The sequence below is a fragment of the Bacillus sp. 22-7 genome, assembly GCF_010628845.1.
In the GTDB taxonomy this organism is placed as follows: Bacteria; Bacillota; Bacilli; order Bacillales; family Cytobacillaceae; genus Cytobacillus; species Cytobacillus firmus_B.
In genome coordinates, this window is sequence record NZ_NJQY01000012.1 from 6,547 (window position 1) to 64,217 (window position 57,671).

Here is a 57,671-nt window from a genome sequence, read left to right on the forward strand (position 1 = left end):
GTGGCGCTCTTAGTCTGCGTTCCTTGAAAGGACAGTCGCCTCCACATTTCGGGCAATCCTTCCAGAAAGGCAAAGAACGCCTTTCCGTGAGGCTCGTCTTGTGCTTGTCGGGGGTGGGCAAGGCGCTTCCGCATTTCTGAAATTGTCCAGCTCCAGGCGCCATCGGCTCTCGGGTCTAAGCCAATCCGTCCAAAAGGTTAAAAAACAACCCTTTAGCCGGCTCGTCTTATGCTTGAGGCCCGCAGGACAAGGAAGGCTTCGTCAGCATAAACATCGCACGACCGAAAGCGACAGCTTTTGGGAGGATGCGGGTCATGCAGACGTTGCCACAGGACGTGGCGGTTTTAGACTGCGTTCCTTATAAGCGGGAGCTTTACGCATTTCTTAACAAGGGGTGAAAAACATGCTTGGTTTAGCGAAAGGATTATCGTATACCCTTAAAAACCTGACACGCAAAAAGGTAACGTATGATTACCCGAATGAGCCGCTTCCGCTTCCGGACCGGTTCAGGGGAATTCAAAAGTTTTACCCTGAAAAATGCATTGTCTGCAATCAGTGTGCAAATATTTGTCCTACCGATTGTATCGAGCTGACAGGGAAAAAACATCCGGACCCTGCCAAAAAGGGGAAAATCATTGATACCTATGATATCAACTTCGAAATTTGCATCCTTTGCGACTTGTGTACAGAGGTATGCCCAACCGAAGCGATTATCATGACCAATAATTTTGAACTGGCGGAATATAGCCGTGATGAGCTGTTTAAAAACCTTGAATGGCTCGATGAAAATGATGAAAATATACGGAAGGTGAATAAAGCATGACGTTTTCAGGTGAGTTTTTAGCGTTTATGTCTCTAGCTTTAGTTGCGGTCATCGGCGGCGTGCTTTTATTAAACCTTACCAAAGTTGTGCATATGGTTGTCGCTCTTGTATTTACATTTGTAAGCATCGCCGGAATTTATGTGCTGCTTTCAGCTGAATTCCTGGCCGCGGTCCAGATTTTGATTTACTCTGGAGCGATTACCATCATCATGCTGTTCGGGATCATGCTGACGCGCCATAACGACACAAGCGAGCCTAAAACCGGCCGCTGGCGTAAGCTGTTAGTATTCGTGGGGGTTCTTGGCTTTGCTTTCGCGGTCTACATCGGAATTTATAACCTTGATTTGCCGTCAGCGCCGAATGACCTTCATGTCAATAATACAGAGCAAATCGGAATTGAGCTTTACTCAAAATTCATTATTCCGTTTGAAGTAACATCTGTCCTATTATTGGTCGCTTTGATTGGTTCCGTTGTTTTGGCTAAAAAAGACGATGAAAAGGAGGCAGAAAAGGAATGAGTACAGTTCCCGTTCAAGCTTACCTGGCATTGGCTTTAATCCTCTTTTGCATCGGTCTGTATGGTGCTTTGACTAAGCGCAATACTGTGATTGTCCTGATCTCAATCGAACTGATGCTGAATGCGGTTAATATTAATCTTGTGGCATTCAGTAAATATGGCATCACACCGTCCATTACCGGACAGATTTTTACGCTATTTGTTATTGCGGTTGCCGCAGCAGAAGTGGCAGTAGGAATAGCAATTCTGATTTCACTTTACCGTAACAAAAAGAGCGTTAACATTGATGAAATGGATGCTATGAAGCACTAAATATACTGTAAAAATGCAGCCGCGCTGGCTGAGAATAGAGAATTGAAAAGGCGGCCATAAGTGGCTCCCGCCTTAAAGGACCTGTTCATAAGGTCCCAATCTGGCACGCCGTGCTCTAGGGTGTGTTCAAAAAAGGGGATTGTGATAATGATGGAGAATGCATGGATCATACCGCTTTTCCCGCTTTTATCGTTTTTGTTCCTTATTTTATTCGGCAAACGGCTAAAAGAAGCGAGTGCTTATATTGGGATTCTGTTTACCCTGGCATCGCTTGTCTATTCCTTATTGGTGCTATTTGACCGGTTTTCGGCACCAACTTATAAAGCAGAAGGCGTTTGGCTGACTATAGGGGATGTTCAGTTAACAGCGGGTTTTGAAGTTAATCAGTTAAATGCACTGATGCTGGTGATTGTTTCACTTGTCAGTTTCCTGGTACATACGTATTCGAAAGGCTATATGCAGGGGGATGACCGTTTTCCTGTTTTCTATGCCTATTTAGGGTTATTTACATTTGCCATGCTGGGCCTTGTCATCTCGCCTAATCTGCTTCAGACGTATTTCTTCTGGGAGCTTGTCGGACTTGGTTCCTTCCTGCTGATCGGTTTCTATTTTTACAAAGAGGAAGCAAAGGCTGCGGCCAAAAAGGCATTTATCATGACGCGTATTGGAGATGTCGGCCTTTTGATCGGAATGATTCTATTATTCTGGCAGGCTGGCAGCTTTGAGTATGATGAGATTTTTGCAGCAGTTGAAGCGGGTGCCATTTCAGGCACAATGATTACATTAACAGCGATTCTTATTTTTGTAGGGGCTGTCGGAAAATCGGGCCAGTTCCCGCTGCACACATGGCTTCCTGACGCAATGGAAGGGCCGACGCCAGTCTCCGCATTAATCCATGCAGCGACAATGGTAGCGGCAGGTGTGTATTTAGTGGCGGCGCTATTCCCGCTGTTTGCAGCAAGTGAAACAGCACTGATGACCGTTGCTGTCATTGGGGCCTTCACAGCCATCTTTGCAGCAAGCATCGGCCTGGTTCAGAAGGATATAAAGCGGGTACTCGCTTATTCAACCGTCAGCCAGCTCGGCTATATGATGCTGGCACTGGGTTCTGCCGGATATGTAGCCGGCGTGTTCCACTTAATGACGCACGCTTTTTTCAAGGCTTTGCTGTTCCTTGCAGCAGGAAGTGTCATCCATGCCGTTCATACACAGAACATTGAACATATGGGCGGTCTGTGGAAAAAGCTGCGCGTAACCGGCCCTCTGTTCCTGATCGGAACACTGGCGATCAGCGGTGTGCCATTATTTTCAGGGTTCTTCAGTAAAGATGAAATTTTAATCGCTGCCTGGGCACACGGGAACACGGTGCTGTTCTGGCTTGCGGTAATTGCCGCATTCTTTACGGCATTTTATATGTTCCGCCTGTTCTTTATGGTTTTCACTGGTGAAGCAAGAAGTGAAATGAAAAATGTTCATGAATCGCCAAGTGTTATGACATTGCCAATGGTAGTGCTTGGGGTTCTGGCTATAGTAGCTGGATATGTGAATACACCATGGTTTGGAACATTTCTAGGTGATTGGCTGGTAGAAGATAACCATGCCCTTGGCCATGGCCATATTGAAGGGCCTGCCTGGATTATGATTGTTGCAACTGCAGTATCCCTGCTTGGAATTTTCCTTGCCTGGCTAATGTACGGCAAACGCTCACTTTCACGCGATTGGCTGACAAGCAGAATGCCGCTTTCATACAACGTTCTGTACAATAAATACTATATCGATGAATTCTATTCGCTGACCGTAGTGAATGGGGCGAAATTCATCAGCTCATTCCTGCGCTTCCTGGAAGTATTCCTGGTTGAAGGCCTTGTAAAGAGTGTAACTGGAATCATATCTGCTCTCGGAAAACTTGGTTCTAAATTCCATAATGGCCAGATTCAGACGTATGGAACAGTGGCGTTTGTCGGCCTGGCTATTTTAGTTGTCATCTATGCGTTTACAGGGGGGTACTTAAAATGAACTTAGCTTATTTTCTATCCATTTTAGTTTTCTCCCCGCTGCTTGGTATTTTAGTGTTATCTTTCCTGCCGAGAACGCAGGAATCATTGATCAAGACAGTTGGCTTCCTGGCCACGCTTCCTGCGCTGGTATTGGCGCTGATCGCCTATTTTCAATACCGGGCAGGTGCTAGCCTTGAACAGCTGAATGAAAAAGTAAGCTGGATTCAGTTTGGCGATTCCGGCCAGCTTGGAAATCTTTTTTCCATTGATTATGAATTGGGGCTGGATGGATTCTCACTTATCATGATTGTCCTGACAGCTGTACTTTCTACACTTGCAGCGATTGCTTCTATTCATATTAAAAAGGAATGGAAGGGCTACTTCATGCTGTTTTTGCTGCTTGAAGTCGGCATGCTGGGTGTATTTGCCGCTGAAAACCTGATTCTTTTCTTTATTTTCTTTGAAATCACATTAATTCCGACCTTCTTCCTGATTGGGAAATGGGGTTACTATGAAAAAGAAAATGCTGCATACAGCTTCCTGATCTATAACGGGCTTGGATCTGCTGTTCTGCTGATTGTCATTATGGTACTGTTTGCCCGTACTGGCACAGCCAATATTGATGCTTTGATGGCCGCAATGAACGCGGATAATCCGCAGCTTGTTGCGCCAATCTCTGAAAATATGAAAATGGGCATGCTGATTGCGCTTTTAATTGCATTTGGTGTGAAGCTCCCAATTTTCCCGCTGCACAGCTGGATGGTGCGGGTCCACGTACAAGCTCCGCCATCAATCGTCATGCTGCATGCCGGAGTGCTTTTGAAAATAGGGGCATTCGGTTTAATCCGCTTCGGAATGGGAATATTTCCTGAGCAATTCCAAAGCATTGCTGTATGGCTGGCTGTCCTTGGAGTCGTGAATTTACTGTATGGAGCGTTCCTGGCGTTTGTTCAGACCGATTTTAAAATGGTGCTTGCCTACTCTTCTATTTCCCACATGGGAATCGTTTTAATCGGATTAGGAGCATTAAATGAGGCAGGAATTCAGGGAGCGATTTTCCAGGTGGTTTCTCACGGTTTAATCGCAGCACTATTATTCTTCCTTGTGGGTGTCTTTTATGAACGCTTTCAAACCTCCAATATTCAAAATCTCGGTGGGTTGGCAAAAGGGATGCCGATTACGGCAGGCTTCCTTCTTGCTGGGGCCATGGCCTCCCTTGGCCTTCCTGGCATGTCAGGGTTTGTGAGTGAATTTATGGCCTTCCTTGGCCTGTTTAAAGAAATGCCGATTCTCGCTGCAGTCGGTACAATCGGAATCATTATGACAGCTGTTTACCTGCTTCGCGCGGTACTGGGTATCACATACGGCAAAGCGCATCGGGACTTTGCCGGCATAACGGATATGAAAAAGTTTGAGTTCGTGCCTGTCCTGGTCTTAGTCGGCTTAATTGTCCTGATTGGTGTTTATCCAAGTGTGCTGAGCGAACCGCTGACCTCAACACTTGAAACGATCATGCTTGGGATAGGAGGGTGATGATGGATGGATCTCGAAACATTATTATCTTATGAATGGGGCATAATGACGCCGGAGTTCATCATCCTTGGTGTTGCGACCGCTCTTTCATTAATGGATTTGTTTATGCCGAAATCCCAAAGCCGAAAAATTCTCGGCTGGGTCGGCTTTGCCGGAATACTCGCGGCTCTTGTTTCCTTACTGGGCCTTATCGGGCATAGTCCGGAATCCATTTTATTTGATACGTTCAGGCTTGATTCCTTTGCAAAAGCTTTTAAGCTGCTGCTCTTAATCGGATCTGCGATGGTACTGCTGATTGCCATTGGCTATGAGCCGAATGAAGGATTGGAAGAATTCAGGGGGGAATTTTTCTATCTGTTCATGGCTGCATTGCTTGGGGCAATGATCATGTCTTCAAGCGGAGATTTAATCACCCTGTTTGTAGGGCTTGAGCTTCTTTCCATTTCGTCCTACATTTTGGCAGGCATGAGAAAAAGAAGTCTGCATTCAAACGAATCGGCCATGAAATATGTGATCAACGGCAGTATTGCCACAGCGATCACTTTGTTCGGAATGAGTTATGTATACGGTTTAACTGGAACTACGAACTTAAAGGAAATGTCCGGATTTTTGACATCCATCTATAATGAACAGCATATTTACCTGTTAGGCCTTGCATTCTTTATGATCGTGGTGGGACTTTCTTTTAAATTGGCTACAGCGCCATTCCATATGTGGGCGCCGGATGTGTACCAGGGTGCACCTACGCCTGTAACAGCTTTTTTAAGCGTAGTTTCCAAAACAGCCGGATTCATCATTGTTATCCGCATTCTGTTTTCAATCTTTGCGAATGCGCCATCCGGTGATGTACAGGGGCTTCCGATGATCCTGGCTCTTCAGGATTACATTGCCTTCCTGGCAGGAGCCACGATGATTATTGGGAACTTGATTGCGCTAAGACAGCGGAATATTAAACGTTTGTTTGCTTATTCCAGCATCGCTCAGGCCGGTTACCTGCTGGTTGTGATTGCGAGCATGTCACTATTCATGTTTGATACGCTCTGGTTTTACCTCGGTGCTTACTTATTCATGAACCTAGGCGCTTTCGCGATTATCCAGCATGTGACACATAAATCGGGTTCAGAAGATATCAGCCAATTTGCCGGGCTTTACCGCCGCACACCGTTCCTGGCCATCGCAATGGCTATCTTCCTGCTGTCACTTGCAGGTATTCCGGGGACAGCCGGGTTTATTGGCAAACTGAACATTTTTATGGGTGCATTAGTGCCAAATGAAGGCCATTATGTACTGGTATCAATTATGATTGCCACAACAGTCGTTTCATACTTCTACTATTTCGGTGTCATGGTGCAAATGTTCTTCAGGCCTGCAGCTGATGCTGATACAGGAAAAGTTAAGATTCCAGCGGCTTTAACAGCTGTTATCGCAATCAGCCTGGCAGCCACCATCTTGTTCGGAATTGCACCAAATATCGCATTTGATTTCCTGCAGGGCAATTTCAATCAGTTTACTGATTTCTTTCAATAAAAAAGCTTTTTAAAATGGGGGTTTTAAAAAGCTGTTACGAAATAGGGGACAAAAGGGGTATAAATAGGAGGGGGAAATCTCCCCTTCTTTTTTGTTTGCCTTGGTTTAGACTTCGGGTTTATTCGACAATTCGATATAATAGACTAATAAACGGCGAAAAAGAAAGAAACTTAATTTTCAAAAAATATCCAGTCATGAAACTTACCTGATAGTATAAACGTCAAATGGTATTGTAGCGCACAAAGCAGGTAAGCGAAGTGGCAATGAATTAAAGGAGGGAAGAAGATGATATCAGGATTTGGGCAGCAGGCACTCATCAGCATTATGTCTCATTTGGTGTTTATTGCGCTGGCCTGGTGGGCGCTTCAGGCATTGCGGTTTGAAACCCTTTTGCGGGCGAATCATGTTTTTCAGGCACGTGTATTGTATGTTCTGCTTTCAATTGTAATTGGATCTTCCGTCAGCAACTTCTTTCTCGATTATCTTTTATGGTCCCAGCAGCTTCCGCTTATACTGCAGAACATCACCTTTCTTTAAGTGCTGTATATGATAGCCATATTTTTTATAAATATAGGTCTTCATACATGTTTTCAATTTGACAATTATTGAGTAAAATCTTTTTGTTGCTTGTTTTCCTGCATACATACTATCTTGTGAAATGGTTTTCAAAGTATGCATAAAAAAGCAAAAAAAACATCGAAAATAACAGTGATTTTGCAGCCTTTTCAGTTTGTCAAAAAGTGACGACAATTCCCAAGTATGCTCACTCTGTCCTTGGTAACAATGGTACTAAGGGGAGGAGTTTACAGATGAAAAAATCATTCATTACATTATTTATTATTGCCATTATTGGTTTCATGATGATAAACATTGGGAATAAGACGACTGTAGCCAAAGGGGAGCTTGACCTGTTAACGATGGCCTCGGTTTTACAGGGCGAGAATATTTTAATCAAAGATTGGACTTTGCATGCGAGAGAAAAAATGGAAAACCAAAACCTTCAGGAAGTAAAAGCATTCACTAATGAACTGCAGTCTCAATATCCTGATTGGGAATGGAGCTTTCAAAAAACAGAAAAATCATGGGAAGCAAAAGCTATTATTAAGCAGACAGATGCTCAGTCAGAAGCAGTAAAAATTTTATCAACCCCCACAAATGGTCAAGTTCAGACGTATGTGATTTATGAGGCCAAAGGTCAGGGGTGGAAACAAGAACAGAGCAAACTGGCTGCAGAACTAAATAGTAGGATTTCTGACATTTTTCGAGGAAATGCCACAATTTTCTCTTGTATCCAAGGCGAATTCAATGATAAGATTAATAAGTCTTTGCCTGATACTGCAAGTCAGCTACTGGACGCTTTTAATGCGACAGAAATAGAAGCATTAAAAGAAGACCAATTTATTTCAGCATCAGCAAATTCGCCGCTTTTTGGTGAATTCATTGAGACAAATGGCAATGGAATGAACATGCAGCTTGGATTACGGACAAATGGAATGGGCGCCAAGACAAACATTGTTATTGGCACACCCATCATAACGATTGAATATTAATATAGAGAAATTGGACGCGGAGGGGAATACACTTTGGATAAAATCATCGTCCGCGGCGGAAATAGGTTAAGCGGTACTGTCAAAGTTGAAGGAGCAAAAAACGCTGTTTTACCGGTTATCGCCGCAACACTGTTAGCAAGTGATGGCAAAAGCGTAATTCGTGATGTCCCAACACTCTCCGATGTATATACTATTAATGAAGTATTACGCTATTTAAACGCCGAAGTGGAGTTTGAAAATAATACAGTAACAGTAAATGCATCTCGAGAGTTGAAGGTAGAAGCACCATTTGAATATGTACGCAAAATGCGTGCTTCAGTTTTAGTCATGGGATCTTTATTAGCAAGAAATGGCCGTGCCCGTGTGGCATTGCCAGGGGGATGCGCAATCGGTTCCCGCCCGATCGACCAGCATTTAAAAGGCTTTGAAGCGATGGGTGCAAAAGTAAAGGTTGGTAATGGCTTTATTGAAGCGGAAGCACCTGAAGGCCGCTTGCACGGAGCAAAAATATATCTCGATTTCCCTAGCGTTGGTGCTACGGAAAACATTATGATGGCTGCAACATTGGCTAAAGGCACAACGGTTTTGGAAAACGTAGCTAAGGAACCTGAAATTGTGGACCTGGCTAACTTCCTTAATAAAATGGGTGCCAAAGTTAAAGGAGCAGGAACGGGCACGATCCGCATTGAAGGTGTGGACGTACTGTTTGGTGCAGAGCACAACATCATTCCTGACCGCATTGAAGCAGGCACATTCATGGTGGCAGCTGCCATTACAGGCGGAGACGTTCTTGTAAAGGGTGCTGTACTTGAGCATTCTGCTTCATTAATCGCCAAGATGGAAGAAATGGGTGTTACCTTCATTGAAGAAGCTGAAGGCATCCGTGTTATGGGTCCAGACAAGTTGAAGGCCGTTGATATTAAAACAATGCCTCATCCTGGATTCCCGACAGACATGCAATCACAAATGATGGCCCTCTTGCTTCACGCTCAGGGTACAAGTGTGATTACAGAAACTGTATTCGAAAACCGTTTCATGCATGTGGAGGAATTCCGCCGCATGAACGCCGATGTTAAAATTGAAGGCCGTTCTGTGATCATGAACGGACCAAGCAATCTGCAGGGCGCAGAAGTAGCTGCGACAGACCTTCGTGCAGCTGCAGCTTTGATCCTTACTGGATTGGTGGCAGAAGGCGTAACACGCGTAACAGAGCTGAAGCATCTTGACCGCGGATACGTGGACTTCCACGAAAAGCTTGCCGGACTGGGAGCAGATATCGAACGTGTGACAGAAGTGGAAGAAACATCTGTTAATAATGGCCTTGTTTCTGACATGAACGCATAAATAATGCCAATCAAGGCGGCCTTTAAGAGTCGTCAAAATAGTCGCCTTGCGCGCATTTCAAACTGAAACCGCAGAATCGAGCTGTCAGAGGACTGACAAATCGATTCTGCGGTTTTTGCTATGCTATTTTTCGATGGAGCGCTCAATCAATTTAGATTGTGCACATAAATAATTTTATCCGCACATAAATTGTCCCTATCCGCACACATAAAGAAAAGACATAGGGATTCACTGTTAAAATAGCTGGAAATCTACTGCTTTAAAGAGGAGAAATAAATTTTTAAGTAATAAACCAGCAAATTTACCCCTATTCTGCACCTTCCCCCAACTTCCGAAGCAAATATTAATCTATTGTCATATTAGCTTGTCCATAGCCATAAACATGAATTGAGTTCGAATTATTTATTTGCTATGGAGGCTTAAAACATGACAAAATTCAATCCTTTCATCGTACTAGCCGCACTGTTGTTTGCCGTCACACTCATCGTTCCCTCCCTGCTTGTGATTCCTTTTACAGAAGGAAATGTCAGCGGGAAGCTTGGTGAGGAGCTTAAAACTGATGCCAAGAAAGAGACGGCGGCAGAAATTCCTCAAGGGCCAGCCATAGAGGTAGGAGTCTACCGCCTTGCACAGAAAAAGCTGGAGACGGTACCGCTTGAAGATTATATTGTCGGAGTGGTAGCATCGGAAATGCCGGCCGAGTTTGAAGAAGAAGCTTTAAAGGCGCAGGCATTGGCGGCAAGAACCTTTATCGTGAAACAAATGATGAACAAAGATAGCGTGGAACTTCCTGAAGGGGCATTAGTGTATGATACCGTAACCCACCAGGTTTATAAAAGTGAAAGTGAACTTAAGCAAATTTGGGGATCAGATTACAAATGGAAAATTCAAAAGGTTAAAGATGCCGTAAACTCAACAAGGGGCCAGATCCTCACCTTTGACGGCTCGCCGATAACAGCTTCCTTCTTTTCAACAAGCAACGGCTTTACCGAAAATTCCGAAGCCATCTGGCCAAATTCCGTACCTTATTTAAAAAGTGTAGAAAGCAAATGGGACCTGCAGTCTCCTAAGTTTAACGGCAGAGAGGTATTCACTGTACAGGATTTTGAAAGGAAATTGGGTGTGAAGCTTCCAAATGACAGCACCATCGGCACAGTGACTGAGCGAACAGCCGGCCAGCGGGTTTCAAAAGTGGATATTAACGGGAAAGTAGTCAGCGGAAAAGACATCAGAGAGAAACTGGGCCTGAAATCAACAGACTTTACCTGGGAGCGCAAAGGTGACAATATCATTATCAACACCCAGGGCTATGGCCATGGAGTCGGCATGAGCCAATACGGCGCAAATGGCATGGCAGCTGAAGGAAAGAACTACAAAGAAATCGTTGCCCACTATTATAAAGGGGTGGAAATTGCAGCTTCTGACCAACTGCTGACGAAAGTAACGGCTAAAAAATAAACGAAAGAGCTGGTTCATAGAGAATCAGCTCTTTTATTTTGCCCTTTTAAAGAAACCAAGTAGCTTACCAAGCCTGTCAAACCGCCCATAAAAAAGAGCCCTGCTGATAAAATACCAGCACACCGCCACACCTGTAATATCCTTAACAGCGTCAATCACAGTCGCAGACCGGTACGGTACAAATGACTGATGGATCTCATCAAGAATCCCGTAGAAGCACGCCAAAATAGCCAAAAGAATATTCACTCCCGGCGTCAGCTTAACGGCAGTCAACGCTGCCAGAACCAGAAGAACATATAAAATACCAAACTCAATCAGATGCATAGATTCTTTTATAAACCGGTCCACCGCCAAATCCGGCAGCTCCACCACAGCATCAGCCGGCATGCTGGACAGGATCCATATTAGCGCCATATACAGGAAAGGCAGCACCCGTATTATCCACTTAACCATTCTTCAGTAACTCCTTTAAAAATATTTTCTCAGATCATGCATAATCCAAAAACGTTTGTCGAAAAATAAGCCCAAAAAATTTTTTTTGAGAAATGTATATAATCCTCTCAATCTGTTCAGACTGATTGCTGAGGTGATGATAAATGAGAGAGGAAGAAAAGAAACGATCTTCTCAAGATTCCAGCTTTAAACGCTTTATGAAAAAGCGGTGGGCATTCCCAGCAATCTACATTGCAAGTGCAGCAATCATTCTAACCGGTGTTCTTTGGTACCAGACTAGCGACAACGCTACAGACACTGACAGCTACGATTATGAAGCCACTGATATTACCGGCAAAAAGTACGACGAGCCAGCATTGGAAGTTAACCGTGCAATGGAAAACTTCGTAATGCCTGTCAAAGACCCAGACTCTGCTGTCATTCAAAAACAATTCTATGACTATGACGGCAAGGCTGAAGAACAGGAAGCTGCTCTAGTATTTTACAATAACACATACCATCCGAACACAGGTATTGATATTGCCACTAAGGATGGGGAAACATTTGATGTCCTTGCTGCATTAAGCGGAAAAGTTACCAAGGTAGAAGAAGATTCACTGTTGGGTAATGTCATTGAAGTGGAGCATGACAAAGGAATTGTAACACAATATCAATCTGTTACAGAGATGAATGTTGAGGTTGGCGACCAGGTAGAACAAGGTGATGTCCTTGCAAAGGCAGGCGAAAGCTTGTTTAATGAAGAAGCAGGCGTACATGTACACTTTGAAATCCGCAAAGACGGAACACCGGTCAATCCGCTTGATTTCTTCAATAAGCCGCTAAGCTCTTTACAGGAGCTTGACACAGCTGACAAAGCAGATGCTGAAGAAAACAGCGGTGCAACTGAAGAAAATGATGAGGCTGCTCCTTCTGAGGACAAGTCCTCTGAAGAATCTGCAGATGAAAATGCCGGAAATACGGACGAAGACGAATCTGCTGATACAGAAGAAGACCCAGCTGGAACTTCTGAAGACGAAGGTCAAACTGACGACCAAGTTGAAGAAGACACTGCAACTGAATCAACAGACGCATAATAATAGGGAGTCTGCCAAAATGGCAGGCTCTTTTTTGGTGATGTCTAGCTCCACAAGGGACGCTTCGGGAGCATAAACATCGCAGGACTAAAAGCGTTAGCTTTTAGGAGGAGCGCCTACCCCCTCGAGGTGAGGCCCCCAGGACAAGGAAAGCTTCGTCAGCTTAACATCGCACGACCAAAAGCGACAGCTTTTGGGAGGATGGGGGTCATGCAGACGTTGCCACAGGACAAGGAAAGCTACGGCAGCGATACATCGCACGACCGAAAGCGGCAGCATTTGGGAGGACGTGGCGTTCTTAGTCTGCGTTCGTTCGTGGGCAAGGCGCTTCCGCTTTTCTTTTGACAGGCACCACCCTGTTTTTTTTCGAATAAACATTATTTCGACAATTCTGCCATTATCCTGTATAATATTTCGATAAACGAAGTGTTATACAGGGGGAGAAGACATGAAGAAGCTGCTGTTAACCGGTTTTGAACCTTTTCTTGATTTTCCGATCAATCCTACAGAAAAGATTGTGAATGCATTAGATGGCAAAACGGTTGGAAACTATGAGATTATAGGACATCTTCTGCCGGTTGATTTTAATCTCGCACCAAAGAAAATAGTAGAGGAAGTGGCCGGGAAGAAGCCGGATGCAGTGATTTCTCTCGGGCTGGCTGCCGGGCGGACAGCCATCACTCCTGAGAGAATTGCGATCAATTGCCAGGACGGCGAGCCGGATAATAGCGGAGTCGCACCTGAAGACAAGCTGATAGAGGAAAGTGGTCCCGATGGCTATTTTTCCACCCTGCCGATCCGGCGGATGGTAAATAGACTTAAGGAAGCAGGATATCCTGCAGCAATCTCAAACACAGCGGGAACTTATCTATGCAATAACGTTATGTATTCCGTGCTTCACCTGCTAAAATCGACAAACACTGAAATACCAGCGGGGTTTGTGCACATACCTGCATCCCATGCACTGGCGGCTGCCAGTAAAAAAAGCATGGCAAGCTGGTCAGATGCCGACCTGCTGGAGGCAATTACGCTGATCATAAAAGAATTGGACTAAGGAGCCGGATTGGCTCTTTTTTTCTGGACATTTTTCATTATTACTATAGTGTTTTCCTCTAATACCCTAAAGCCTTCACCAACTATTTTTGCTGAAAAAACCTTATATATCAAAGTCTTTCAAAAATATTTATATTTTTTTCCAGCATGTACTTGACCTGAAAAAGATTTTTGTACATAATGAAGTATGAATTTTCTTAAAATTAAATGAAATCAGAAAATGAAGTATTTATTTTAAAACTTAAAGCGGAAAGCAGCAGGAAAATGACAGCGCTTTCTAAAAAGGGGGAAACCGAATTGCTTCCGTTACTGGCTATGATGATCATTACAGGTACTTGCCTTTTTCTTGCTTTAAGGAAGAAAAGGCCAATCTTCCTGGCAGTCCCATTTCTATCCATCTTTGCTTACTTCCTCGTTCAAATCATCCTTGTTCCCGCACCTTTCATGGATACAGTCAAATTTATTTTCAGTTTAAGGTAATGGTTTTGTCCGGATCCGGAAAATGGATCCGGTAAAATAGCAGCGATTCGGCTGCACATATCGCAATATAAGGAGTGATTTCTGACCAATAATATCTTTTCATCAAAATTAAAACTGCAAACATATCATTTTTACCGGGGGTGGAGTTTTGAAGAAAATCGATAAAAAAGTAGCGGACAGTTATTTCCGTGAAAAGACTCGGAATATGATCATTTATTTTGCTATTGGCTTTCTTGCCTCTTTTGGCGTGGTCTTCTTTGCAGAACCATTAAGTGATATAACCATTAACGGGTTCCCATTCCATTACTTTATGGGCGCACAGGGAGCAGTACTGACATTTATCATTCTGCTATTTGTTAATGCAAAAATGGGAGATGCGATTGACCGGAAATATGGAATTGATGAAAACAAAAATGAACAAATCAGTTCAGGAAAAGTTCTTGATCATTAATTAACGAAAAAATGAGCGGCTGTTCAAGCTTCCGCTATACAGAGAGAGAAAAGGGGCGTCAAAAAATCGATCGAAAAAAAGGGGGATGTTCTTGGATACACAGTTTTTGGTCTCATTATCTATCATTTTAGCTACATTTGCTTTGTATATTGGCATAGCCATTTACAATAAGGCAAAAGAAACTTCTGAGTTCTATGTTGCCGGCCGCGGAGTGCCGCCGATCTTCAATGGAATGGCGATTGGTGCTGACTGGATGAGTGCCGCTTCCTTTATCGGGATGGCGGGAACAATCATGCTTCTGGGCTATGACGGTCTTGCCTATATTATGGGCTGGACGGGCGGATATCTGCTCTTAACCTTCCTGCTGGCACCACAGCTGCGGAAATACGGCCGCTACACGGTTCCTGAATTCATCGGCGACCGCTTTGACAGCCATACTGCACGAGTGATTGCAGCCCTTTGTACAATCATCATCAGCTTCACCTATTCGATTGGCCAGCTTTCCGGTTCCGGAGTAGTTATTGGCCGTCTTTTTGAAATTGATGCAAAGCTTGGAACCATGATCGGTGTCGTTCTGATTGCCTTTTATGCTGCATTCGGAGGCATGAAGGGGATTACTTGGACGCAGGTTGCTCAGTATGTCATTTTAATTATCGCTTACTTAATTCCGGTCATTTTCATGGCACTGCAATTAACAGGGAACCCTATGCCGTGGATTTCCTATGGTGAACTTGTCGGAAAAATGGGTGAACTCGACCGGGAGCTTGGGATCTCTGAATACTTTGCGCCATTCACCAATGGAACGAAGTGGCAGTTCCTTGCCCTTATGTTTACACTCATGGCTGGTACAGCAGGACTTCCGCACGTTATTGTCCGTTTCTATACGGTATCAACGATGAAGGCAGCCCGCTGGTCGGGAGCATGGGCATTGCTGTTCATCGGCTTGCTTTATCTGTCTGCACCAGCATACGCTGCATTCTCCCGTTTCATTTTAATGACACAGGTTGCCGGAAGCAAAATTACGGAGCTGCCAGCCTGGACGAAAACCTGGGTGGATACAGGCAAGCTTCAGGTAGCGGATGGCAATGGCGATGGCATCCTGCAATGGAAGGAACTCATTATCTCGAATGATATCGTGGTTATGGCGACACCTGAAATTGCCAATCTTGGGATGTTTGTCATCGGTCTGGTGGCAGCAGGGGCAATGGCTGCTGCGTTATCAACGGCCGGAGGTTTGATGATTGCGATTTCTTCCGCATTTGCTCACGATATTTTTTACCGGGTGCTAAAACCGAATTCAACTGAAAAAACACGTCTCTCCGTTGCCCGCTGGTCCATTGTCATCGCCACTCTTTTGGCCGGCGTGATCGCGCTTAACCCGCCAGGAGCCATTACGCAAATTGTTGCCTGGGCATTTGCGCTCGCGACAGGGACATTCTTCCCGGCGCTCGTTCTGGGTGTCTGGTGGAAGCGTTCAAACTCACAGGGTGTTATTGCCGGCCTGCTGGTCGGGTTAGGTGTTACTTTGGCGTACATCTTTGCAGCTAAATATGGCGGATTTACAATCCTGGGAATCATTGATACAGGTGCCGGCGTGTTTGGTGCTACAGCTGCATTTGCAGCTAATATCATTGTTTCTCTAATGACAGCTGCTCCTTCGCAAAAAATTCAGGAGGAAGTTATGGATCTTCGCTATCCGGAGCAAATGGTATATAAAGATGGTGAAGTATGGATGAACGATGATGGATCAAAATCTGTATAACCTGTACAATTTGGAGGCTGTGCGGTTTCACCCCTTTTTTCATGGGGTGGAATCTGACACGGCCCTTTCACTTCTAGCCATGTGTGAAGTACGCCACTACAAAAAGAATGATATGATCCTGAAAAAAAATAAACCGCGTGAAGGCCTTCTGCTCCTTTTAGAAGGTCTTTCAGAGGTATTAGTGAAAAACGATCACAGCGGGAGGGAGGAAGTGCTCGAGGTGGTCCAAACAGGAGAGCTGATTGGATTCTCCAGCCTCGCTGATTTCCTGGGTGTTTCCAAACAGACCCCGGGAGAGCTGGTTGAAGTCAAGGCTTCCAGTGAGGTAAGAGCCATATTCATTCCGTTTGAAGTGGTGAGAAAAAGATGGGATGATCCCGCAGTTCATGATTACCTGCTGACTCAGGTAGCCGTCAGATTGAAGGATGTATACACATCACTTGCAGAACAGGTCAAGCTTGCGACAGATTATGGGGAAAACGATGCATTCATGATCCGGGTTCAGGATGTCATGAGCAGTGAGGCAGCCGCAGTCAGCACTGCTGCAACCATTCAGGAAGCTGCCCGGCTCATGCTTAACAGAAAGATTAGTTCAGTTCTCGTTATAGAAAAGGACAGCTTAAAAGGAATTATTACGGAAAGCGACATTGTGGAAGGGGTGGCAGCTGAAGGGGCAGATATAACTGCTCCAGCAAGCACCATCATGACAGCGGGTCCAGTCACGATATCACGGTCCGCTTATTATTATGACGCCCTTTCACTGATTCTTTTTAAGGGAATAAAACACCTGCCCGTAATGGAAGATTCAAAGGTCGCAGGGGTTGTGACATTATCAGATTTGCTGAGAAAGAAAAATGAGAATGTGATAAAGACCGTTCAAAAAATTGAAAAAGCCGATCGGGATAGCCTTCCGCAAGTGAAAACCGGCATCTATGAGTTAATTGATTCTTTAATAAAAGATCGTGTTCCTATATTAAAAATGCTTGAGATCGTTACAAAGCTATACGATCGCATGAGCGGCAGAATTGTAGCACTATCTATTTCTGAACTGAGGGAAAAAGGCTTGCAGCAGCCATGCGAATTTTCTTTCTATCATATGGGCTCCAGCGGCCGTGGAGAGCAGTTCATGCTCACAGATCAGGATCATTTCCTGGTTTATGAAAGCCAATCGGAGGAAGCAGGCGATTTTTTTGAAGAGCTTGGGAAAAGGATCACTTCTAACATGGAGAGTGCAGGTTACGCACGGTGCAAAGGTCTAATGATGTGCAGTGAGGAGAAATGGCGGGGATCGCTGGCAGTATGGGAGGAGCGGCTGCGAACCTGGATGCTTCAATCCACTAATGACAATTTATTGTTAGCGCAAAACTTTTTCTCCTATCGGTTCATTGCGGGGAGTGAAGGGCTCAATGCAAAATTTGAAGCAATGGTTCAGGAGCAGATGAAAAGGTCCAGAATTTTTTTGTACCGGCTGGCACACCTTGAAAGGGAACATCCTATTCCCACGTTGGATCAGCCGCTCAGGTCCCTATTTAAGCTGCAGCGCAAAAGCATGGATATGAAAAAAGAAGTTTTATTTCCCTATCACCATAGTCTGCAGATACTGTCCCTAATGCATGGGAAACTATCAGGCACACCGCTTGAAAAAATAGATTTTCTGCAGGAAAGGCAGGTATTCTCAAAGGAGTTTGCACACGATTTGAGAGGGTCTGTAAGCACTATACTTACGTTGTATGTCACCCAGCGCTGGCAGCAGGAACAAAACGGTGCCGCCCCATCTTCCGTTGTCTCATTTTCCAGAATGTTTACTCGTGAAAAAGAAGAATTGATTCTAAGCTTAAAGACCTTAAAGGAGCTGCAGAGCCAGGCAGTTGCAAGATTTTCATTATAGCTTTAAAAGGAGGCTGGTATGTTTTTTCTCAGAAAAAATGTGTCATGTTCGTTAAGGTATGAAACTATTCCGTTATCCACTCCCCTGGAAGACCTGAATTTTATTGTCTTTGATACGGAAACAACAGGATTTCAGGTTTCTGCGGCAGACCGGATCATTGAAATTGGCGCCGTCCCGGTAAAAGGATTTCAAGTGCAGGAAAAGGACCTTTTTCAGACATATGTTAACCCAAAACGACAAATTTCTCGGGAAATAAAAGAATTAACCTCTATTTCCGATGAGCTGGTAAAGGATGCCCCGCAGGCCTTGGAAGCTATTCAGAGCTTTTTTGAGTATGTCGAATCAAGGGAGGCGGTATGCCTGATTGGGCATTATGTAAGCTTCGATGCCTTGGCTGTTAAAAGTGAATGTAAACGTGAAAAGCTTTCGTTAAAAAATTTCCTGACCATTGATACGCTGGATCTGATTGGCTTTATCGCTCCGTCCTGCGATATGCGCGACCTTGAGAGGTATGCCATGGCATTCGGCACCCGCATTTATGACCGGCATCGTGCCGCCGGGGATGCTTTGACGACCGCTTATCTATTTGTTGAGCTGCTTTATCAATTTCAGCAGAGGGGCCATAAAACCTGGGGGGAGTTGATTAAAGCAACTGACAGTCAAATGAGGTCACTGCATTATTAAGCGTCAGACATATGTGGTTGGAATGTTGATGAGCGGGTGGTTGATGTGGGTAACGAGGAAAAGCCGGCTGAATCCGGCTTTCCATCCCTTTATTGAATATTGATCAGAGCATCGTCCTTGTAAACCACAAGGATTTCTTTTCCTGACATTTTCTGATAAGACGTTGCTGTCCCATACGGTACCTTTAATGTGAAATAATCATCCCCGTTTTTAAATTCCACCGTAAAATTGTCTGCAGCACCGGTGATGACTGCCTTTGTTCTGGAAATATCCCCTTTAATGGTCAATTTTTGATTGATGAGGACCATATCCCTTTTTAATTTGTTCAATGTTTTCAGTTCATTGACACTCATACGGTAGCGCTTTGCGATTCCCCAAAGTGTATCGCCAGGCACCACGGTATAAACGGCTGTCTCAAAGGAATCTTCTGTATGTCGTTCAATCCGAACCTCCAATTTTTGGCCGGGCTGGATCTTGTCAGACTTAAGGTTGTTAACCGCTTTCAATTCTTTAACAGTCATATCATGTTCTCTGGTGATTTTGTATAAGGTATCTCCCTGCTTCACTTTATAGAATCCTGTCAAAGCTTGGGCTTCTTTTGCTGAAGCGCTAAAACCGGCTGACGCAATTACTGCCGCAAAAACAGTGCTGGCTGCCGTCATTCCTCTAGCTTTCATCTTCTTTCTTTTATCATTTTGAATTCTTTCCTTGCGTGTTAGCATTCTATATTCATCCTATCCTTTGGAATATTATGGTTTCATAACCAATTAAATGAATTGTTTTCCGAAAAAAATAGTACGGGATAACGATCCGCTTCACAATAGGGAGGAGTTCCTGGCTCTTTTCCCTTGTTTCCGAAAATCCATATAGTTCAATGCGCTCGGTAATTCCTAGATATATGCAATTATCTGCTGCAAATGAAATAGTTTGCTGACATCGAAATGAATTAACAGGGAATGAAGAATTTTGTCGAATGTGCGGGGAAAGTCCTGGATCTTATCCATGGAACAATTGAAATTAGGAAAGTTGTCACTGGTCTTTAGACTGCTTATTTTTTAAATACCCCATAGAATTTTTTGAAAACATTTCTTATTTTGACTTCCAGATGTCCTATTTTCAAAAAATTTAAACAAAACCTTGTCCTTATTGCGTTTTTCGTGCATATTCCCTCAACCAAGCTAATAAACTGTTACAAACCTTACAAAGAGAATGTATGAGGTGAGGGATCGTTTTACTAAACTAATGAATATGTTGAGGACATGTTTAATTATCGCAAACTGAAAGCAAGCATTTCAGGCGCATGTACGATTAACTTCAATTAATCAGGAATCCATGCGGAATACAGTTGAAATCCAGACAGAAAGCGAGTCTCATTTCACACTTCTCACATCCAAATTGGGGAGGGCGAGTGGTGTGCACGATTACATCAAAGAGAGAACTATCAAGATTGGAAAGTATATCGTGGAGACGAAAAAAACGGTTCGCGTAATCGCGAAGGAGTTTGGCGTATCCAAAAGTACAGTCCATAAAGACTTGACGGAAAGACTGCCTGAAATCAATCCTGAACTGGCAAACGAAGTAAAGGAAATCCTGGATTATCATAAATCGATCCGCCATCTTCGCGGCGGTGAAGCCACTAAAATGAAGTATAAAAAAGAAGAAATGGAAGAAGAGCCAGTTAAATGAAATGAAACAAATGGCGCCGATAAAGGCGTCAAAGGTTAAAGACTGCCATTTTAAAAAGTGTCACGGCTAATTTTCAAAGCTGTACATGAACCTCAATTGCGGCTCCGGGGGCTAAAAGCTCATAAGCTGTTTCCATAGCCTGAAACCTTGGCTTTGCTCTATGGATTTAAGCCCCTTTTCAAGTCGCCTGCATCCTTTTCCCCATTTCGACAAAAACCCGCAAAAAGTCTCACAAATTCTGTCAAAATGTTACTGCTTTCACAAGGAATGTGATAAAATATAAAATTAGGATAGAACTTGGTTCGTAAAGACTAGGACTCCTAAAGAGACGCCAGGCAAAATCATTTCTTTTATTAAAGAACTGATTTTTTTGCGTGGCTTGAACTGCTGTTGCGAATAATGATTTGATCATCTAACTAAAAATTAATAAGCGAAGTTCGCTTTAAGAATGCCTAAATAGAGAGAGCCTTCAAAGGTGCGGACAGAAGCTGGCCATGTTGCAAGGAGGAAAAAAAGAAATGTTTGCTAGGGATATTGGGATTGATTTAGGAACAGCCAACGTGCTAATCCACGTTAAAGGCCGCGGTATTGTGCTGAATGAACCATCGGTAGTGGCAATTGACCGAAATACAAACAAGGTGCTGGCCGTAGGAGAAGAAGCACGCCGCATGGTTGGTCGTACGCCGGGGAACATCGTGGCAATCCGACCGCTAAAAGACGGGGTTATTGCCGACTTTGATGTAACAGAAGCGATGCTGAAGCATTTTATCAACAAATTGAATGTTAAAGGCTTCTTATCAAAGCCGCGCATTCTGATCTGCTGCCCGACAAATGTGACAGGTGTTGAACAGAAAGCGATCAAGGAAGCGGCTGAAAAAAGCGGCGGCAAAAAGATTTACCTCGAAGAAGAGCCAAAGGTTGCAGCTATCGGAGCAGGCATGGACATCTTCCAGCCGAGCGGTAACATGGTTGTCGATATCGGCGGCGGAACAACGGATGTCGCGGTATTATCAATGGGAGACATTGTGACGTCTTCATCCATAAAAATGGCCGGAGATAAGTTTGACAACGAAATTCTTCAATACATCAAAAAAGAGTACAAGCTTTTAATCGGCGAAAGAACAGCTGAAAACATTAAAGTAACGATTGGGACTGTATTCCCTGGCGGCAAAAACGAAGAAATGGAAATCCGCGGCCGCGACATGGTGTCAGGTCTTCCAAGAACCATTACAGTTCGGTCAGAGGAAGTTCAGGGTGCTTTGGCAGAATCCGTTGATGTCATCATCCAGGCTGCTAAAAGCGTGCTGGAACGCACACCGCCTGAATTGTCTGCAGACATCATTGACCGCGGGGTAATTTTAACAGGAGGCGGCGCACTTCTTCACGGAATCGACCAGCTTCTGGCGGAAGAGCTGAAAGTCCCTGTCTTAATTGCCGAAAATCCGATGGATTGCGTAGCTGTCGGAACTGGCATTATGCTTGATAATATTGATAAGCTTCCGAAGAAGAAGCTTGTATAACTTAGGGACCCGCCATTGGCGGGTTTTTCTTTTAGGCTCATCTGAAAGGTTTTATCTGTAAACATTTTTCCATTTCAGCCGATGAAAAAAAGGTACAGCTTTTTTCAAAATCTGACTCCATTCTTCAAATTTTTAATGTTTATTGTCGGAAAGTTTTTTATAATAGAGCTAGAAAAGATTGTTCGGAATAAATAGAGGTGAAAAAGATGTTTAGGGGTTTCTACACGGCTGCTTCCGGAATGCTTGCACAGCAGCGGAGAACGGAAGTACTGACAAATAATATGGCGAATGCTAATACACTCGGCTTTAAAGCAGATCAGACGAGCCTGAGGTCTTTTCCGGAAATGCTTCTCAAGCGCATGGGCCAGCAGACCGTGCCGACTGAAAATGGACTAAACTTTCCTTTTAATAATGAAGTCGGCAGACTGACTACGGGGGTTTATATGCAGGAGACGCTTCCGTCCTTCATGCAGGGAGATATGAAGGAAACTGGCCTCGGTACTGACCTGGCATTGCTGGATCTTAATTTGCCGGTGAATCCGGAAACAGGCTTAAGAGGGACTGTTTTTTATAACGCAGCTGGAAACGACGGCGAACCCCGCTATACGAGGAATGGGAATTTTACCATCGATGCCGGGGGCTATTTAACGACAGCAGGCGGATTATATATTTTAGATGATGCGGGTGAGCGGATTCAGCTCTCCAGTGACCGTTTAACAGTAAGTGAAGATGGTGTGATTACCGGTGAGGCGGGTGAAACAGCCAGACTAGGCATCACTTTTGCCCAAAATCCCGAAAGTCTGAGAAAAGAAGGCGACGGACTTTATGCAGCGACAGAAGAGAGCATCCTCGAAAATGCCTATAATGCACAGAATGTCCAATTCAAGCTTCAGCAGGGTTTTTTGGAGCGTTCCAATGTGGATGCTTCCCGTACAATGACGGATATGATGGCCGCCTATCGCTCTTTTGAAGCAAACCAAAAGGTTCTGCAGGCATATGACCGCAGTATGGAAAAAGCCGCAAATGAAATCGGGCGGATCGGGTAAAGACCTGCGGCAGACCCGCTAAGGGGGATAAACAATGAACAGAACGATGATCACGGCAACAAATACGCTCGCCCAGCTGCAGAAGCAGATGGATATTGTCAGCCATAATGTGGCCAACATTGATACAGCGGCCTTTAAAAGACGGGAAGCCAATTTTACTGATTTGCTTTTTCAGCAGTTCAATAATCAGCGGAATCCGGCTGCCGAGGCAGGAAGACTGACACCGGCAGGCATCAGGCAGGGCGTGGGCGCAAAGATGGCACAGTCCCAAATCGTCATGATGCAGGGTGCGTTAAAGGCAACAGACCGGCCGCTCGACTTTGCTATCACAAAGGAAGGCCAGTATTTCCGTGTGCTGGAGCAGACAGAAGATGGAGCAGAAGTGCGTTTTACCAGAGCAGGCGCTTTTTATTTAACACCGGTTTCAGATAATGAGACCATGCTTGTGACAGCGGACGGACTGCCGGTTCTTGATGAAAATAATAATTCGATTATAATAAATGGACAGGCTAAAAATTTTAAACTAACTGATACAGGGAGCTTTTTGGCAGAAGCATCCAATGGTGCCATCCAGGAATTCAATCTTGGAGTGGTTCTGATCAACAAGCCTCAATTCCTGGAGCAAAAAGGCGATAATCTTCTTGGCCTGCCGGATGGAATAGACGGCGAGGGGATTTTTACAGAGCTGAACGGTGCACTTCGCGGACAGATTGGAATGGCCCAGGGTTCCCTGGAACAGTCCAATGTGGATTTGTCCAAGGAAATGACAGAATTGATCAACCTCCAGCGGGCTTATCAGTTTCAGTCCAGATCCGTCTCCATGGCTGATCAAATGATGGGACTGGTCAATGGAATACGTTAGATAAAAAGGGGAAATAAAATGTCAGTAAACAACAGTAATCAAGAAGCAGTCAAGACGCGTGAACAACTGAAAAATGAACGCAGCAAAGATGAGTCACCGCGTAAAGGGCGGGTTCGCATCCGTCTCATTCCGATCTGGCTTCGGATTATTATTGTCGTGCTTTTAATTTTCCTGAGCGTTACGGCAGGAGCCGCGGTCGGGTATGGTGTCATTGGCGGCGGCGAAGTAAAGGATATTTTTTCAAAGTCCACCTGGATGCATATAGTTGAACTGGTGGAAAAAGAATAGAAAATGAAAAGGAGGGCTCAAAACCCTTCTTTTTTTGTTGGCACTTTGCGTATCATCAATTTTTTAGTAAAATAAATATAAGCTATTAGTATCTGGTACTAAATAATGCATGGGAGCGATACATATGAAATTAAATGTTGAAGAAATCAAAGAAATCATCCCTCACCGATATCCATTCCTGTTCGTGGATTCCATTGAAGAGCTTGAGCCTGGAAAAAGAGCTGTCGGCAAAAAAAATATAAGTGCCAACGAGGAAGTGTTCAATGGGCATTTCCCTAATTACAATGTATTCCCGGGATGCCTGACGCTTGAAGCCTGTGCGCAGACAGGTGCTGTGGCACTGCTGTCACTGGATGAATATAAAGGCAAACTCGCCTTTTTTGCCGGTGTGGAAAAATGCCGCTGGAAACGCCAGGTGCGGCCCGGCGATACACTCATCATGGAAGTCGAATTGCTCTCCGTCCGCAGAGGAATAGGAAAAGGCAAAGCCCGTGCGACCGTTGATGGCGAAGTCGCGATGGAAGCGGAAATTATGTTTGCGATTGAAAGATAAGAGTTGGTAATCCCGTACACAATGTGCGGGATTTTTTCTGTAAAAAAAGATGCAAGTTGTTTCGGTTTTTGGGAAATATAAAGGAAGACCAATGCAGCAGGTCAACAATACATCTTTTGAAAGGAGCTTTAACGATGAATAAAAAGCTTTTAACACTTATCGGAGGAACCGCTCTTTCCGCCATGCTACTGGCAGGCTGTGCTACTGACAACCAGGAGCCGCCGCCGGAAGATGATACAATCACTGAGGATAATAATGGTGATGTAAATGATGGCGATATGACGAATGATCTGAATGAAAACACAGATGGCAACGACATCAACACAGATGACGACGGCGACATGATGGAAGACAACAACGAGCCGGGCGAAGATGCTGTGGAAGATAAGCTTGATATGCAGGATGAGGATAATAAAGATCAGTAATAGTTAAGAAAAACTCCCGTCATGACTGAGCGGGAGTTTCTTTATTTTCCTTTTTAGCAGCAGCCAGGCGCGGCTTGCTTTGCATCTTATCCTTGAATTCGTCGAGGAGATTGTCGCCGATATAGCCCTTGTCCAAGAGGTCCTGAAGCAGTAATTCGGCGTAATCATTTTTCGTTCTTTTAAGTGATCCCTCAAAAAGGATGCTGATATGGTTTTCCAGTTCGCTGATAGAGGTAATTTTAGTTTGGAATGCGGCTGGATCGTTTTCTTTTTTGGTAATAACAACTTGGATGGTCAGCTCGTCCTTATCATCAGCGCGCTTTTTGAAATACTCAAGATAGGATTTATCAATAAATGCCTCCAGAAGCCAGCTGCTCTTCTCATCTTCTTTATTGATAATCAATCCATCATCCAATTCAATATCAATCAGGCCATTTTCTTCCACCAATTGCAGAGAAACAAGTTTAAATGTTTTCATGGCTTACCTCCATCTCTAAAATAAGTTGTTTATAAAAAATTATAACACAGCCCAAACTGAAAGCGAATTTGACAGTTTGTCGAATTTTCTTTTTATAAATGCTGAAAATCGCATTTTCGAGGCAGTTTTTTGCAGAAAAGGGGCGGAAAATTAAATTTTAACGGTGTTTTTGCCGAAAAAGCACTGAGAAAACACATTTTCGCTTTTTTACATAGTGAAGAAGTTCCCGCTATGATAAGGCTATCAAAGAGAGGAGATGAATACCATGATCAATCAAGTGACCCTGGTCGGAAGGCTGACAAAGGATCCTGAGCTGAAAAGGACACAGGAGGGAATTCCGGTAACAAATGTGACACTGGCAGTTAACCGCCAGTACCGCAACCACAAGGGTGAAATCGATGCAGATTTTGTGCAGTGCACTTTATGGAAGAAAACGGCTGAGAATACATCTCAGTATTGCCGGAAAGGAACCCTGATTGGAGTAACCGGGCGAATCCAGACAAGGCATTATGATAATCAGGAAAAGAAGCGCATTTACGTAACAGAGGTAGTAGCGGAATCCGTCCGTTTTCTTGAACGGAAGAAGACAGAGGACATTTCGGTGACTGTAACCAAGGAGGAGCTTCCGTTTTGAATGAAGTGTCTGACAGAGAAAAGGCAATGGAATATATGCTCGAAAGCCTCATCAAAATGCTCGGAAAATCAAACCACAAAGTCGATGATCTGAACAAACGAGTCCTCCAGCTTGAATCGCTCATCCGTGAAACGGTCATGCAAAACAGCCATACACAAAAGCTTCAAACAGCTAAACGCTTCTCCATCATGAATTGACGGCATCCCCCATCCAGCTGTCCACACATTTTCCTTCCATATAGAGAATCAATCATATCCCCAAAACCTCCCCAAATTGGAACCCGGTACTCGTGTGCCGGGTTATTTTTATGGTGGTGGGTTCATGGCGCCCATATCCATCTGTTGTTCCCAACTTTGAGTCCGAAGTAGTCCAAGGTTCGGACACAGCGGCAGGGGTTTACGCATTTTGAGTCCGAAAAAGGCCGAAGTTCAGACTCAGTGCCAGGAATAACCTAAAATTCCTTCAATGCATGAATGTTGTTCTTAATCATTCTCACAGCGAGGGCTTTTTTCTTTTCGTTAAAGGTGTATATATCCAGGAGGGCTTTTTTCAGGTCCGGATAATGGCTGATGATCTCCCGGATCATTTCCATATCCTTATCATCCGGGTTTTCTTTTAAAACGGACTTGTCCGCCGCTGAGTAGGAGGACGGGCTCTCCAATTCATCAGTCAATAAGGTCTTATTCACTTTATATACTTCTGCCATTTGTACGAGGGTTTGGTAAGTGGGGGTGACCTTGCCTGTTTCGTATTTGCTGATGGTTGAGCGATCCACTTTCAGCATTTCTGCTGCAAAATCCTGAGTCCACTTTCGGTCTGTTCTTAACTTTTTCAGTATTTCAGGTAAAGACATCCTTTTTCACCGCCGTTTGCTTTCTTTCTTTTAACTTAGCGGGAATAAAGTGTAAAAAGGCTGTTTGTGAATGGTGGTCACACTAATAAACGTGATTATTATTCACGGATAATAAATACTGCTGTATAGGTATTAAGTACCAGGGAGGATTTTTACGGAATATGTCGAATATGTTTTTTGAAAATAATAAAAAGGAGGGGATTTAGTGGGTAAAGGAGATAAAACCGGGTACCTGTATTTTCAAACAGAAAATAAAAATCTAAATACTAATCATCAGCCAAGCTTCTTTGATGCGCTTCAGCTCATTAAGCTCCAGAATAATAAATCCTATCAAAGAATTCCTCTTAGAAGCCATACTTCACTTATGTTCAACGATACGGAACGAACTATTCACTACAAGTTTAACTTCTTATTAAGTCAGGTGGCAATTAACGCCGGGGACAAGAAACCTACATACCAGCTGCTATCCTGTTTCATTATAAAGGAAGGAAGCAAAGTCACTTTCCTGACGCAAATGCCCAATAAGCCGGAATATGCGAAAATAGAAGAACAGCCTTCAAGCCTTTATGCATATCAAGGACTTGAAGACTGAACCATTTTTATGTCAGGTGAACCAGATCCCGCAGCTCATCTGTTGAAAGCTCGGTAATCCAGTTCTCGCTCGTAATGATCTGGTCATTAAGGGATTGCTTTTTTTCAAGCATAGCATCTATTTTTTCCTCGAGTGTACCGGTGGCAATCATTTTATGCACATGAACAAAGCGATTTTGCCCAATCCGGTAGGCGCGGTCAGTCGCCTGATTTTCCACAGCAGGATTCCACCAGCGGTCATAATGGATAACATGGTTTGCTGCCGTCAGATTCAAACCGGTTCCGCCGGCTTTAAGAGACAGCAGGAATACCGGGAACTCATGATTCTGAAAACGGCTGATCATAGAATCCCGCTCCTGCTTTGGCACGCTTCCGTTTAAAAACGGCACGTCGAATCCGAATTGTTTTTTCAGCAGGCGGGCGATTATATTCCCCATTTCGATATATTGGGTAAAAATCAGGCAGCTTTCGCCCTGTTCATGAACAGCACCGACGAGTTCGCTTAATTTCTCAAGCTTTACAGAACGCTCAAGGACATGCTTAGGCTTCTCTTCTTTTAAATAAAGGGCCGGATGGTTGCACAGCTGCTTTAAGCGGCTTAATAACTGCAGAATCAGGCCTTTGCGCTCAAACCCGGAAAGCTTTTCGATCTGTGCGAATGTATCCTGGACAAGCTGCTCATATAGGGAAGCCTGTTCAGCAGTCAGCGGACAATACTCCTTCTGCTCAAGCTTATCAGGCAGGTTCAGGGCCACATCGTCATCCTTCTTCGTGCGGCGGAGCAGGAAGGGGCGAATATAGGCCTGCAGCTGCTTAACTTTATTTTTGTCGTCATCCTTCTCAATCGGCAGAACATAGCGCTTTTGGAACTGACCGAGACTGCCAAGATAGCCGTGGTTCGTGAAGTCAAAAATGGACCAGAGTTCGGTCAAACGGTTTTCCATCGGCGTGCCGGTGAGAGCAATATGATGCTTGCCCTTTAACTTCCTGACAGCCCTCGATTGTTTTGTCTGGGCATTTTTAATATTTTGGGCTTCATCAATCGAAATGGAGCTCCACTGGATTGCTTCAAAATCCTCCAGATCCATATGGGTTAGTCCATAGGAGGTCAGCACAATATCAGACTCCATTACTTTTTCAGAAAAGCTTTCTCCCTTCAGGCGGTTGGATCCGTAATGGAGATATACGCTCATGCCGGGGGCAAAGCGCTCGATTTCCTTTTGCCAGTTGCCGAGGACAGATGTAGGGCACACGATGAGAGATGGGCCGCTGTCTTCCTCTTTTTTAACTTTTAAAAGATAGGAGATCAGCTGAATCGTTTTTCCAAGACCCATATCATCTGCCAAAATGGCGCCGAAACCATAGCGGCGCAAAAACAGCAGCCAGCTCATCCCGAGCTTCTGGTAAGGGCGGAGATCACCCTTGAAGCTTGCCGGGACCTCTTCAAGCGGAAGGTTTTTAATATCGCGGAGCTGCTTCACCATCTGTTTCCATTGGCGGTTAAGCTCGATCTGAATCCGGGCAAATGTTTTAGGATTATCCAGATCATCTTCCTGCGGGCTCCCGTCAGCCATAAGCTCCTGCTCAATCAAATCGCGGACATGCAAACCTTCTTTTTCCGCTTTCTTCATTAAATCCTGGATATGGCGGACGAAGTGGGGGTCCAGCTTAATCCAGCGCCCGCGAACGTATACGAGCCGTCTTTTTTCCTCTACCATGCCCCGGAATTCTTCCTCTGTTAAGTCAACGCCATTCATGCTGAAGCGCCAATCATAATCCAGCATGGACTGCAGCCCGACAAACGAGGGGCGATGGCCTCCTGTTCCTTTCACTTTTGCTTTTACCTTGAGGCTTGCGTTCTTCATTGCCTGCCACCAGGATGGAAGCAGAATTTCCACGCCAAGTGCCAGCATGGTTTCGCTAGCCTCTGTCAGAAAAGTCCAGGCTTCATCTTCCGTCAGCATAGTCGAAATCTCGCCAGGCTTACCTTCAAGCCAAGGGAAAAGCTCCAGCCAGCGCTGGATTTCTTTTTCAATTGAGTCCTCATAATCATGCCAGTCATGCGGATAATTCGAATAATCCTTGTAGTCGGCAAATACATCCGGGTTCTTTTTTTCGCGCAGAAAAATCGTCAAATCCCAGCTGGTATCGATATCGCCGGGTTCTTCCAGCTTAAGTCCGATTGAAAAAGGAGCTTCATTTGCTTTGACCCCGATCCATTCCTGCCAGCTTTCTTCATCAAAATAAGCTGCAAGGTCACGCGGTGAGAGATGCTCACTCCGCAAAGCTTCAAGCTTCTCACCGAACTGTGATTTTGCGTCCTGGTTTTGATTCATATAGCCATCAAGGGACAGGTGAAATAAATCCCCGATAAACTCCCTGACTGGAGAGCCCTCTACTGTCTGCTCCCAAAAGCTTGTGCCGAATTCGGTGATCACACTTTCCGGCAGTGCCCAGCGGAATTGATCCTGTTCCCAGGCGGCAAAGTCCGGCATCCATTCCTGGTCCACGATCGAGTCATAAAGAGCAGGAGAGGAGGCCAGCAGAATTTCTGCCGTTTCATCCCAGCTCCAATCAATCAAACGGTTGAATTGCTCTGCCGCAAACAGGGTAACCAGCTGCCATCCGCTTACAGAGATCCCTTTAATACCGTCTGCCTCTGCAGCATCAAGCATGCTTCCGAAAAAGCTTTCCCTGTGATGGTTAAAAAGAAGCGGCTTCCATTCCTTCGGAGAAAGCAGGCGCCCCTCTTCATCAACAGCAAAAATCAGGTAGCGGTCATTGTTTATTGGTTTCACTTTCACATGAAGAAATCTCGTTTTAAGCATCGATTAGCTTACCCCTTTTGCATTCTTCCTGAAAGGCGCGGAGACGTTTCGTTTTTTCAAGCAGCAATTCAAGAAAAAGCTGCCAGTCTTCCTGGCGTTTCAGCTTGTTGTACAGCGTGCGAAGCTTTTTCATTTTCCGGACTGCCTCGCGGTAATGATCTCTGTTTTTCATATTAATATGGCCTGTGATGGACTGATGATAAAGCGGCAGGAGGATGGAGGGCTCCTTTTTGCTGATTTCCCTGATCCGGTCCTTGCCAAGAGAATCAAGATCAAAGCCAATAAATGCCTGCAAGTCCGCCCATTTCATGAATTCACCTTTTTCGAAAAGCAGATATTCATAGTCACTGTAGCTGTACGGCAGCGTCTCCATCAATGCTTTCTCGTATAAATCCATTTTGCTGCTCTCCAGGCAATATGGAGAAATAGCTTTTATGGACATCCGGGTAAAATCCATGCAGACGTAATAGTCATCGGATTCTTTCAGATAATCACGTAATTTATGGATAAATGCTTCTGCATACGGCCCCATTCGGTTCCAGTCCTTATTGGCTGAAAAGTAATCGAGCCAGTAAAGCATGTAAGGTGTCATTAAGACATTTGGCACATTTAAAACACTAAGTGCCTGTTCATCATTTCGTTCAAGAATCTGAAGGTGCACATAGCCAGCCAATATCGGCAGGTTAGGCTCCTCTTCTATGGAGGATTTCAGGTTCTCGATCTCCGCTTCACGCCATTCTTTCTTTTTGAAAAAATGTGTCCATAGCAGCCGGTATAAATGTGTTCGTTCATATTCCATCCCAAAAGAACCGGTGATCAGTCCGGCAGAATCGTCCTTCAGCTTTTCGATAAATTGATCGAACGCGAACGGGAGGGAGTGCACCGACAGTTTATTCATGATCTGGGCGGAATCCTCCATCAGGGACTGATAGAGATGGCGGTAATAGCGGTCAATCAATTCCTCGCCATGGCCGTACTTCCTGCTCAGCGCCATCAGCTTTTTGAATGAAAAAACATAGCCGATCAGAAGGTAAAGAAGCTTCCATTCCTGCTCCACCGGTGCTCCCGCTTTCATGCGGCGCAGATACACATGGAAAAGCTCAGGCAGGACATAAGGACGGGGCTCTCCCTGTTTTTCCATCAGCTCGGTAAAGCTTTCGTCGAATGAAGCAGCCCAGAGATCATAATCCGCCTTCATCTGGCCGGACGATTTTAAAAGATCCTTCGCTTTTTGAAGTCCCCAATTCTTGGCGGTCTGCTTTTCCTTAATCGGCTTCCGCCACTCTTCAATCCACGTGGACACACTCCTGGCCTTGGAAAGAAGCTGCAGAAAGACCGCGGTCTGATGGCGGCAAAAACCTTCGGCCGGACAGGAACACTCACTTAAATGAATGTACTCAAGATCCAGTTCTACCTTTGCGGGAGTCACATCCTGTACGGTCGCCAACACCTTATCACCTTCAAAGCGAAGCTGATACACAAGCCCCTGCCGAAAAAGCATCAGCCCCTTCTGCACCAGGCGCGCATCCTCCTCATTCTCAGCCCGCAGCAGCCCCTTCAGCTCATTCGCTGCAAACTCCAAAGGCTCCAAAAACCGCTCCGGAATCATATTCATACCTCCTAATTGGTAACAGGCACCACCGAATTTTGTCGAATCTATTTAGAACAAGGCTCCCGTAAAACGGGTTAGTCGACCCTGTAAAGTACATTCCTTTATTATAACATTTAGGACAGCTGGAATGAAGGTGCGCACTGTTTCAAAAAAAGTTGAGGGAAGTTTTTAATGGGAATCGAGAGGGGGAAATTTTCGATTCCTTTTAAAGGAAATGGTATGATAAATTTAACGCTTTAATGGAACAGGGTGAAAAAATGACTGCCGTACAAGCTCGACAACAGGAATCAAATAAATATTCGCTGCAGGATGCAGGCTTCAAAAAAATGATGATTGCAATGACAAGTGCATCCATTTTAGTATTTGCCAATTTATACTTTGTGCAGCCGATTATGCCGCTGCTGGCAGATTCATTTGACGTCACATCTGCAGCAGCCGGTTTATCACTGTCTGCTGCTGTAGTTTCTATGATTTTCGGATTATTATTTTTCGGATTTCTGTCTGATCGAATCGGACGGGTTTCCATTATGAATTTCACACTTGTCTGCACCATGATTCCGCTGGTGCTATTGCCGATTGCACCTAACTTTGAAACCTTTCTGGTGCTTCGCTTCCTGCAGGGCTTTTGTATAGCGGGCCTGCCCGCAGCAGCCATCGCCTATTTAGGGGAGGAACTCGCTCCAGGCAGCATCAGCCTAGGCATCACCATGTATATTGCAGCGAATGCCATTGGTGGAATGGCCGGCCGCATCTTCGTCGGGTACATTGCAGATATGGCCAGCTGGCAGACTTCTGTCTACTGCCTGTTTGGATTATCCATTTTGCTATTCATCATTTATTTTATAACTCTGCCAAAATCTCATTATTTTAGTCCCAGTAAAAGATCTGTACAAAAAGACTTGTCAGGAATGGCCTCACATCTGAAAAATACGAAGCTTTTCCCTGCATTCGCGATGGGGATCCTCCTCCAATTCTCGTTTACAGGAGTATGGACGTACCTGGCCTTTTATCTGGAACAGGACCCCTTTAATCTCTCTGTAAAAAATATTTCTTTTACCTACCTGGCGTACAGCTTTGGTATAGTAGGCTCCATTCTGGGCGGAAGGTTATCCTCTTATTTCAGGCAAACCACACTGGTTTCGGTTGGAACTGTCATTTTAATAGGAGGGACCTTGCTTACAAATGTGCAATCCTTATCGGTAATTGTGATAGGCCTATGCCTGACCTGTCTGGGGTTCTTTGTGGCGCATTCACTAATGGCGGCTATTGTAAATGAGCGCGCTGCCCATCACAAAGCCGGTGCCTCGAGCCTCTATCTCGTAAGCTATTATCTTGGAGTCGCAACCGGTGGGACGCTTGCCGGTCTGGTATGGCAGACCGGAGGCTGGACGGGGATTACCGTGGTTTCCTTTGGACTGCTTCCGGTGGTGGTGTGGCTTTCAGGACTTAAAAGGCTAAGTAAAAAATCAGTAAGATAAAAATAGAACGTTACTATATTAATGCATTGTATTTATATCCCTTTTTTCATGACAGCTAGGTAAAGTCCTATTTCTGTCTCAGGAAAGGGATTTTTTTTTGAGTATTCCTTCTTATGATACTTGGCTAGAGAATTTGTAAAGAAAAATTACTAAATTGTCATAATTTTTTTACATATTACTCAGAAATAGTTCTTCAAAGCCGCATTTAACTCATGTAAATTGGCATGAAAATTGCAAATTACTTACATAACAATAAATTTAATGCTTAGGAGTGGCGGCTATGGCACAAGAGTTTCATCCATTATTAAAAGGTGCAATTGAATTACATGTTCATAGTTCACCAAGTTTGTTTCCAAGGAAGCAAACCGACTGGGAACTAATAGAGGATATAAAAAGGGCTGAGATGGCGGGCGTGGTTTTAAAGGCACATGAAGCTCAGACAATTGACCGGGCAAGTTTAATCAGAGAAAAAGAGCCCGGAGTTCATGTTTACGGGGGGCTGGTGTGCAATTATTTTACAGGAGGCTTGTCTCCAACCGCAGTAGACGCAGCAATCCGATTAGGTGCAAAAATCATTTGGATGCCTACTTTTTCTGCTGAAGAGCATCAAAGGTATTTTGGTAAAAAGAAAACCAAATTCTTTAATAGTAAGCGTTCAATGACACATCCTGGTTCCGGGATTGAAATCTGGGATGAACACAAAAAACTCCTGCCGGAAGTATATGAAATCTTAGAACTGGTTGCAGAGGCGGATATTGTGCTTGCCACGGGACATTTGGCTGCTGAGGAAGTGCTTGTATTAGTGGAGGCAGCTATTGAGAAAGATGTTGAGAAAATCTTAATTCAGCATACAGATTTAGGTATTGCCAGAGTGCCTTTTGAATTAGAAAAGGAATTAGTGAAAAAAGGGTGCATCCTGGAAAAATGTTATTTAGCATGCAGTGAAGACTTTAACGATATTTCCCCGGAGGAAATGGCTGAGAGCATTAAAGTTCTTGGAGCTGATTCCTGTGTAATGGTGACAGATTACGGACAGCGGCATAATATTGCCCCTGTTAAAGCTTTAAGCAACTTTATAGAAGACATGCTGAAATATGGAATAACAGAGGATGAGATTACGAAAATGGTTTGTGACAACCCTAAGATGCTGCTGGGGATTTAGAAAGGGTGAAAAAATTGGAAGATGCTGCAGTTAGAGAAATTGAGAGAGTTATTCCTGCTGACCGTATTCTCACCAGTCTTGAAGAACTATATTCATATAGTTATGATGCTTCTTTTGGTGAATATTTGCCCCAATTGGCCATCCAGCCTGAAAGTGCGATTGAAATAAGTAAAATTATGAAGATAGCAAACAAACATAAAATCCCAGTCTATCCAAGAGGGGCGGCGACATCCTTAAGCGGGGGTCCGCTGCCTGTTGAAGGTGGAATTGTACTGGATATGACACGAATGAATAAAAAACTAATCATTGATGGAGAGAACTTATTAGCCATTGTTTCTCCCGGGGTCATTACTGGTGAGATTCATTACCAGGCAGAAAAGGAAGGACTGTTTTATCCTCCGGACCCGAGCAGTTCAAAAGTGTCCACTATTGGCGGGAATTTATTAGAAAATTCAAGTGGGCCGAAGGGACTGAAGTACGGGACTACTAAGGAATATGTGATCGGATTGGAAATCGTTACACCCGAAGGGGAAATTGTCCGGACAGGCGGGAAAACGGTAAAGAATGTCACCGGCTATGATTTAACAAGATTAATTGTTGGATCTGAAGGAACCCTGGCGATTGTAACGGAAGCGACATTGCGGTTAATTCCAAAACCGAAAGCGCGCAAGACTTTATTAGCTACATTTAGCAGATTAGTTGACTCAGGATACGCCATAACGAAAATTTTGTCTTCAGGAATTATGCCGGCAGCCATGGAATTAATGGATAACGCATGTATAAGGGCCGTTGAGAATTTTAGTCCGTGCGGGCTTCCTTTAAATGCCGAAGCACTTGTCATTATCGAAGTGGATGGACATCCCTTGGCTATAAATGAGGAAATTGAAAAATGTGAAAAGATTTGCTGGCAAGTGGGGGCAGCTGCTGTTAGAACGGCCAGAACAGAAGAGGAAAGAGAAGAAATTTGGAAAGCTCGCCGAATGGTTTCCCCTGCCATCACACAAATGGGGCCGACTAAAATTTCTGAGGACGCTACTGTTCCTCGAAGCCAAATCCCTGCCATGATGGAGAAATTAAGCCAAATCCGAAAAAAGTACGAATTAAACTTGGTGGTTTTTGGTCATGCAGGCGATGGGAATTTACATCCCAATATCATTACGGATAAACGAAATATCGAAGAAATGAAACGAGCTGAAAATGCGGTAAGTGAAATTTTTGAAGCTGCTGTTTCACTCGGAGGAACGCTATCTGGCGAGCATGGAATAGGGACGCTTAAAGCCCCATATATGGAAATGGAGCTTGGGGAAGCAGGCCTTGATCTCATGACAAAAGTAAAAAACGCCTGGGACCCTAACAATATATTAAATCCGGGAAAGATCTTTCCAAAAGCGGGGCAAACAAAGGTGGTGCTGGTGTAACATGAATGCTCCATTGAAGAAAACGGAAGCTGTGAGTGAAGCCAATAAATCTATACATTCGCTTTCTCTCATTTCAAAAAAGGGAAACCGGTTATACGATCTGGCCTATGAAGCCACTAATCAGTGTATCCAGTGCGGATATTGTCTGCCTGCTTGTCCAACATACAAATCAATGGGAAAAGAGTCCGCATCACCAAGGGGGAGAATCAACCTCGTCAAGATGGCAGCCGAAGGGAAAATAGATATTTCAAGCCACTTATCTGAACCTATTGATTTATGCCTGGGCTGCCGGGCCTGTGAAGTGGCCTGCCCTGTGGGCGTGCCGTATGGGCATATATTAGAAACAGCAAAAGATGTCATTGCAGAGGACCAAAAGAACAATGATGCTGGAGCAATGAACGATAAACTTAAACATCTCGTCTTATCTCAAGTGTTTCCGTATCCAAAGCGGATGAGGATTATAGGAAACCTAACGTGGTTTTATCAAAAGTCCGGAATCAGAAAAATGGTGAAAAAAACAAGGTTATTGCACAAGATTTCTGAACCGCTGGCTCAAATGGAAAACGTGCTGCCGCCTGTAGAGTCTCCCTTAAAGAGAAGCAAATTAGGAACCATTATTCCCTCCAAGGGTCCCAAAAAAGCAAGGGTTGCATTTTTTACAGGCTGTATTTCGGATGCCTTGCTCAACAGAACGAATAGATTATCAATCGAGCTCCTAACAGCAGCCGGCTGTGAAGTAATGATTCCGAAATCGCAAAAATGCTGTGGTGCTCTTCACGCCCATCAAGGAATGATTGAAGGTGCAAAGGAGCTGGCAAAGCAAAATATTTCCGCTTTTGAGGAATCGGAATGCCAGTACTATATTAATAATGCCGGTGGCTGCGGAGCTCTTCTTAAGGAATATAAAGATCTTATGAAACATGATGAAGAATGGACTGAACGGGCAGAAAGATTCTCCCGTGCCTCCAGGGATATTAGTGAAGTCCTGGTGGAATTTGGTCCTCTTCCTTTTATAAAGGAATGGAACGGTGTGATCACATATCAGGATTCATGCCATCTAAGGAATGTCCAAAGTGTGCATGAGCAGCCTAGGAAATTATTGAAATCTGTACCAGGCGCTGATTTTGTAGAGCTTCCTGGCAGTGATAAATGCTGTGCCTCAGGCGGTATATATAATCTTCTCCATTTTGAGGAGTCCATGAAAATCCTTGATGAAAAAATGGAGAATATAAAAGAAACGAAAGCGGCAACCGTTGTCACAACCAACCCAGGATGCCTTTTGCAGATGCGTCTTGGAATCGAACGGGCGGGATGCAGCGGCCAAGTGCAGGGAGTCCACCTAGTAGACATACTGGCAGAGGCATGCGGAATTTCTTAAAGACTGTCTGTACCTTCCTAATGGAAAAGGAGAACGATTATGAAAATAGGAATAGCCCAAGTTGCTCCTCATTTTGGAAATATTCAAGCCAATTTAGCACTCATGCTGGAAATAATGCATGAGAATACCGGGAAAGCAGACTTACTCGTTTTCCCAGAGTTATCTTTAACAGGATATGATCTCAAAGATCGGCTATTTGATGTAGCGCTGACAACAGATTCAAAGGAAATATTGCGAATTTGCGAGGCTTCTGCAGCTACAGGTGTAAATGTTGTATTCGGTTTTGTTGAAAAGGGGAAGGGCGAGCTAATTTATAATTCAGCAATGATGATTCAAAATGGAAAGATTACCTCTATTCAAAGAAAAATCTACCCAACTAATTACGGTGTCTTTGAAGAAGCAAAATACTTTGCAAAAGGAAAAAAAGTAAACTTGGATCAAGTAGGTTCTTTTATTTCCAGCATGCTGATCTGCAATGATGTATGGCATCCGTCATTGCCCCATATTGCTGCACACCACCACACTTCTCTATTGATTGCTTTAATTAATAGTCCGGAAGGAGGCCTCGGCAGTGACTATTCCAGTTCTGCAGGCTGGGAGAGGGTAGGCCAGTTTTACGCAAGCGTTTATGGGTGCTATGTAGCATTGGTAAACCGCGTAGGGAATGAGAACGGCATTATGTTTTATGGAAATTCAAAAGTGATTAATCCATACGGTGAAGTCATTTTACACTGCCCTTACGGAGATCCAGCTGTTCAAATATGTGAAATTGATTATAATGCGGTAAAAGAAGTACGGAAGCTATTACCTATAATGAGAGATGAAGATGTTCATATTACATTAAAACATTTTACAGAGATTGCGGATCAGGATTTCGTTTAAAATTAGAACCCTTGCATGCAAAGTAATGGATCAATAACCAATACTTATAGCAAGGGTGTTTTTGTTTCTTTTATTTTACTATAATAGTATCCATAAGAATTTTCTAAATAATCAATCTCAGGGCAACTTTGACAGGGGAAATTTTTTTGAAAAAATTATTGCAATCCAGGATCACAAAAAGGTATGTATTTATGACCTTTATCGTCGTCTTTGGTTCACTGGCCTCCATTTATTTTGTGACCATGAATGTATTAAATGATTCTGTGCGTTCGGAAATTGAATACAGAAATGAATTATTGTCAAAGACCATCAGCACGAAAACAAGTTTTATGTTTGACAAAATGATCAACGATATCCGTGTTATTTCTGAGTTCGTTCTTAGTAATTCTAAAGAGAATACATATTTTTACCAGAATGAAATGGAGAGGCTCGTTTCTGAAAATCCTCTATATTTATTTATTGACGTCTTGGATGAATCGGGTAACTCAATTACCACGATACCAAATGTAAAAAAGTCTGCTCCAGAAGACGTTAATAAGATTTTAGAGAGATTAAAATGGGCCAAGACGTTTTACATATCAAATCTGCTTACCCTCGATGATGGCCGGAAAACAATCGGGATCGCTTTTCCAGTCCTTGATGATGGGGGACAGTATCAGGGTGCCATACTTGCTTATGTTAACCTTAATATCCTCTCAGAGTATCTTTCAGAGGGAAAGATAGGTTCAAAGGGACAAAATATTTTAATAGATCGAAATCAAACAATCATTGCACATACTAAAGAACAGTTAATTGGTGAGACGCTCAAAGATCATGAACTTGGTCAAATGCTCAGCAACTATCGAATCGGTATATGGGAAGGGTTATTGTTTAAAGAATTTATGCTCGCTTCCTATAGGCCGATTACATTAGGTGGATTGGGTCTTATAATTTGTGAATCTATCGATCAGGCAATGGAGCCTGCAAGACAGGTACAGGTGCTTTTGTTTAAAGGATTTATTATTGTCGTGTTTCTTACTTATTTATTGACATTGTTCGGAGCATTTCGATTCATAAAGCCGATAACGAATTTAACGAATCAGGCAAAGGAATATTCAGATGGGAAAAGAACTGACTTTGAGCTTCTCCATACGGGTGATGAACTTGAAAACCTTACAAAAACGATGGCAAGCATGGCATTAGAATTAAAAAATAAAGAAAGACATTTGTTCTATATATTAGAATCGATACCATATGGAATCATTACGATTAACAAGGATGGAAGGATTGTTACCTTTAATAAAGGGGCGGAGGAATTATCGGGATTTTCCAGAACTGAGGCCATTGGCAAGTATATTATTGATCTTCCCCTGAAAAAGAATGAAGCTGATTTCCTGTCATGGAGAACCATAAAAGAAGGAAAAGAAATTAATGAACAGGAAAGCTACATATATGATAAGGACGGCAGAAAGCATGATGTCCGTATATATTCTTCTTTATTTAGCGGGGAAGACCAGAATATTCTTGGATCTATCCTTATTCTAAGAGATGTAAGTGATATGAAGAAAATGGAGGAATATTTAAAGCAAAGTGAAAAGCTGGCTTCCCTTGGACAGATGACTGCAGGCATTGCCCATGAAATTAAAAACCCTTTAAGCATTATTCAAGCAGCTGCGGAAGCAATCCAGCTGGACACGCAAGATCCTTCCTTTATTCAGGAAATGACAGAAGATATATTAGAAACAACGGATCGATTAAATCAATTGTTAACTGATTTCCTGAATTTATCCAGGGGAGAATCTGAAGATGAGCTGGAAAAAGTAGACTTAGCTGCTGTATTGGATGAATTATTAGGACTTCTGAAAAACAATTTTGCTGAGCAGAATATAACGGTTTCAAAATTTTTTACTGCTGAAGAAGCATTTGTGCAGGCAACCGCAGGGAAACTAAGTCAAGTGTTTTTAAATATTATCATTAATAGTCTTCACGCTATGGATAAAGGAGGCCAATTAACTGTTCGTATATTGGATAATGATTCGGATTGGTTAGTTGAAATAAAAGATAATGGTTTAGGCATTCCTGAAAGTGAAATCAAGTGGATATTTAATCCGTTCTTTACAACGAAGAAAGAAGGCACTGGATTAGGATTATCAATAGCTTATGAAATCACAACCCAACTTGGCGGGACCATTCAGGCAAATTCAGATATAAGCGGTACCGTATTACGCGTTCAATTGCCAAAGTTTAATGAAGAAAGGTGGGCTTAGAAGCATGAAAAATATTTTACTAGTTGATGATGAATCGAAAATATTGAAAATCCTAAAATCTTCATTAGCCAAGCAAGGGTACAATGTGTATACAGCAGCAAACGGACAAGAGGCCCGAAATAAAATCGCAGATACTAATGCCGATCTCGTTTTTTTGGACTTGAAGCTGCCGGATGCCTCGGGTTTAGAACTTTTACAGGAATTTACCGGACTATATCCTAACAAGATCTATATCATGATGACTGCTTTTGGGAATATCGATAATGCTGTATCTGCCATGAAGGCGGGAGCATTTGATTATATGGTCAAGCCTGTAAAATTAAATGAACTGATCGTTACAATTGAAAAGGCTTTTGAGTTTTTGGGTGTAAAAGAAGAAAATAAAAAATTGAAAGAACAGCTTCTTCATACTGAAGTTCATGGAGAACTCGTAGCTAATAGCAGTCCCATGAAAAATATTCTTAGGCTGGTAGAGAGGGTTTCAGCAACAGAAGCAAACATCCTCATTCAAGGCGAGAGCGGAACAGGGAAAACAAAGATCGCAAAAATGATCCATAAGCTGAGTGAAAGGAAACATGCACCCTTTATTCCCATAAATTGTGCAGCGATTCCTGAACAATTGCTGGAAAGTGAGCTTTTTGGCCATGAAAAAGGCTCATTTACTGGAGCGGTATCGAGCCGAAAAGGGAAATTTGAATCTGCAAATGGCGGAACGATTTTTTTAGATGAAATTGGTGAAATTTCACCGTCTTTTCAAGCTAAACTCCTGCAGGTAACACAAGATAAAACCTTCATGCGTATCGGAAGCGATAAATTAAGCAAGGTCGACATCCGAATTATTTGTGCTACAAATCGCGATCTAAAGAAACTGGTAGAACAGGGGAGCTTCAGGGAAGACTTATATTATCGATTAAACATAGTGGATATATATATTCCATCCCTTAAGGAGCGAAAAGAGGATATTCCCCTTTTAGTAGAAAATTTTCTTGAAAAGTATCGGAGCAAGCACCAAAAAGATTATAAGACAACCAGGGAATTAATGGGCCATTTAATGAATTACGGATGGCCGGGAAATGTCCGTGAGCTTGAAAATGCAATTGAACGTGCGGTTGTATTATGTGAAGGGGATTTGATTACAATCGAAGATTTTCCAAGGGAGATTCGCGAAATCAAAAATGAAAATCCCAATGATATGATTAAAATAGAAGATAGTGCTTCATTACCGGAAATTATGGACGAAATCGAGAAAAAATATATTTTGAAGGCACTTGATGAATCACTTGGACAGCCAGCAAAAGCGGCAAGAAAGCTTGGGATCTCCAGACAAAGCCTTTTATATAAAATGAACAAGTATTTTTCGGAGACTATATGACTTCGCTTGGGCTGCTAGCAGATATTGTTAGCAGCCTTTTTGCGGCACAGGTGAATTGTGTAAATATTTTTTTACACAATAGGAGGATATCTTTACAAATTATTTAGAAAATTCAATAAAATAGAGGAACTTAAGTTGGCACAGAACTTGCTAGATATATAAGTAAAATATTTAAGGGGGGAGAATTTGGAGATTCTAGAATTTGTCCAAGCGAACTGGCCGGAGATTTTAGAGATGACCCTGGAGCATATCGAATTAGTGGGGCTTGCAGTAGGCATCGCAATCATTACAGGTGTTCCTTTTGGGATTTATATTTCACAGAAAGAGAGTTTAGCAAGTCTCGTTCTGGCAGTGGCAGGAATTATAATGACTATACCTAGTATTGCATTGTTTGGGATTATGATCCCTATTTTCTCACTAATTAATCAGGGAATAGGATTTTTGCCAGCAATAGTTGCTTTAATCTTGTATTCACAGCTGCCTATAATTCGAAACACATATATTGCGATAAAAAATGTGGATCCGAATGTAAGAGATGCAGCAATCGGAATGGGAATGACAACCTTTCAGAGACTACTAAAGGTGGAGCTTCCTCTGGCATTTCCTGTCATAATGGCTGGTGTGCGGATGGCGATCGTATTGACGATTGGAATCGGCGCAATAGCGGCTTACATTGGAGCAGGAGGCCTGGGCGGTTATATAGCTCGGGGTATATCAACAAGTTATGCAGTCATGATTCAGGTAGGGGCAATATCAGTTTCTATTTTAGCTATTTCAATTGATGTTTTGTTAGGGAAACTTCAGAAAAGATTTTCGTCTGTGTAAGTATCAAATCTTAAAAGCATAATAGACTGTGAGATTTATGAAAGAAGGTGAAGTAAAATGATTGAATTTCAGAATGTAACGAAGATTTATGAAAGCGATGACAAAAAGGTAACAGCTGTCAATAACATAAACTTTCATGTTGAACCAGGAGAAATCTGTGTATTTCTTGGTCCTTCAGGATGTGGAAAAACAACGCTGCTCAGGATGGTGAATCGTTTAATTCCTATTACAAGCGGAAGTATCGAGGTTGAAGGGAAAAACATCAATTCCATGGATATCATCAAACTTCGAAGGTCCATTGGATACGTAATCCAGCACAATGGACTGTTTCCGAACATGACGATTGAAGACAATATTAATGTTGTTCCCAAGATGCTGGGATGGGATCAAAATCGAATGAAAAATCGTTACAATGAGCTAATGGAAATGATGGGTTTAGACCCGGGACAGTTTCAAAAGCGTTACCCTTATGAATTATCGGGCGGCCAGCAGCAGCGAATTGGGATTGCCAGGGCATTGGCTGCTGATCCCCCTGTTATGCTGATGGATGAACCTTTTGGAGCACTTGATCCTGTCATTCGTGACCGTTTACAGAATGAATTTTTGCGGATTCAGAAGGAAATGAAGAAAACGATTCTATTTGTCAGCCATGATATAGATGAGGCGATTAAATTGGGCGACAAAGTAGCCATCTTTGATACCGGAAAATTAATGCAAATTGGCACGCCTGATGAAATTCTGTCTAATCCGAAGAACGACTTTGTTCGTGATTTCGTTGGAGATGATAGAGCCCTGAAAAGGTTAACTTTGTTAAAAGTAAGAGATTTAATGGTCCTAAGTGACAGGTTTCGAAAAAGCCGATTGAACAGCGAATGGCATGGACAGGTGATTTCAGTAAATGAGAACCTGAAAACAGCTTTGTCACAATTATTGTCAGCCCCAAACGGAGAAATCTGTGTGGTAGATGATCATAACAAGAAGCTAGGTGTACTGTGTGTGTCTGATTTTAATTTATTCACAGAAGTGCACCCAAAAGATATATCAATTGTAAGGTAAGGGGTGACAGTATGTCTGGGAAAAAGACCGAAAAAATAGTGAAGGCAGGTCTATACGTAGTCGTAATCTCCATTTTAGTCTGGGCATACTTAAGTGGGGCATTTCAATTTATCATCGACAACCCTAAGGACCTTCTGTATTTAACTGGCCAGCACCTTAAACTGGTAGGAATATCCGCAGCTCTTGCGATTGCGACCGCAATACCACTTGGAATCTTAATAACCAGGCCGAAATTCAAGAAGCTTGATTGGATCGTATTAAATTTTGCGAATATAGGTCAAACGGTTCCGAGTCTGGCTATATTGGCTTTAGTCATGAGCTACTTTGGATTAGGCTGGCAAACAGCCATTTTTGCATTATGGTTCAATTCTCTTTTGCCTATCCTGAGAAATACGGTTGCAGGGATTGAGAATGTAAATCCGCAAATCATAGATGCTGGAAAAGGGATGGGCATGACATCCAAGCAAATCTTTTTTAAGCTTGAATTACCAAATGCCTTGTATGCCATCATGGCTGGTATCCGTACCTCTGTTGTTATTAATGTGGGAACAGGTGCTTTAGCATTTTTAATCGGAGGCGGAGGTTTAGGAGATCTGATATTTACGGGAATTTCATTATATGATACAGGAATAATGCTTTCAGGAGCGGTTCCAGTCATATTATTAGCCGTCCTTCTTGATGTTTTATTGGGGAAATTAGAAAAGATAATCGTTCCGCGAGGGCTTCAAAGAACACTGGAAGCAGCATAACGATGAGAGTTAAGGGAGGAAATTCTGTGAAAAGATTGGTCTATTTATTTCTGGCAATTATTGTGGCGGCAACCCTATCGGCTTGTGGAAGTTCGTCAGCAAACAGTGAAGGTGGTGGAGGTGATTCAAAGGGAAAATTGACAATAGGCGGTAAAGATTTTACTGAGCAGCAGATTTTGTCCAAAATAACCTCAATTTATTTAAAGGAAAGCGGTTTTGATGTAGAGGAAGCAAGCAATATGGGAAGTGCTGTTGTCCGGTCCGCTTTGGAGAATGGACAAATCGATATTTATTGGGAATATACAGGCACTGGTTTAGTGGTTTATCAAAAACAGGAAGTAGAAACAGATCCTGACAAAGCATATGAAAAAGTTAAAGAAAATGATAAGAAAAACGGAATCACCTGGTTAAATAAAGCGAATTTCAATAATACCTATGCGATCTTGATGAAGAAGGATACGGCTGAAAAAATGGGTGTGAAAACTATTTCGGATCTAGCCAAAGTGGTAAATGATGATCCTGATAAATTAAAATTTGCTTCGAACGCTGAATTCTATGCACGAGAAGATGGAGTGAAAGGCTTACAGAAACTTTACGGATTTAAATTTCCCTCCAAAAATGTCGTGAAAATGGATTCCGGTTTACTATATAACGCATTAAAGGATGGGCAGGTAGATGTATCCGTGGGCTTTGCTACAGATGGCCGCATTAAGGGGTTCGACCTCGTAATTCTGGAAGATGATCAGCAATTTTTCCCGGCATATAATGGGGTGCCTGTTGTGAGACAGGAAGTTACTGAAGAATCTCCTGAGGTTTCTGAACTGCTGAACAAATTAGCCGGCCTTCTTGATAATGAAACGATGATGTCTCTAAATTACTCGGTAGATGTGGAACATAAGGATATCACGGAAGTAAGCCGCAACTGGCTGGAAGAGCAGGGGTTAGTGAAATAAAAACTCACTGTATAGGAAGTGATTTCCTTGGAGGTTTTCTCTGAAAAGCTTGAGGAGTATTTGAGGACAGAATCATTTAACTCCGTTCATGCAAATAGCAAACAAGCTTTAAAAGAAGCACTTGCTGATATTATTGCCTGCACAATTGCAGGGACTCAAACTGCTGCATTTGAAATGGTAAAAAAGTTTGCAGACAGCCAGTGGGGAACCGGTAGAAGTTCTGTGTTTTCGTCTGCTGAAAAAATGAGTGCATCAGGAGCAGCTTTAGTAAATGCTACCGCTGCGAATGCGCTCGACATGGATGACGGTCATCGCCTTGTAAAAGGTCATCCGGGTGCAATTGTTTTTCCAGCTGTTCTTGCAGCCGCGGAGGAGTACAATGTGTCCGGTGAAGAATTCATGACTTCCCTGCTGATAAGCTATGAAATCGCAATCAGGGCAGGGATTATCGCACATCAGGTCCGTCCTGAATACCATTGTACGGGTTCCTGGGGAGCTATCGGAGCTGCAGCAGGATCAGGGAAGATTATGAAATTAACAGGAAAAGAATTAAACCATGCACTGGGTATTGCCGAATACCAATCAACCTATTCTCCTATGATGCGCTGCATTAAACACCCTTCCATGCTCAAAGATGGGATTGGATGGGGAAGCATGACTGGAATAAGTGCTGCCTCCCTTGCAAAGGAGGGGTTTACCGGAATTCCTTCCCTTTTTGAAACAGTGGAAGCGGAGCCTTATTTGCAGGAATTGGGAAAGGTATACCGGGTGGAGGAGCTTTATTATAAGCCTTACGCATGCTGCAGATGGGCACAGCCGGGGATAGAAGCTTTGAAGGAGTTAATGCCAAAGCATGCGTTAAGGAATCCAGAAATTAATAAAGTTAAAATTTATACGTTTACTGAAGCTGCCTCTTTAAGCAGAAAGTATCCAAATAATACAGAAGAAGCCCAATATAATCTCACTTTTCCGTTTGCGGCCTATTTAGTTACAGGAGAAGTTGGACCTAATCAGGTATTGAACGAACTAGGCAATCCAGAGATTTTAAATGCAATGGATAAGATTGAAATCTATATTAGTGATGAATTAGATCAGCAATTTCCTGAAAAGGCTCTTAGCAGGATAGAAATTGAAGATAGCAGGGGTCATATCTTTTCATCAAGTGTACTGCAGGCAAAAGGAGACTATGATTTTCCGCTATCATCATTTGAAAAAAAGAATAAGTTTTATAATCTGGTAGAGCCAATTGCAGGACATGAAATTTGTGATGAAATATACCAATGTATACAAGAAATAGAAAAGCTCTCGAGCATTCAAAAGTTAACGTCATTATTAAATAAAAAATATGGAGGGATTTATCATGCAAGAACGTCAAATTAGCTTTTATAGTGAAGGGTTTAAACTGGATGGGACAATTTATTTGCCGGATGATTATCAGCCAGGTGAGAAACGGCCGGCCATTATTCCGAATTCTGGATATCAGGGCTTTAATCAATTTTACCCCCGATTATTTGCACGCAGCCTGACAGAGCTCGGCTATGTATGCCTGGGATTTGATTACCGGGGTTTTGCAGAAAGCGAAGGACAGCAGGGCAGAGTTATTTTGGATGAGCAAGTGCAGGATGTAAGGAATGCGATTACATTTTTAACAACCCAGGATGAGGTAGATCCTGAAAATATCGGGTTAATTGGCTGGGGCATGGGTGCATCAAACGTTGTACGCGCTGCAGCAGCAGATAAACGAGTAAAAGCAGTAGCTGCACTTAACGGTTTTTACAATGGAGAAAGATGGCTGAAGTCCATCCATTCCTATGTTGATTGGGTAGAAATCAAGAACATGGTCGAAGCAGACCGTATTCACCGCGTTACAACTGGAAGTTCAAAATATGAGGATCCATTTATTCATTATCCGCTAGATCCTGCTACAAATGATTATGTACAAAAAGAGCTTGCACCGTTATCACCATTTGGAAAACAAACTCAATTGCAGTTTACTGAATCCATTATTGAGCTGAACGCAGATAAAACAGCAAGTGCTATCGAATGCCCACTATTTATCGGACATGGAAAAGACAACCTGCTTCATCCTGTAGAAGAATCACTCCATTTTTACGATGCAGCTACAGAACCAAAGCAGCTATTCATCATCGATGGAAAACACAATGACTTTATGTACCATGAACATCCGATATTCGAGGACTTAATTGGACAGCTTGGCCAATTCTTCGGGGTGAGCCTGCACTATAAAACGCTGGAGAAAATCAGTTAATCTTTCCTCTGAAATAAATTTTCAAATTAGTATAATTAATTGAAAAAATCGATTATAAAATCATAAAATTTTATAATCGATTTTTTGCTGTCATTCAGAGAAACTTCATTTGGAATAGGAATTCATTTTAACGAGGGTCCCGTTCCAGCCCAGTTTTCAAATCAATGACCTTAACCGGGTTCTCCGGTGCATCAACCGTTTTGCTCGCAGGAGCCGCATTTCCGTTTTCCACCCAGTCAACTAGCAGGTCAAATGATTGATGAGCATAAGGCAACAGAGGCTGAAGCTCTTGATCCGGATCAGTGCCCGGGTTCCAGACAAGGCTGTCAACATGGTTGCCGTTCTCAATCGTATACATTCTGTGCAGGTCCTGCTTTCCGGCTTTCTTGACCAGCTTTTGATATCCCTTTGCATGGATCTCCGGGAAAATAAGCGAATCAAGGGAACCTGTAAAAGAAATGAGCGGCACATCAATATCGCCCGTATTGGCCACCGCCTTTATATTTTCTTTCACATCCTTCGGCCGGGTCACATACTTATAATCTTCAAAAATAGAATCATAGGAACGATCTCTCACGCCATTAACGAAGTTCAGGTAATTGCTCCAATCCGTCCGGCCTGGTGCGTCCGGATCGAAATGGTCCCGATAGATATTCAGCGAGACAAACCAGTATACCTGATCATGGTAGGCCCACAGTTTTTCCGACCCTTTTGGCAAACCTGCTTTATATAGCTCTTTAACCGCTTTTTGCTGGTCTTTGCCGCTGCCGTACAAAGCTTCCTCAGCATTATTCACAACAGTGGTCAGGGAACTGATCAAGTTTTCTTTTTTCTCCGTCCAGAGAACACCTTCCCAATCGACTCCTCCATCAAAAAGCCGCGGTTCTCCGGTTTTCTCCGGGTCATCATTTTCAAGAGCATAACGCACGACGTATCCGCCATTGGAAATTCCCATCGCATATGTAGGAACCTTATGCTGTGCGGATACTAAATCGCTCGCCGGGTCAGAAGAATCGGCCGGGTCGATCAGCCCATCCGAATGTGAGCTGGCTAAGTACTGCTGAGCGGCTTTCGTAACCTGGCGGAACCGCTGATGCCATTCTGCTACACTATCATCTTCATTGACCAAAGCATTTTTTACTTTTGCAAATGGATCATCCGAATCAGCTTCACCCTGGGTGCCTTTATCAATCGCAGCAAAAGCATATCCTTTTTCCAATACATAATCGCTGAAAAGCAGATCGGTCGACGTTTCATTTCGTGTCGCCGGGATTCCCGAAACAACCAGCCGGCCATTCCAGCGATCCGGAACCCTGATGACAAACTGGGCATCTTCAAAAACACCATTTACCTGAGTCCCTGTTACAGAAGCAGGCATGTACATTTGATGCCATCCGGTTCCTTCCGCTGCATTTCCCCAAAGATAAGGAGTCAGGCCGATATTGCCGTAAAGAGTTGCCTGCTGATATTGCAGGGGATTCTTTGTTGTGAGCCAGTTGTTGCCGGCGCCGTCAAAGTATTGTTCTGTTACTGTGTGTGCACCAGGTATGATCGCCTGGTTTTCCACAGCAGTTTGCTCCGCAAAACTACTTTCCGGAAAAAGTGAAAAGCTTAAAACAGAAGCCAAAGATAATGCAATCAGCTTATTTTTCAGATAAATCCATCCCTTCTTCATCATCTCTTACAGTTCTATTCTACTTTTACTAATTATGGGAATCATGGGTCTTAATGTTTAATTATTAGAATTTTCAGCATATGAGAAAGCAGAGCATTTAAAATTGTGATACCAAACCGATACTAGTACTATAGACATATAAATAGAACAAGTTGGAAGCAATGAGAATTCAAGGTAATTTGGGCGCTTGAATGAATTCGAGCTAGTAGCGCAACCGGCCAGCACTTACAGGGGAACAGTTCTTTTGTAAGGATATGTTCTGACAAACTTTTTTTGAAAAGAGGAAGAGCATGCTTACAACGTATCAGCCTAATCATGTTAAAAGCACACAGGTCCTAGAAAAAGAAGCTGTTTTGGCTGCAATTGAAAATTCTCTGGCGATGATTGAATTTGATGGGAATGGGAAAGTGCTCTGGGCAAATGAAAATTTTGCCCGCACTGTGAAATATCGAGCAGAAGAGATGCCAAATATGATGCATAAGCAATTTTGCACCCGAGAATTTGCCGCCAGCAGGGAATACCAGGAGCTTTGGAGAAATCTGCGCAATGGCAAAAGCTTTCAGGAAAAAATCCAGCGTGTGACCAAACAGGGAAACCTTATTTGGCTCGAGGCTACATACACACCGGTCTTCGGGAATGACGGCAAGGTCGCTGGTGTCGTGAAGATTGCAACAGATATAACAGAACGGGAAACGAATACAGCACAGGTGGCATACCAGCTTCAGGAAATGTCAGAAGCCCTTAGTGAAAAAGCAAAAGCTGGAATTGAGAGAAGTGAAGAGGCCGCTCAGGCAATAGGCAAGCTCGTTCATGAGTCCAAAGGAAACCTGGAAATCCTCCATTCTCTAAAATCACAGGCGCAATCCATCGGCAGCATCGTAAAAACGATCCGGGAAATAGCGGCGCAAACCAACCTGCTCGCCTTAAATGCAGCCATAGAAGCCGCGCGTGCAGGCGAGCATGGCAGAGGCTTCAACGTCGTTGCCGGGGAAGTGCGAAAGCTCGCAAACCGGGTGCAGGACTCCATTCAGGAAGTCAACGCCCATATTGAAGGAATATCAAGTGAAATCAACAAAATCAGTGACGCCACCCTGCAATCGCAGTCAGGCATCTCTGAAAATCAGGTTCATAATGAACAGGCGGTATCCGCATTTAAAGATATCGGGGAAGCAGCAAAAAAGCTGGATGAGCAGGCGAAAGGTTTTAAGGGTATTTTATAGGAAAACGTATAAAACGTTATGATGGGGCGGCTTTTATAGCAGCTCTTTTTTTGTTGATAGGAAAAATGGATGGCGGCGGAGAAATTCTATAGTATGCAGTAAGTTAAATGAAAAAGAGGTATCCATATGCCATTTTATTATGAAGGGAATGTATATATCCGCAGGAGTGAAACTGGAGAGAAGGTAATCTTTGAAAATCCGTTCGCTATAAATGAGAGTGTGGAATATATCAATAAACATAGCATTAAACATGTGGGTGTGTCAGATTTTGATTCTCCAGATGTTTATTTTTTGAATGAATGCCCGGGTATTGAACATTTGGATGTTTTTAATTCTTTTATAAAAGACCTGAGCGGCATTTATAGCTTAAGGGACCTAAGGATTCTATCGATAAATGAAACAACCACTAAAAATGTTTTTAAAATAGGAGAACTTAAGAATCTGCAAGAAGTATACGGGCAACTGCCGAGTAAAACGGCCGGACTGAATGAATTAAGTAAGCTAACCAGAGCCCAGCTGTGGAGCTATAAGCCGAAAGCCAGGAATCTCACTGAATTTAGTGGGTTAAAAAGCTTAAAAGAGCTTATTTTAACACAATCAAATATTGTCACACTTGAAGGAATCCAAGAGATAGTGAGCCTGCAAATGCTTCAGTTGAATTATCTTAGGAGTTTAAAAGATGTTAGTGCGCTTCGCAAAGTGAAGGCTCCGCTGATTGATGTGGAGTTTGAGAGCTGCAAGGGGATTGAAGATTTTTCATCTATTGGTGAATTGATGCATTTGGAACAATTAAAGCTGATTAATTGCGGGGATATACCCTCAATTAGCTTTACTGAAAATCTGCCTAAGCTGAAGGCTTTTATCTTTCCCGATACGCATGTACAAGATGGCGATCTCTCTTTGTGTGAAAACATTGAGGAAGTGTATTACACCAAGCAGAAAATTAAGAATAGGGATCCGGAAAAGGGTATGAAGCTGGGGGATCTGGCTCTGCCTACAATAGAGTGGGAAAAGAGAATGGCAGATGGTGATGATCTGTTCACAAAAGAAAATATAAGAGCTGCCAATAAGGTTCTTGATTCGTTTATAAAAAATCTGACCCAAGATAGCGGATTGACGGAAAAAGAGATCAAGAAATATGTAAAACAAGTGACTCTAAAGCTGAACAAGCTAAATGAAAAGTATGATTACTTTATCGCAGTCTAACGGGCAGTAAGACCCCCACTTCAAGACTCAGAGGAATCAAAGGAGGATAAGCGGGGGTCAAACTGCCCGTAAAGGCCCGATTGGTTCAACTAACAATCAGTGGGGGATAAGGAACCCCCCTGATTGAAGTTTCACTTTATTGAAACACTTGAAAGAGAAGAGCTCTGTGAATACATTATGGAAGCTGCAGGCATAGCGGGTTTGGAGTTTGACGGGGACATCACAGAGGAGTGGAGGGAATGGTAATATTTTTTTTGAAAGGAGGGTTTAATCATGGAGATCCCAGAAGAAGCTGACCTAATATCGGTGTTTGAATCATTGCCGGGGAGACAAGATGAGACGGAGAATTTTTATTATGACACCTCATCTTTTATTTTTGAAAATAAAAATGAAGTAATGGAGGTCAGGATAGCTCCTTTTTATGATGAATTTATAATGGATGTAAAAGAAAAAAACTCTAATGAAGTTCTTTCCTATATGAAACTGCTATCTGTAAGGAAAATAGAAATTGCCGCGGATGAAAAGGAATATTCAATCATTCGATTGTTTCATGGTGAATCAGATTTATATGAAAACATTATAGAAATAACATTAAGGCCCAAGTTTAAGCTGATTTTTAAAGAGCAGTATCGGTGAGCTGACCCGCGTTTCTAAGAATAATGAGAGTAGCTGATGGTATGAGAATTCAGGATAAAGACTTTACCCCACAGTTAAAAACGAAGATTGAAGATATTGAACAGAAGCTCAAAGAACAGGCTGAAAGACTCCAAAAAGAGCATAAAACCGCTTTTTCAAAGAAAGGCCTCAAATTGGAAGCTGCCTTTGACCAAGAGGGCAATGATGTCTTTCAGCCTGGATACAGTTCCTCCATTTCAGTAGGATTTACTGACAAGAACGGTGACCTCATAGACTTAAAGATTATTAAAATTTGGGAATGCGAACGCATCTTTTTAGGCATGCCAGTCTTACGGAAATTCCCTGGTTCCAAAGTGGCCGGAGAGCTCCTGGATGAATCGCCGGAAGAAATAAGCATAGAATTAAAGGAATATATGGATGAAATTTTAACTAATTAAGTGGATTGAATAGAATCAGGAGGATAGAATCTTATGACCAGTTTAGTATTAAAGCTGCCGAAGGAATTTGAAAAATATCGGGCCGAATTAGAAAAAACGGCTAAACCGTTTGTCAGCATCCAAGCAGAAAGAGGGGAGACCACCCTTTTTGAAAGTAAGTTTGGAGGACATCCCTACCTTCCAAAGTTGAGTGATCACCCAAAGGATGAGCAGGGGAATTATATGAATCTATTTGCACAGATAAATTTCGAAGAAGTTCCCCGCATTGAGCCGATGCCTGAAAGCGGGATTCTTCAATTCTATCTCTCGCCGGTTGACGATTTGTACGGGCTTGATTTTGATAACCCGACTGCTCAAAGAAACTATCGGGTTATTTATCATCCAAATATCGTGAAAGATGAGGAAGACCTGGTGACAGACTTTTCGTATGTACCTGATTTAAGTATTGAATATGATCCGATAGTCCAGGAAGCAAAGATGAGTTTCCAGCTTAAGATCGCTCCTGTACCTGCTGATGATTTCCGTTTTGAGGACATGGTCAATATCGACTTATTCGAATCCATCGATCATCCGGACTATGAAGATTTACATGAGCTCTACTTTGAGGAGTTAGGTGCAGAAGGCCATAAAATAGGCGGTTATCCTTACTTCACCCAGCAGGATCCGAGAGAAAAAAGTGATCCAACAGGAGAATATACCATACTGCTATTCCAGGCGGATACGGACGATGATATTGACCTGATGTTCGGGGACAGCGGGGTTGCAAACTTCTTTATAAAAGAAGAAGATTTAAAAAACAGGAATTTCACTAATGTTCTTTATAATTGGGATTGCTGTTAGGTGGACCTAGTAAATTCCCGTATCATGTTTATCAGTCTGAAAGTTTTTATGAATGTGAGCCTTTGCGCATAATACATTAAAACAATGAAAATTTAATTCCTATTGATACAGTCTTTCGGAAAAGGGGATTAAACATGTCAAAAATAGTCAAAGCTGATGTTCTAAATAAAGAATTAGATCAAATCTATGAGACAGATAAGAAAAAGCTTCGAACCAATACTGTCCTATATGGCCATTTAGGAGAAGGCCGCTGGCATACCCACATACAGCCAGGCCTAGTACTTAAGGCGATCGTGGACTATGAAACAAAAACAAAGGTTCACTTTCCATCAGTTTATAAAAAATTTCTAAGAAACTGCAATGGCTGTTACTTATTTGACATCCTTAGAGTGTCAGGAATAGGCCCGGAGACTTACAGAGGGCTAAGTTATGAAGAACAGGTTCACCAGGCATTTGATTTAGAAGTTATGCAGGACTTATACCGAAGAAAAGGAACCCCGGAGAATCATTTTATTTTTGCTGATTCGCTTGTGAAAAATACGTACTATGTGATTGATATGCTTAACGAGAATATATTGGAGATAGAATATAGATCCAAAAAGATCCTGAAATCCTATAAAAATCTGGAAATCTTTTTTAGGGAAGTGATTTTGGAGGGGAAAAACAATATAGCAAATAGGATATTCTATGAATTTGAGTAAATGTATGATATTGCGTTCTTTCGATCACGTTAGACAGAGGGGAATTTAGGTGGAATTAAAAGAGATTATTCTTCACGATGCAACCAATAGACAAAAGAAGAATGAAGTTGGCTTTAATCTCCAGACGAATGTTTTTTCACTGATAGTAAGCCGTTACTTGCAAGGGGCTTTAACTGATGAAGTGGAATCTTTGATGGTTTACTGTTTGGCAGGTATGAAGGAAACCATCGTGGATTCCTATACAATCGAGAATGGTTTAACCATCAAGATCCCATATAATCCAAAGGAATTTTTGGATTTAAGTGATCCGGAAGAAAAATATATCGAGTATTGCAGAGTATTCAATGAGTTTATTTCTCCAGTTTTTCGAGAAAAGAGCTGGGATTATACTCCGGTTAAGAATGCTCTTGAAAAAATTAAAGAACACAAGTATTCGGTAGAGTTTTTGTTAAAAGGCACTCCCAAAAAGAGCCCTGATAAAGAATACACTGCCTATGCAGTCGGAGTCCATACGGTTACTTCCTTTAAGCTAATGGCCAAAATTTATCACAAAAGCGGCCTGATGGTTAAGGAAGAAGTCCTCGTTGAAGAGGTGCCAAGCCATGTCGTTTATGGAAGATTTTTAGGGAAACCGGAGTGGGTGGATAACCGGACCTTTCAAGTAGCTTCAAAAACAAGTCAGTGGGTTGGGGTCATTACAATATAGTAAGGGGATTGAACGTGAACTGGTTTAGGGGAAGAAAAATGGTTTCTTTGGATAAAAAAGATAAGGAATTTGCTGAAGCAGCTTTAAAGCAGATCTTTGTAAAAGGAATGGTCATCAGGATAAAATCTGATGGACCAGATTCTTTCTATCTCTATTTCTCATTGAAACATCCGTCCAATCAATCCCAACCCTGGCTTAATATTGAGGATCCTAAATGGACAGTTTTTGACCAGGCGGTGAACTTTCATGAAAAGACTATAACAATTAAAGAGAATACCATGTCTATAGATAGTCTTTTAAATGAGGAAGTTGTGGATATTTGGTTAGGTGAAAACATGCCGCATTTGTATGTAGCTTTTCAAACAGGAAAAATATTATCTGTGAACGGATCTCATGAAATGTATGAGTGCTGGCAGGCTGGCGATGGCTGCCGTCAAGGCGAGGAGGAATGGTTAATTGCAGCTGTTCCGGGTAACCGTATTGCTTACTGGACACCTTAATCACATAAGCAGAAATTTAACAAAATATGAATCCTTTATAGACTAAATAAACAAACAAATGAAAAAACTTTAGCTTGAATTACTTAAATAAAAACGCTACACTCATAATATACAGTTTTCTGTATATTGATCAAAGTAAAGAGGTATTACAATATGAGCCGTATTTGGGAAAGTTTATATTCAAAGAATGGGCTGGCTGCCAAATTTATTGCAAAGGAGCTTATTCAGTTTTCAGAGGGAGAGAGAATCCCCCGGGTAAGTGATTTTACAGACAAGCTATCCCTGGGCCGCGGGACTGTGCAGGGGGCATTAAGAGTGCTGGAGGATCTGCATGCCATCTCGCTTGAATCCAGAGGGCATCTGGGGACTTTTTTGAAAAAGAGGGATATCAACCTGCTGTATGAGATTGCCGGCATCGGACCGGTGATGGGCGTTATGCCGCTGCCTTATTCCCGCAAATATGAGGGATTGGCGACTGGCATTGTCGAAGGGTTTGAGAAAATCAACAAGAAGTCTGGTCTTGCTTACATGAGAGGAGCCCGAAGACGGGTCGAATCCTTAAAAACCCGGCGCTACGATTTTGCTATCATGTCCCAGCTGGCGGCAGAAGAGGCCGTACAGGAGTTTGATGGCCTGGAAATACTCCATACTCTTGGACCGGAGACTTATGTCACGTCCCATAAAGTCTTTTTTTCAGATAGCAAAAACAGCGAGATTACAGATGGCATGAAAATTGGAATTGACTATTCATCTGCTGACCAGGCCAATATCACCCTCCTTGAATGTGAAGAACACAAGGTTGAATTGATAAAGGTGGACTATATGCAGCTTTTCAATATGCTGAAAAACGGCAGTATTGATGCAGCTGTCTGGAACGCAGATGAAGCGAGAGCACTAAAAACGTTTGCTTCCTCTGATTTTAAATCGAAAAGAGCAAAGGAACTGGCCGTAAAAGCAACCAGAGCAGCCATTGTCATTGAAAGTGAAAGAACAAATATCAGGGAACAAATCCAGCTCCTCCAGTTCAATAAAGTGGAAGAGATCCAAATGCTGGTAGAGGAAGGGGAAAAATATCCGCACTATTAAGAAACTGAAGTTCTAGTTTCTTAGCACCATTAATATACTAAATACTGTATTTTGGAGGGGTAAAAGATGGATTTAAACCAACTCAAAGAAAGAATGGATATCCTATTAAGCTCGTCTGTTGTCAGCACAATAGCCGCTGATATAACGACATTGGCTTTTATGCACCTGCAGTCACACTTGAAAAAGGATGCTATAGAAGGGGCGGAAATGCTTTTCACCCATTTGCCGACGGCTCTGACGAGAATTGAAAATGGCGAACAGGTGGAGGCTCCGCATCCTGCCCTGCTGGATGAAGTCAAACAGTCACCGGAAGCATCCACAGCAATGAAGGAAATCGATTTTGTACAGCAGCAATGGAAGAATCAGCTCCCCCAAGAGGAAATCGATTTTCTGCTTATACATTACACAAATGTACTGCAAATCAACAAAGGAGGAAATTAAGATGAAAATTGTAGTTGGCGGACAGGTGGATAAAAAAGAGATTGAGAGCTTAATAAAAGAGATTGACAGCAGCATAACGACGATGGTCAAATCCGATCTGGAAGCAGCGATGGCTGTTAAGACGGGACAGGCAGATTATTATGTAGGAGCCTGC

Annotated in this window: 59 protein-coding genes, 1 pseudogene and 1 riboswitch (1 of these 61 running past the window's edge); of the genes and pseudogenes, 53 read left to right on the plus strand and 7 right to left on the minus strand. The window is 42.9% G+C overall.

What is annotated here, in order from left to right:
* Positions 1-403 precede the first annotated feature (403 nt).
* The 10 genes from nuoI (at position 404) to spoIID (ending at position 11,061) form a co-directional block, all read left to right on the plus strand.
* Positions 404-823, plus strand: a complete 420-nt coding sequence (nuoI, locus tag CE058_RS10125; protein WP_035327886.1) for an NADH-quinone oxidoreductase subunit NuoI — start codon at positions 404-406, stop codon at positions 821-823.
* Positions 820-1,341, plus strand: coding sequence for an NADH-quinone oxidoreductase subunit J (locus CE058_RS10130; RefSeq protein WP_048007953.1), 522 nt, complete (start codon positions 820-822; stop codon positions 1,339-1,341). The genes nuoI and CE058_RS10130 overlap by 4 nt, the downstream gene beginning before the upstream one ends.
* A complete protein-coding gene (gene nuoK, locus CE058_RS10135; protein WP_035327883.1) occupies positions 1,338-1,652 on the plus strand; it encodes an NADH-quinone oxidoreductase subunit NuoK in 315 nt (104 codons plus the stop codon). Before CE058_RS10130 ends, nuoK begins: the two co-directional genes overlap by 4 nt.
* A 147-nt stretch (positions 1,653-1,799) precedes the next feature.
* Positions 1,800-3,668, plus strand: a complete 1,869-nt coding sequence (gene nuoL / locus CE058_RS10140; protein ID WP_163142326.1) for an NADH-quinone oxidoreductase subunit L — start codon at positions 1,800-1,802, stop codon at positions 3,666-3,668.
* Positions 3,665-5,182, plus strand: a complete 1,518-nt coding sequence (locus CE058_RS10145; RefSeq protein ID WP_163142330.1) for an NADH-quinone oxidoreductase subunit M — start codon at positions 3,665-3,667, stop codon at positions 5,180-5,182. Before nuoL ends, CE058_RS10145 begins: the two co-directional genes overlap by 4 nt.
* A gap of 6 nt (positions 5,183-5,188) precedes the next feature.
* Entirely contained in the window at positions 5,189-6,709 is a 1,521-nt protein-coding gene (gene nuoN / locus CE058_RS10150; protein WP_163142333.1) for an NADH-quinone oxidoreductase subunit NuoN, read from the plus strand.
* A 285-nt stretch (positions 6,710-6,994) separates the two neighbouring features.
* Positions 6,995-7,246, plus strand: a complete 252-nt coding sequence (locus CE058_RS10155; RefSeq protein WP_035327878.1) for a DUF1146 family protein — start codon at positions 6,995-6,997, stop codon at positions 7,244-7,246.
* Between the two features lie 272 nt (positions 7,247-7,518).
* Positions 7,519-8,259 carry a YwmB family TATA-box binding protein gene (locus CE058_RS10160; RefSeq protein WP_163142336.1) on the plus strand — a complete coding sequence of 247 codons (741 nt, stop codon included), beginning with the start codon at positions 7,519-7,521 and terminating at the stop codon, positions 8,257-8,259.
* Positions 8,260-8,292: 33 nt separating this feature from the next.
* On the plus strand, positions 8,293-9,603 hold the full coding sequence (gene murA, locus CE058_RS10165; RefSeq protein WP_048007958.1) for a UDP-N-acetylglucosamine 1-carboxyvinyltransferase: 1,311 nt from the start codon (positions 8,293-8,295) through the stop codon (positions 9,601-9,603).
* A 426-nt stretch (positions 9,604-10,029) separates the two neighbouring features.
* A complete protein-coding gene (gene spoIID / locus CE058_RS10170; protein ID WP_163142339.1) occupies positions 10,030-11,061 on the plus strand; it encodes a stage II sporulation protein D in 1,032 nt (343 codons plus the stop codon).
* Between the two features lie 33 nt (positions 11,062-11,094).
* Here spoIID and CE058_RS10175 read toward each other — a convergent pair whose 3' ends face one another.
* Entirely contained in the window at positions 11,095-11,514 is a 420-nt protein-coding gene (locus CE058_RS10175; RefSeq protein ID WP_163142342.1) for a VanZ family protein, read from the minus strand.
* 143 nt (positions 11,515-11,657) lie between these two features.
* Between CE058_RS10175 and spoIIQ the strand changes: the two genes are divergently transcribed.
* The 7 genes from spoIIQ to CE058_RS10210 all read left to right on the plus strand — a co-directional run bounded on the left by spoIIQ (position 11,658) and on the right by CE058_RS10210 (position 18,905).
* On the plus strand, positions 11,658-12,587 hold the full coding sequence (gene spoIIQ / locus CE058_RS10180; RefSeq protein ID WP_163142345.1) for a stage II sporulation protein SpoIIQ: 930 nt from the start codon (positions 11,658-11,660) through the stop codon (positions 12,585-12,587).
* A 448-nt stretch (positions 12,588-13,035) separates the two neighbouring features.
* Positions 13,036-13,641 (plus strand): pyroglutamyl-peptidase I, encoded by a 606-nt coding sequence (locus CE058_RS10185; protein WP_048007962.1) that lies wholly within the window; start codon positions 13,036-13,038, stop codon positions 13,639-13,641.
* A gap of 296 nt (positions 13,642-13,937) precedes the next feature.
* Complete coding sequence (locus CE058_RS10190) at positions 13,938-14,120, plus strand: hypothetical protein (RefSeq protein WP_048008002.1); 183 nt, start codon at positions 13,938-13,940, stop codon at positions 14,118-14,120.
* 148 nt (positions 14,121-14,268) lie between these two features.
* Positions 14,269-14,571, plus strand: coding sequence for a DUF4212 domain-containing protein (locus CE058_RS10195; RefSeq protein ID WP_035328377.1), 303 nt, complete (start codon positions 14,269-14,271; stop codon positions 14,569-14,571).
* 91 nt (positions 14,572-14,662) lie between these two features.
* Positions 14,663-16,333 (plus strand): sodium:solute symporter family protein, encoded by a 1,671-nt coding sequence (locus CE058_RS10200; protein ID WP_095243263.1) that lies wholly within the window; start codon positions 14,663-14,665, stop codon positions 16,331-16,333.
* A complete protein-coding gene (locus tag CE058_RS10205) occupies positions 16,314-18,221 on the plus strand; it encodes a DUF294 nucleotidyltransferase-like domain-containing protein (RefSeq protein WP_163142348.1) in 1,908 nt (635 codons plus the stop codon). Before CE058_RS10200 ends, CE058_RS10205 begins: the two co-directional genes overlap by 20 nt.
* 18 nt (positions 18,222-18,239) lie before the next feature.
* Positions 18,240-18,905, plus strand: coding sequence for a 3'-5' exonuclease (locus CE058_RS10210; protein ID WP_163142351.1), 666 nt, complete (start codon positions 18,240-18,242; stop codon positions 18,903-18,905).
* 89 nt (positions 18,906-18,994) lie between these two features.
* On the opposite strand, the gene CE058_RS10215 is transcribed toward CE058_RS10210, so the two are convergent.
* Positions 18,995-19,627: a LysM peptidoglycan-binding domain-containing protein gene (locus CE058_RS10215; protein ID WP_163142354.1), complete on the minus strand. Its 633-nt coding sequence runs from the start codon at positions 19,625-19,627 to the stop codon at positions 18,995-18,997.
* A 691-nt stretch (positions 19,628-20,318) separates the two neighbouring features.
* Between CE058_RS10215 and spoIIID the strand changes: the two genes are divergently transcribed.
* The 7 genes from spoIIID to CE058_RS10250 all read left to right on the plus strand — a co-directional run bounded on the left by spoIIID (position 20,319) and on the right by CE058_RS10250 (position 25,285).
* A complete protein-coding gene (gene spoIIID / locus CE058_RS10220; RefSeq protein WP_009332173.1) occupies positions 20,319-20,591 on the plus strand; it encodes a sporulation transcriptional regulator SpoIIID in 273 nt (90 codons plus the stop codon).
* A gap of 518 nt (positions 20,592-21,109) precedes the next feature.
* Positions 21,110-22,111 carry a rod shape-determining protein gene (gene mreB / locus CE058_RS10225; RefSeq protein WP_048007967.1) on the plus strand — a complete coding sequence of 334 codons (1,002 nt, stop codon included), beginning with the start codon at positions 21,110-21,112 and terminating at the stop codon, positions 22,109-22,111.
* A gap of 206 nt (positions 22,112-22,317) precedes the next feature.
* Positions 22,318-23,157 (plus strand): flagellar hook-basal body protein, encoded by an 840-nt coding sequence (locus tag CE058_RS10230; RefSeq protein ID WP_163142357.1) that lies wholly within the window; start codon positions 22,318-22,320, stop codon positions 23,155-23,157.
* A 34-nt stretch (positions 23,158-23,191) separates the two neighbouring features.
* The gene (locus CE058_RS10235; RefSeq protein WP_163142360.1) at positions 23,192-24,019 is read left to right on the plus strand and encodes a flagellar hook-basal body protein; all 828 of its coding nucleotides are present in this window, start codon (positions 23,192-23,194) and stop codon (positions 24,017-24,019) included.
* Between the two features lie 18 nt (positions 24,020-24,037).
* Positions 24,038-24,307 (plus strand): DNA-directed RNA polymerase subunit beta, encoded by a 270-nt coding sequence (locus tag CE058_RS10240; protein WP_159346421.1) that lies wholly within the window; start codon positions 24,038-24,040, stop codon positions 24,305-24,307.
* Positions 24,308-24,431: 124 nt separating this feature from the next.
* Positions 24,432-24,860 (plus strand): 3-hydroxyacyl-ACP dehydratase FabZ, encoded by a 429-nt coding sequence (gene fabZ / locus CE058_RS10245; protein ID WP_048007971.1) that lies wholly within the window; start codon positions 24,432-24,434, stop codon positions 24,858-24,860.
* 134 nt (positions 24,861-24,994) lie between these two features.
* Positions 24,995-25,285 carry a midas domain-containing protein gene (locus CE058_RS10250; RefSeq protein ID WP_163142363.1) on the plus strand — a complete coding sequence of 97 codons (291 nt, stop codon included), beginning with the start codon at positions 24,995-24,997 and terminating at the stop codon, positions 25,283-25,285.
* Between the two features lie 19 nt (positions 25,286-25,304).
* Here CE058_RS10250 and CE058_RS10255 read toward each other — a convergent pair whose 3' ends face one another.
* A complete protein-coding gene (locus CE058_RS10255; protein WP_048007973.1) occupies positions 25,305-25,763 on the minus strand; it encodes a YwpF-like family protein in 459 nt (152 codons plus the stop codon).
* A gap of 265 nt (positions 25,764-26,028) precedes the next feature.
* Between CE058_RS10255 and ssb the strand changes: the two genes are divergently transcribed.
* Together ssb and CE058_RS10265 are read left to right on the plus strand one after the other, a co-directional pair.
* On the plus strand, positions 26,029-26,397 hold the full coding sequence (ssb, locus tag CE058_RS10260; RefSeq protein ID WP_048007974.1) for a single-stranded DNA-binding protein: 369 nt from the start codon (positions 26,029-26,031) through the stop codon (positions 26,395-26,397).
* Between the two features lie 5 nt (positions 26,398-26,402).
* Positions 26,403-26,594, plus strand: a complete 192-nt coding sequence (locus tag CE058_RS10265; protein ID WP_258751606.1) for a hypothetical protein — start codon at positions 26,403-26,405, stop codon at positions 26,592-26,594.
* Positions 26,595-26,848: 254 nt separating this feature from the next.
* Here CE058_RS10265 and CE058_RS10270 read toward each other — a convergent pair whose 3' ends face one another.
* Positions 26,849-27,250, minus strand: coding sequence for a helix-turn-helix domain-containing protein (locus tag CE058_RS10270; protein ID WP_163142370.1), 402 nt, complete (start codon positions 27,248-27,250; stop codon positions 26,849-26,851).
* Between the two features lie 205 nt (positions 27,251-27,455).
* On the opposite strand from CE058_RS10270, the gene CE058_RS10275 reads away from it, so the two are divergent.
* Positions 27,456-27,842 (plus strand): hypothetical protein, encoded by a 387-nt coding sequence (locus tag CE058_RS10275; protein ID WP_163142372.1) that lies wholly within the window; start codon positions 27,456-27,458, stop codon positions 27,840-27,842.
* A gap of 7 nt (positions 27,843-27,849) precedes the next feature.
* Here CE058_RS10275 and CE058_RS10280 read toward each other — a convergent pair whose 3' ends face one another.
* A complete protein-coding gene (locus tag CE058_RS10280; protein WP_163142375.1) occupies positions 27,850-30,669 on the minus strand; it encodes a DEAD/DEAH box helicase in 2,820 nt (939 codons plus the stop codon).
* The gene (locus CE058_RS10285) at positions 30,662-32,278 is read right to left on the minus strand and encodes an SWIM zinc finger family protein (protein WP_163142378.1); all 1,617 of its coding nucleotides are present in this window, start codon (positions 32,276-32,278) and stop codon (positions 30,662-30,664) included. Before CE058_RS10285 ends, CE058_RS10280 begins: the two co-directional genes overlap by 8 nt.
* Positions 32,279-32,538: 260 nt before the next feature.
* Here CE058_RS10285 and CE058_RS10290 point away from each other — a divergent pair, with 260 nt between their 5' ends.
* From CE058_RS10290 to CE058_RS10350, 13 genes are all read left to right on the plus strand, one after another.
* A complete protein-coding gene (locus CE058_RS10290; protein ID WP_163142381.1) occupies positions 32,539-33,759 on the plus strand; it encodes an MFS transporter in 1,221 nt (406 codons plus the stop codon).
* A gap of 280 nt (positions 33,760-34,039) precedes the next feature.
* On the plus strand, positions 34,040-34,921 hold the full coding sequence (locus CE058_RS10295; RefSeq protein WP_048007979.1) for a DUF6282 family protein: 882 nt from the start codon (positions 34,040-34,042) through the stop codon (positions 34,919-34,921).
* 14 nt (positions 34,922-34,935) lie between these two features.
* Entirely contained in the window at positions 34,936-36,339 is a 1,404-nt protein-coding gene (locus tag CE058_RS10300; protein WP_163142452.1) for an FAD-binding oxidoreductase, read from the plus strand.
* A gap of 1 nt (position 36,340) precedes the next feature.
* Positions 36,341-37,717: a (Fe-S)-binding protein gene (locus CE058_RS10305; protein WP_082138915.1), complete on the plus strand. Its 1,377-nt coding sequence runs from the start codon at positions 36,341-36,343 to the stop codon at positions 37,715-37,717.
* 39 nt (positions 37,718-37,756) lie between these two features.
* Positions 37,757-38,599 (plus strand): nitrilase-related carbon-nitrogen hydrolase, encoded by an 843-nt coding sequence (locus CE058_RS10310; RefSeq protein WP_053071298.1) that lies wholly within the window; start codon positions 37,757-37,759, stop codon positions 38,597-38,599.
* A gap of 146 nt (positions 38,600-38,745) precedes the next feature.
* Positions 38,746-40,845: a sensor histidine kinase gene (locus tag CE058_RS10315; protein WP_048007980.1), complete on the plus strand. Its 2,100-nt coding sequence runs from the start codon at positions 38,746-38,748 to the stop codon at positions 40,843-40,845.
* A 4-nt stretch (positions 40,846-40,849) separates the two neighbouring features.
* Positions 40,850-42,217, plus strand: coding sequence for a sigma-54-dependent transcriptional regulator (locus CE058_RS10320; protein ID WP_163142384.1), 1,368 nt, complete (start codon positions 40,850-40,852; stop codon positions 42,215-42,217).
* Between the two features lie 186 nt (positions 42,218-42,403).
* Positions 42,404-43,042 carry an ABC transporter permease gene (locus CE058_RS10325; protein WP_048007982.1) on the plus strand — a complete coding sequence of 213 codons (639 nt, stop codon included), beginning with the start codon at positions 42,404-42,406 and terminating at the stop codon, positions 43,040-43,042.
* Between the two features lie 57 nt (positions 43,043-43,099).
* The gene (locus CE058_RS10330) at positions 43,100-44,098 is read left to right on the plus strand and encodes an ABC transporter ATP-binding protein (RefSeq protein ID WP_048007983.1); all 999 of its coding nucleotides are present in this window, start codon (positions 43,100-43,102) and stop codon (positions 44,096-44,098) included.
* 11 nt (positions 44,099-44,109) lie between these two features.
* Positions 44,110-44,847: an ABC transporter permease gene (locus CE058_RS10335; protein WP_163142387.1), complete on the plus strand. Its 738-nt coding sequence runs from the start codon at positions 44,110-44,112 to the stop codon at positions 44,845-44,847.
* 26 nt (positions 44,848-44,873) lie between these two features.
* A complete protein-coding gene (locus CE058_RS10340) occupies positions 44,874-45,800 on the plus strand; it encodes an ABC transporter substrate-binding protein (protein ID WP_048008008.1) in 927 nt (308 codons plus the stop codon).
* 27 nt (positions 45,801-45,827) lie between these two features.
* Positions 45,828-47,180 (plus strand): MmgE/PrpD family protein, encoded by a 1,353-nt coding sequence (locus CE058_RS10345; protein WP_053071299.1) that lies wholly within the window; start codon positions 45,828-45,830, stop codon positions 47,178-47,180.
* Positions 47,161-48,069 (plus strand): alpha/beta hydrolase, encoded by a 909-nt coding sequence (locus CE058_RS10350; RefSeq protein ID WP_048007985.1) that lies wholly within the window; start codon positions 47,161-47,163, stop codon positions 48,067-48,069. Before CE058_RS10345 ends, CE058_RS10350 begins: the two co-directional genes overlap by 20 nt.
* A 127-nt stretch (positions 48,070-48,196) precedes the next feature.
* Here CE058_RS10350 and CE058_RS10355 read toward each other — a convergent pair whose 3' ends face one another.
* Entirely contained in the window at positions 48,197-49,723 is a 1,527-nt protein-coding gene (locus CE058_RS10355; RefSeq protein WP_048008010.1) for a hypothetical protein, read from the minus strand.
* A gap of 166 nt (positions 49,724-49,889) precedes the next feature.
* Positions 49,890-49,973, plus strand: a riboswitch (cyclic di-GMP riboswitch).
* A 61-nt stretch (positions 49,974-50,034) separates the two neighbouring features.
* Between CE058_RS10355 and CE058_RS25325 the strand changes: the two are divergent.
* The 13 genes and pseudogenes from CE058_RS25325 to CE058_RS10410 all read left to right on the plus strand — a co-directional run.
* A pseudogene (locus CE058_RS25325) lies at positions 50,035-50,430 on the plus strand (PAS domain-containing protein); the annotation flags it as partial.
* 42 nt (positions 50,431-50,472) lie between these two features.
* Positions 50,473-50,964, plus strand: coding sequence for a methyl-accepting chemotaxis protein (locus CE058_RS25330; protein WP_262175409.1), 492 nt, complete (start codon positions 50,473-50,475; stop codon positions 50,962-50,964).
* Between the two features lie 126 nt (positions 50,965-51,090).
* The gene (locus CE058_RS10365) at positions 51,091-52,170 is read left to right on the plus strand and encodes a leucine-rich repeat domain-containing protein (RefSeq protein ID WP_163142319.1); all 1,080 of its coding nucleotides are present in this window, start codon (positions 51,091-51,093) and stop codon (positions 52,168-52,170) included.
* 123 nt (positions 52,171-52,293) lie between these two features.
* Entirely contained in the window at positions 52,294-52,416 is a 123-nt protein-coding gene (locus CE058_RS25080; protein ID WP_262175425.1) for a hypothetical protein, read from the plus strand.
* Positions 52,417-52,443: 27 nt separating this feature from the next.
* Positions 52,444-52,806, plus strand: coding sequence for a hypothetical protein (locus tag CE058_RS10370; protein WP_053071301.1), 363 nt, complete (start codon positions 52,444-52,446; stop codon positions 52,804-52,806).
* Between the two features lie 41 nt (positions 52,807-52,847).
* Positions 52,848-53,243 carry a hypothetical protein gene (locus CE058_RS10375; protein WP_048007988.1) on the plus strand — a complete coding sequence of 132 codons (396 nt, stop codon included), beginning with the start codon at positions 52,848-52,850 and terminating at the stop codon, positions 53,241-53,243.
* A gap of 33 nt (positions 53,244-53,276) precedes the next feature.
* Positions 53,277-54,083, plus strand: a complete 807-nt coding sequence (locus CE058_RS10380) for a YwqG family protein (protein WP_048007989.1) — start codon at positions 53,277-53,279, stop codon at positions 54,081-54,083.
* Positions 54,084-54,217: 134 nt separating this feature from the next.
* Positions 54,218-54,784: an SMI1/KNR4 family protein gene (locus CE058_RS10385; RefSeq protein ID WP_048007990.1), complete on the plus strand. Its 567-nt coding sequence runs from the start codon at positions 54,218-54,220 to the stop codon at positions 54,782-54,784.
* A gap of 49 nt (positions 54,785-54,833) precedes the next feature.
* Positions 54,834-55,490 carry a hypothetical protein gene (locus CE058_RS10390; protein ID WP_048007991.1) on the plus strand — a complete coding sequence of 219 codons (657 nt, stop codon included), beginning with the start codon at positions 54,834-54,836 and terminating at the stop codon, positions 55,488-55,490.
* Between the two features lie 38 nt (positions 55,491-55,528).
* Positions 55,529-55,990 carry a hypothetical protein gene (locus CE058_RS10395; protein WP_053071303.1) on the plus strand — a complete coding sequence of 154 codons (462 nt, stop codon included), beginning with the start codon at positions 55,529-55,531 and terminating at the stop codon, positions 55,988-55,990.
* A gap of 153 nt (positions 55,991-56,143) precedes the next feature.
* Positions 56,144-57,076 (plus strand): GntR family transcriptional regulator YhfZ, encoded by a 933-nt coding sequence (gene yhfZ, locus CE058_RS10400; protein WP_048007992.1) that lies wholly within the window; start codon positions 56,144-56,146, stop codon positions 57,074-57,076.
* A 66-nt stretch (positions 57,077-57,142) separates the two neighbouring features.
* A complete protein-coding gene (locus CE058_RS10405; protein WP_048007993.1) occupies positions 57,143-57,517 on the plus strand; it encodes a PRD domain-containing protein in 375 nt (124 codons plus the stop codon).
* Position 57,518: 1 nt separating this feature from the next.
* On the plus strand, positions 57,519-57,671 hold the 5' end (the start) of the coding sequence (locus CE058_RS10410; RefSeq protein ID WP_048007994.1) for a DUF2620 domain-containing protein. Its footprint extends 207 nt past the window's final position; 153 of the gene's 360 nt are visible here — the first part of the coding sequence; its start codon is at positions 57,519-57,521; its stop codon lies off the right edge, out of view.

Bases quoted from the DNA above. Each gene is read 5' to 3' on its own strand.
- nuoI (WP_035327886.1), top strand. From the start codon at position 404: ATGCTTGGTTTAGCGAAAGGATTATCGTATACCCTTAAAAACCTGACA.
- CE058_RS10130 (WP_048007953.1), top strand. From the start codon at position 820: ATGACGTTTTCAGGTGAGTTTTTAGCGTTTATGTCTCTAGCTTTAGTT.
- nuoK (WP_035327883.1), top strand. From the start codon at position 1,338: ATGAGTACAGTTCCCGTTCAAGCTTACCTGGCATTGGCTTTAATCCTC.
- nuoL (WP_163142326.1), top strand. From the start codon at position 1,800: ATGATGGAGAATGCATGGATCATACCGCTTTTCCCGCTTTTATCGTTT.
- CE058_RS10145 (WP_163142330.1), top strand. From the start codon at position 3,665: ATGAACTTAGCTTATTTTCTATCCATTTTAGTTTTCTCCCCGCTGCTT.
- nuoN (WP_163142333.1), top strand. From the start codon at position 5,189: ATGGATCTCGAAACATTATTATCTTATGAATGGGGCATAATGACGCCG.
- CE058_RS10155 (WP_035327878.1), top strand. From the start codon at position 6,995: ATGATATCAGGATTTGGGCAGCAGGCACTCATCAGCATTATGTCTCAT.
- CE058_RS10160 (WP_163142336.1), top strand. From the start codon at position 7,519: ATGAAAAAATCATTCATTACATTATTTATTATTGCCATTATTGGTTTC.
- spoIID (WP_163142339.1), top strand. From the start codon at position 10,030: ATGACAAAATTCAATCCTTTCATCGTACTAGCCGCACTGTTGTTTGCC.
- CE058_RS10175 (WP_163142342.1), bottom strand. From the start codon at position 11,514: ATGGTTAAGTGGATAATACGGGTGCTGCCTTTCCTGTATATGGCGCTA.
- spoIIQ (WP_163142345.1), top strand. From the start codon at position 11,658: ATGAGAGAGGAAGAAAAGAAACGATCTTCTCAAGATTCCAGCTTTAAA.
- CE058_RS10185 (WP_048007962.1), top strand. From the start codon at position 13,036: ATGAAGAAGCTGCTGTTAACCGGTTTTGAACCTTTTCTTGATTTTCCG.
- CE058_RS10205 (WP_163142348.1), top strand. From the start codon at position 16,314: ATGGATCAAAATCTGTATAACCTGTACAATTTGGAGGCTGTGCGGTTT.
- CE058_RS10210 (WP_163142351.1), top strand. From the start codon at position 18,240: ATGTTTTTTCTCAGAAAAAATGTGTCATGTTCGTTAAGGTATGAAACT.
- CE058_RS10215 (WP_163142354.1), bottom strand. From the start codon at position 19,627: ATGCTAACACGCAAGGAAAGAATTCAAAATGATAAAAGAAAGAAGATG.
- mreB (WP_048007967.1), top strand. From the start codon at position 21,110: ATGTTTGCTAGGGATATTGGGATTGATTTAGGAACAGCCAACGTGCTA.
- CE058_RS10230 (WP_163142357.1), top strand. From the start codon at position 22,318: ATGTTTAGGGGTTTCTACACGGCTGCTTCCGGAATGCTTGCACAGCAG.
- CE058_RS10235 (WP_163142360.1), top strand. From the start codon at position 23,192: ATGAACAGAACGATGATCACGGCAACAAATACGCTCGCCCAGCTGCAG.
- CE058_RS10240 (WP_159346421.1), top strand. From the start codon at position 24,038: ATGTCAGTAAACAACAGTAATCAAGAAGCAGTCAAGACGCGTGAACAA.
- fabZ (WP_048007971.1), top strand. From the start codon at position 24,432: ATGAAATTAAATGTTGAAGAAATCAAAGAAATCATCCCTCACCGATAT.
- CE058_RS10250 (WP_163142363.1), top strand. From the start codon at position 24,995: ATGAATAAAAAGCTTTTAACACTTATCGGAGGAACCGCTCTTTCCGCC.
- CE058_RS10255 (WP_048007973.1), bottom strand. From the start codon at position 25,763: ATGAAAACATTTAAACTTGTTTCTCTGCAATTGGTGGAAGAAAATGGC.
- ssb (WP_048007974.1), top strand. From the start codon at position 26,029: ATGATCAATCAAGTGACCCTGGTCGGAAGGCTGACAAAGGATCCTGAG.
- CE058_RS10270 (WP_163142370.1), bottom strand. From the start codon at position 27,250: ATGTCTTTACCTGAAATACTGAAAAAGTTAAGAACAGACCGAAAGTGG.
- CE058_RS10280 (WP_163142375.1), bottom strand. From the start codon at position 30,669: ATGCTTAAAACGAGATTTCTTCATGTGAAAGTGAAACCAATAAACAAT.
- CE058_RS10285 (WP_163142378.1), bottom strand. From the start codon at position 32,278: ATGATTCCGGAGCGGTTTTTGGAGCCTTTGGAGTTTGCAGCGAATGAG.
- CE058_RS10290 (WP_163142381.1), top strand. From the start codon at position 32,539: ATGACTGCCGTACAAGCTCGACAACAGGAATCAAATAAATATTCGCTG.
- CE058_RS10295 (WP_048007979.1), top strand. From the start codon at position 34,040: ATGGCACAAGAGTTTCATCCATTATTAAAAGGTGCAATTGAATTACAT.
- CE058_RS10305 (WP_082138915.1), top strand. From the start codon at position 36,341: ATGAATGCTCCATTGAAGAAAACGGAAGCTGTGAGTGAAGCCAATAAA.
- CE058_RS10310 (WP_053071298.1), top strand. From the start codon at position 37,757: ATGAAAATAGGAATAGCCCAAGTTGCTCCTCATTTTGGAAATATTCAA.
- CE058_RS10320 (WP_163142384.1), top strand. From the start codon at position 40,850: ATGAAAAATATTTTACTAGTTGATGATGAATCGAAAATATTGAAAATC.
- CE058_RS10330 (WP_048007983.1), top strand. From the start codon at position 43,100: ATGATTGAATTTCAGAATGTAACGAAGATTTATGAAAGCGATGACAAA.
- CE058_RS10335 (WP_163142387.1), top strand. From the start codon at position 44,110: ATGTCTGGGAAAAAGACCGAAAAAATAGTGAAGGCAGGTCTATACGTA.
- CE058_RS10350 (WP_048007985.1), top strand. From the start codon at position 47,161: ATGCAAGAACGTCAAATTAGCTTTTATAGTGAAGGGTTTAAACTGGAT.
- CE058_RS25330 (WP_262175409.1), top strand. From the start codon at position 50,473: ATGTCAGAAGCCCTTAGTGAAAAAGCAAAAGCTGGAATTGAGAGAAGT.
- CE058_RS10365 (WP_163142319.1), top strand. From the start codon at position 51,091: ATGCCATTTTATTATGAAGGGAATGTATATATCCGCAGGAGTGAAACT.
- CE058_RS10370 (WP_053071301.1), top strand. From the start codon at position 52,444: ATGGAGATCCCAGAAGAAGCTGACCTAATATCGGTGTTTGAATCATTG.
- CE058_RS10375 (WP_048007988.1), top strand. From the start codon at position 52,848: ATGAGAATTCAGGATAAAGACTTTACCCCACAGTTAAAAACGAAGATT.
- CE058_RS10380 (WP_048007989.1), top strand. From the start codon at position 53,277: ATGACCAGTTTAGTATTAAAGCTGCCGAAGGAATTTGAAAAATATCGG.
- CE058_RS10385 (WP_048007990.1), top strand. From the start codon at position 54,218: ATGTCAAAAATAGTCAAAGCTGATGTTCTAAATAAAGAATTAGATCAA.
- CE058_RS10395 (WP_053071303.1), top strand. From the start codon at position 55,529: ATGGTTTCTTTGGATAAAAAAGATAAGGAATTTGCTGAAGCAGCTTTA.
- yhfZ (WP_048007992.1), top strand. From the start codon at position 56,144: ATGAGCCGTATTTGGGAAAGTTTATATTCAAAGAATGGGCTGGCTGCC.
- CE058_RS10405 (WP_048007993.1), top strand. From the start codon at position 57,143: ATGGATTTAAACCAACTCAAAGAAAGAATGGATATCCTATTAAGCTCG.